We start from the raw sequence: 56,393 nt of genomic DNA on the forward strand, positions 1-56,393 counted from the left end.
CGGTATCAGGCGCAATTGAGCAAGCGGTACGACGAGCGTGAAGACCAGCAGTTTCGCCGTGTTGCGCGAGTTGTCGCAATGGCATGGCTGAAATACCGCCTCACCGATCTCGACGATCTGAAACAGTACGCTTACTACAATCTGCTCGTGAATAGTCGCTTTGACTCGCATCCGGAGATCCAGCGCATGTTGCAAGCGGATGCGGGCAAGCCGGGGGCCTTCGCGAAGTCTATGCAATCGTTGCCGAAAAACATCCAGGCCGAATTGACGAGTGACAAGTTCGAACCGGTTGCGGTGCCACCCATCCCTGATGGGCTGATTCCGCCGGCACGCGTGGAGGAGAAAAAGCATGGCTGATAAAGTCAAACTTGATCCAGATGATGCAACGCCGACCTCCGTCTACGCACAAATCGCCAAGCAGAACGCAACGATGTACCCGAAGGGTGATTGCATGCCGTGCGGGGCGACGATTCGGATGGGCTTTTTCTTCGATGCATTCGGACGCCATCGCGATATCGACGATCAGTCGAGTTCGCAGTATTCCAATATCGCCCGGCTTTGGGAGGCGCATCGGGACCTTGAGGATCCGAGGCGGCCCGCGAATCAGTTCTGGTTCCGCTTCTATTATTCCGGATTGGGCACGCCGCTCAACGAGTCAGCTAAAGCCAATGAATGGATCAATGCAGGCGTAGCCGCATGCAAGATGGCCGGCAAGAAGGCATTGAGCGGAGCGGAGTCGGCTGCCAAGTTGTTCACTCGTGTCAACACACCGATCGAACAGGCGAACGTAAAAAAGCGCGTCGACGGCGTCAAGAAGCAACTCCTTGATGGATTTCTGGATGGCGATTTTTCGCTTCGACCGATTGATAAGGCATTCCAGGATCTCAGGAAGGATATCGAGCACATTCCCGCTCAGGCGCGGCGTGTGATGAATGTGTTGAATGCATCGCAGGAGCGCTACTGGGAACGAACCAAGGCGATGGGAACGCTGCTGTGGCGCAACGCGAAAAACGACTTCAAGAACAATGTCAAAGGCGCTCCGATGAAGGCAGGCTGGGCGGTTGCGCGCAGTCTTTTTGTCGGTATAGCGATGGAAAATGTGCCGATCGTGCGCGACAATTCCGTCATGGCCAAGGCGTTTGGAACGGGTGTCGATACCCGGTTGATCGCAGCGAAGGACCAGTTCAAAGCCGCGTACGAGGCCGTGAAGAACCAGATGCCGAACGTTCGGGCCATCGAGGTATCGGTGTTCGGTGCGGACCGAGGGTGCGTGCTTGCACGCGCGTTCATCAACGATCTGGCTGAGAAGTACAAGCGTAGGGACGATACGGATCTCGCTATTGAAGGCGTGTCGATCCAGATCAAGTTCGTCGGATTGCTCGATGCCGTTTCGTCCGTCATGTCGGAGGAAGCCGGGGAACTGATCGGTATGGTGCCTTATCTGGGTATGCTGAAGACCAGCTTCAAGGATCGTCCTCTCGCGATACCGGCCAGCGTGCAGCGCTGCGTTCATTTCGCCGCAGCGCATGAGATGCGCTTCTATCAGCGTCTCGACAGTCTTGAGAAGACCCGTGGCGAGCAGTATCTCTACCCGGGTACGAGCTGCGATGTCGTCGGTGGCGCGCCGAGCGGGTCCCTGGGGGGCAACGCGGAGCTGATGCGAGTTCCGCTGCAAGACATGTTGCTGGAGGCGATCAAGGCGGGCGCCGCCATGGACACCATGGAAGATTTGTACCTGTACAACGCGCCGGTGTTCAAGCGCTTCAAACTCTCGGATCCGATCAAGTACGGTGGTAAGGAATTTCGAATCAAAGCGCTGGTCAATGCCTACCGCACGCTCGTCCCGCGCAAGTCCGGTGCCGATTTCATGGAACATTCGAAAGTCTTCATGCGCTGGATTGCAGCCCGCTACATGGATCCCGAATTCCGTCGCACGATTTCCGATCCCGTCGCCGACTGGAAGCGCAACATGGCCGACGCCGACCTGCAGCGCAAGACCGCGAAGTCGCAACTCGACTGGGAGCTTCAGCGAGAAGGCATCAATATGAGCATGCTGGCCAGCCGCAGCCAGGACGAGCAGGCGAAGCTTCGGGGCATGAAGGCGGCGAGCGACGCAGCGCAAAAGCGTTATGAGAAATTGATCGCGGAGGCACCGAAGGACTATTCGACGGTCTGGGAGCGTCTTGAGAAGGAAGCGGAAAAGAAGCTGCGCAGCGCGTCGTATCAGGAGGGCCTGAAGCAGTCCGTCGAGCGCATCCGCAACATGCCGGATTCGTGGGATTCCGATAACAAGGTCAGCGCGGATGCGGTCGAGGTAGCCATGCTTCCTGAAGCCGAGATGGAACTCGTGTCGGCCTGGAAAGAAGGGATCGAGGGCAAGCACCCGTTGCCGCCGGACGTGATGGCGCTGTTCGACATGCTCGTTCACGACACGTTGCTGACGAGCTGGCAGGACCATGTGCTCGCTCCGTCGCTGTACTTCCGCACGCGAGACAAGGACGAGTTCGGTTCGACCGATCTCGCCAAGGAAGCGAAGCAACGCCAGAAGGACGATCGCGTTGCTGCACGTATCGACCAGGCCGCCAAGCAGAGCCAGGAATGGGCGAAAAGCTATAAGGGTGGCGCGACGCCTCCCGTTCACTGACAACCAGCAGCCGCGCATGAAAAACGGGCGGTGACACGCGTGCCACCGCCCGTCGTGTGCCGCGCCGCTTCGCCGTTGAGCGAGCGACCGGCCGATTTCCCGCTACACCCGTTACTGCCCCACCCGGAACTCGATCCGCCGATTCCTAGCCCGCCCATCCGCCGTATCGTTCGGCGCAATAGGCTGATCCGGGCCCACCCCCGTCGTCGTCATCTGCTGCGGCGGAATGCTCTTCGTGATCAGATACCCCTTCACCGCATCCGCGCGCGCCTGGCTCAGCGCGATGTTCGACGTCCGGTTCCCCGAGTTGTCGGTGTGGCCGATGATGTCGACCGTGCGGTTCTGCATCTTCGCCAGCGCGGCCGCCATCTGGTCGAGGATCAGCTTGCCCTGCGGCGTCAGCGTCGCGCTGCCGGTCTCGAACTCGATCGTCCGGTTCGCGAGCGTCTGGTCGAGCACGCCCTGTTCGGACGCCGACACGCGCAGCCCGTTCTTGATCGTGTACGTCGGGTTCAGCGTGTTCGCCATGTCGCTCGCGAGTTGCTGGCGCTGCGCCTCGTTGTGCACCTCGCCCTTCATCTCGATCTGCGTGCCGTTGATCTTCAACTGGCCCTTGCTGATCTGCTTGAGCTGCGCGCCGAGCAGCTTCTGCACGTTCGCGCTCCAGTTCGGCGGCGTCGCGACGTCGCCCACCTCGACCTGGTCGACGACGTTCGTCGCGCCGTAGGTGTCGCGCAGCTTCTGCAGCACGGCGGCCTTGGTCGCCTCGTCGGGCACCTTGCCGCCGACCACCACCTGGCCGGGCGTCGCGTTCGCGGGCGGCGGCGCGATCGTGCCGGCGGTGCCGTGCACCACCGTGCCGGACGCGCCGCCGGCGTTCGGGTTCGCCTGCGGCAGCGCGGTCGTCGCGACCGTGCCGTTGCCGACCGGCGTGACGGTCGCGCCCGTGTTCTGCGCGAAGGCCGCGCCGCTCGCGACGAGGCCGGCCGCGAACAGCGCGGCGAGGGTGGGCGAGACGGCGGCCGACAGGCGCGCGCGCCGGACCTGAATCGTGCGATGCATGCCGTCAGCCTCCGATGAACGCTTCGCGGAACGCGTCGATGGCGACGCGCAGCGAGAGTTGCGGTTGTTCGAGGTAGCTGACGAGCTTGCTGATCTGCTGATCGTTTTGCGCATGGGCGTCGATCCACTCGGGATCGTCGATGTCGATGTTGTGGGCGGCGTAGGTCTGCGGGTCGACGACGCTCAGCAGCGTCTTCGCCGACGCGCCGTTGAAGCCGATGACGAGCCGTTCGCGTTCGGCGATCGTGCCGATGAAGATCGCAAGCTCGAAGTCGGCCTGCGCGACGAACGGCGCGATCAGTTCGAGCCAGAACGCGGCGACGAGGCTGCGGTAGAACGGGTCGACCGGCAGCGGCAGCGTGAGGCCGCGCTCGATGTGCGACGAGCCGCTCTGCATCACCGGGCGCAGCAGCGAGCCGAGCGCGAGCATCGCGCCGCGCAGCCGCACCGGATGACCGCTTTCGAGCAGCATCTCCTGCAGGCCGTACAGCGTCTGGTGTTCGACGAAATCGTTGAAGGTGCCGTCATGCGACGTGCCGGGGCCGCCGATGTCGATCGGCACCTGCGTGTCGCCGAGCGCCTGCAGCGCGCCGGGCGGCTCGTCCTTGCCGAGCAGCGGCGGGATCTGCGCGGCGACGCGCGACCACAGCCGCGCGAACGCGAGCGGGCTGCGCGCGAGGAACGCGAGCGGTCGGTCGACCTCGAGCGCGGTCGCGCCGAGGAACGGGAAGCGGCGCATCGACACGTCGTGGCTCGCGACCATGTGGCCCGCGATCGCGAGCTTGCTGCGCGAGCCGAGGAACGCGAAATGCATCGGCTTCGCATCCTCGTAGACGATCTTCCAGCGCGGATCCTCCGCGAGCAGCTCCAGCGCCTGCGCGATCCAGCGATCGAGCGTCTGCAGCAGTTGCGGATTGTGCGCGCTCTTCACGAAGTCGCCGCGCGACGGAATCTTGCCGAAGTAGGCGATTTGCGCCTGTACGGTTTGCGTCATTGCGCCCTCTGTGCATTCGTTGCGTTGGCGGCCGCGACGGCCGGCGCGGCGCCCGGCGTGCCGGTGCCGGCTTGCGTCGCGTTCTGCGCGGCGCCCGCGCTCGCGTCGGCGACCGACGACGGCAGCTGCAGGCCGCGCAGGCTCTGCTGCTGCGGCTGGTCGCCGCCACCGGCCGACGGTTGCGACGTGCTGATGATGCGCATCGTCACCGACACGTTCACGCTGCCCTGTGCCCACGTCAGGTCGAAGGTGCCGTCCGGACGGCGCTTGCGCTGCGCCGAGTTGATCAGCTTCTCGAGACCGTAGCGGCCCGGCTCGTTGACGAGCTGCACCGTGCGGCCGTCGAAGGTCGTCGCGGACAGCGTCGCGCCCGGCGCGCCCTGCGGGTTTGGCCACACGAAGTTGGTCCACTGCGGCGGCGTGTTGCGGTAGCGCAGCTGCTGGCCGTCGATCGCGATCGTGTATTCCGTCGTGCCCGTGCTCGGTTGCGGCAGGATCTGGAACACGGTCTGCGGTTCGGCCGACGCGGCCGCGCTGCCGGCGGCGCCGCCCGCGAGCGGCGCGACCCAGCGTGCGAAGCCGTTCGTGAAGTCCGGCGTGAGCCCGATGCCCATGTCGCCCCACGTGCGGGCGGCGAGCGTGTCGCCGCGGCGCACCGCGAGCGGCCCGAGCGTCGTGCCGACGAACTTCGCGATCGAGCCGTCCGGACCGAACACCTGCGCGATCTCGCCGGCGCCGGCCTCGACCTTCGCGTTCGCCGCGAACGGGTACTTGGTCGCGAGCGAGCTCTGGAACGGCTGGTAGACCTGCGCGTTCCACACCTTGTTGACTTCGGCGCTGGCCGGCTGGATCACGACCGCGAACGCCTGCATCAGCGGCCGCACCAGCAGCGGGCGCAGCGACTTGCGTTGCGAATCGGTCAGGCCCGTCAGCATCTGCTCGTCGACGAGCTTCAGCGAATCGGCGAGTTCCGACCCGTTGCCGTCGAGCGTCTGCTGCATCAGCTGGCGCGCGCCCGGTCCCGGATCGCCCTGATTCTTGATCACGTTGAAGCGCGTGCGGACCTTCGACAGCGACTCCATGTAGCCCTTGAGCATCGACGTGCCGTCATGCGTCGCGACGATCCGCGCGAGCCCGACGAATTCCTGGCCGATCGGACCCATCGGCACCTCGGCCGGATTGCCGTTGATGTCGATGTTGGCTGCCGCCATCTGGCCGGCCTGCGAGCGCGTGAACAGTTGCTTGACCCAGTTCACGACGCCCGTCTGCGCCTTCTTGATCGTCACGTTCGCGAGCGACGGGTTGTCCCACGACGTCTGGTCGTACGCGGTCTCGAGGATCTTGCGGATCGGCGAATCCTGCGGGTCGCCCAAACGGTTCATCCCGTCGACGGCCTGGCCGAAGCTGGTGAAGCCCTGTACCGCGATGCCCTGCATGAACTTCTGCCAGTGCTGCGCGTACTCGGTCTTGTACATGCCGACGAGCGTCTTCTGGATCTGCTCGGGGCTGCCCTCGAGCGTCAGGTCGTCCTGCGTCGACGTGTTGAGCACCCAGTCCTTCGCCTGCAGCTCCTTGGTCGCCGCATCGCGGATCGCCGGCTGCACGTAGTCGAACCACGCTTCGCGCGTGAACGTGCCCGGAATCGCATAGCTGCCTGCCACGAGCCCCTGGTTGCCGTCGCCGACGATGCGCGCGATGGTCATCGGCGCGAAGCGGGTCGATGCGCGGGCCTTGATCTCCTCGTAGACGCGCTGGCGGGCCGGCATGCCGCGCACGACGCGGCGCAGGTTCTCGCGGGTCTGGTCGACGAGCGCGAGGTTCGCGTCGATCATCGGCCAGTCGTCGTCGTTCACGCGCGACAGGTAGAACGAGATCATGCGCTCGGCGCTCCGGATCATCTCGTCGCGCGGCATGTTGCCGCGATTCGTCTCGAGCCAGCCGCGCCAGAAGCGGGCGAGCTGGTCGGTCAGGTGCGCCTGTTCGACGTGACGCTTGTCGGACAGCATCAGGTAGGTCTTCAGCGCGTTGTATGCGTCCTGCACGTTGGTCGGCGACGCGTCGCTGTAGAGGCCGCCCTGCGGCGCGGCCGCCTGTTGCGGGGCGGCGGCCGGCGCGGTGCCGGACGCGGCCAGCATCGCGCCCGCTTGCGGCGCGGCGCCTGCCGCGTTCGTCGAGACCGGCAGCGTGCCGCCCTGCACGGCGCCCGATTCGGGCGGGCGCGTCATCGGCACGAGTTGCTCGGGGTGCGCGTTCACGTCCTTCATGAACGACGCGAGGTTCTGCGACACCGGGGCCAGCAGGATCTGGCGCACGCCGTTGTAGTACTCGGTCAGCAGGTGCTGCTCGAGACGGTCGCCCTGGTACAGGCCGAGCGACACCGACAGCGGCTTGTCGCGGCGGAACTGTTCGAGCTGCTCGATCCGGTCCTCGATGATGTCCATCGCCTGCAGGCGCGACTGCAGGTCGTTGCGGCCCTGCTGCAGGCGCGTGACGTTGTCGAGGTCGGCCTGCACGTTCGCGACGAGCTGCTGGTTGCCGATCGTCGACCAGGTCCAGCCGCCCAACGCCAGCGCGAGCGCCGCGACGAAGCCGAAGAAGGTCGCGTAGCGCAGCCGCGTCTTGGTCGGGCTCGCGAACTGGCGCACCGTCTGGCGGTCCGCGAAGATCACCTTCGAGAACAGGTCGCGCAGGAAGAAGCCGTTCTTCGAGAACGCGCTGTGCGGTTTCGGCAGCGCGCTGCCGTCGAGGCCGAAGCGGTGCGCGATGCGCTGCGCGGCCGCGCTGTTGGTTTCGCCTTCCTGCAGTGCGCTGGTGAAGTAGAAGCCGCGGAAGATCGGCTTGTACTGGAACGGGTTGTTCTCGAACAGCGTCGCGAGGAACGCGCGCAGCGACGGCTTGATCGTCGAGAATTCGAGCGGAAAGCTCAACTGGCCCGGCGACAGCTGGTTGCCGCGCGACAGCGACAGCTGCGCGACGCTGATTTCCTTCAGCCCTTCGTAGAGTTCCTCGAAGTGCGTGTCGAACTGCGCGACGACGTCACGCTTGTCGTCGGGTTCGTAGGGCAGGGTGGCGCCCCACACGCGGTCGTACTCGTGCTTGTCGCTGCTGCTGAAGAATTCGGTGAAGCCGGTGATCAGGTCGGCCTTCGTGAACATCACGTAGACCGGCGCGAACACTTCCAGCTTTTCGGTCAGCTCCTGAACGCGCTGACGGAGGTTCTTCGCGAGGTTGATCGCGAATTCGGGGCGATTGCCGGTGAGTTCGGCGATGCTGGCCGTGACGATGATGCCGTTGATCGGCGCCTTCGGACGGTAGCGCTTGAGCAGCCCGAGGAAGCCGAGCCACTCGCTACGGTCTTCCTCGTGCACCGAATAGCGGCCGGCCGTATCGAGCAGGATCCCTTCGGTCGTGAAGAACCAGTCGCAGTTACGCGTGCCGCCGATGCCGTGGATCACGGCGCTGTTCTTGTCCGCGAATGGGAACTGCAGGCCGGAATTGAGCACGGCGCTGCTCTTGCCCGCGGCTGGGTTGCCGATCACGATGTACCACGGCAGTTCGTACAGCGCGGAGCCGCCCGACACCTGGCCGATCTTCGACGTCTTGATCGTCTTCACCGCATCCGACAGGCGCGTGCGCAGCACGTCGAGGTCGGCCGTCTTCGCGTCCGGCGCGAGCGCGGCGGCGGCCGGTGCGGCGATCTTGCCGGTTTCCGCCTGCTCTTCCAGCACCTGGCCGAGCTGCTGGTTCGCGCGCTTCACGCGCCAGCGGCGCCATAGCGCGACGACGAGCCACAGCGCGAGGACCGCCGCGAACGCGAGCGCCGCCCACAGGAGCGGCAGCTGCAGCATGTCGGCGACGATGAACAGAATGGCCGCTAGCGCGACGATCCCGACGATCGAGAGCGTACGCGGATGAGTCAGCACGTTGAGGATGCGTTGCATAGGACGTTCAGGTTCCGGTGCGATTCGGTGAGGCGACGCAGGCGCGCCGAGCGGCAAGGGTGGCGCCGCGATGTGTCGCCATGCTGTCAAACGGGGTGAAGGAGGCTGGCATCAATGCGCCCGCGGCATCGGAGAAGGCGCGCGCATTAACGAAAGGACGCTGTGAGATTTAAAACGGAAGCGGCGGCCGGAAAAAATCGCGCACCGGAATGCCCGATTGTTTGCGCCGCCCAAATCGTTTCCTGCCGGGTGATTAAAAAGCCCCATGCCGCCCTCATTATTTCTTGTCCGGCAGCCCTGACTAGCTGCCGCGTCCCAGTTTAAAACCGGGTTTATGGTATTCCACGTGCCCGAGATCCATCATTTTCCATCGGCCGCCCCAGGTCAGGCCGACTTGCTCGGCGACCTGGCCGTACAACTGGTAGCCGCGCATCGCCCACGGATCTTTCTCGGAAATGACCAGCTTGCCGTCGCGCAGGAATGCGTTGTCGGCCGCCAACCCGAACTGGTGATAACTCTGGAAGGCCGCGGCATTGGTCACGTTCGTGCCCATCTGCGCGAGCCGGTTCTGTCGTTCCGGGCTCCGGTAGCCTTCCAGCAGCGCCATTTCATAGCCATGTTGTTCGTGCATGATCTTGTAGACCAGCAGCAAACGCGTACGGAAATCCGGGTCCAGCAGGTTCCAGTCGCGGCTTGCATCCTTGAGCGCCGGGCGGATCTGTTCGACTTCCTTCGTGGCAAAGACTTCCGGCGGCAACGGCGGCGGCGGCACGAGTTGTTCGCCCTGCAACAGCGCGGCGATCTTCTCGTCGGGCACGCGCGCCGTGTCGTCGTACTGAAATAATTGCCGACCGCGTAACGCAATGGCCACCAATGGCGGCGTCGCAAGAATACCTGCCGACACCATAATCATCAAGCGCCGCCGAACCAGTAAATTTTGCACGTCGCTTAATGCGCCGCGCGTCACGGTTGCCGATTTAACAATTTGACTGCGCGTGCGTGCGGCGCGCTCGTTCGCACGGCGCGTCAGACGGCCGTGAAACTGGGCCACGGATTCGAAAACGGTCGCGCGGATACCCGGTAAAAGCAACAGTGCCGCAACGGCGACGGCGAGGGTGAAATAGGCGACGAGTGCGACGGCAATCAAAGAAATCCCCGGAAATTGGAATTGATTGTGTTTTGCAATGCTTGCTCTTAGAATCAGGCTGCTTCGAGAGGCCGGGCTATATTATCGCGGTGAATTAAACCAGGATTCAATGAGACGCTGAATGAGTGCGCCGGAAAATTCAAATTCGAAAACTCCGCCCAGCCTGCTGTCCGATACTAAACCGGCAGGCGAGGGAGGACCTCGGCAGTCGCGCATTCTCGCGGATCTGGAAGGGCGTGTCACGCCGCCCGCCGAGCCGCCGCGCCGTTCGCTGAAGGCGCCGATCGCCGCCGTGGTGGCGTTGGTCGTGGCCGTCGGCGGCTGGGGCGCGTGGCGCATGCAGCAGTCATCGGGCGAACCGCACGTCGCGGTGGCGGCCGCGACGGCACCCGCGGCGGCTGCGCCGGACAAGGCCGCGCCGGCCAGCGGCGCCGCCGTGCAGGTCGCGCAGAACGGCGCGTCCGCCGCATCGGCCGCGCAACCGGCCACGATCGTCAACGACGACTCGGCGTCCCAGACCGTTGCATCCGCATCGGCTTCCGCTGCCTCCGCGGCGGACAACAGCCGGCTGTCGCGCGCGCTCGCCAACGGCGCCGACGATGGCTCGGGCACGGCGGCCGCGGCTGGCGTCGCCGCAACCGCGGCCGCCGCAGCGGCGACGACCAAGACGGCGAAGGCCGACGCGTCGAAGAGCACGAAGGTCGCCGCTCACGGCAAGACCGACACGAAAACCGAGGCGAAGGCCGATACGAAGGCCGACACGAAGGCCGAAGCCCGCAAGCATCGCAAGGAACAGCAGGCCGAGCTCGCGCAGGCGAAGAAGCGCCGCGAAGCGACGCCGACCCGAACCGCGAAGGCGGCCGGGAAGGACGATCCGGATGCCGATCTGCTTGCCGCGCTCGTCGCGCGCACGAAGCCGGCCGACAAGAAACTCGCCGCCGAGAAGGCGCAGGCCGTGCCGACCAAGGCGTCGGCAACGACCGGCGGCTCGCTGGCGTCGCGCGTGAAGGCGTGTTCGGAGCGCGGTTTCTTCGAGGATCAGCTGTGCCGCTGGCGCGTGTGCGACGGCCACTGGGGCAAGGACCCCGCGTGCCCGAGCGCCGCGCAGTCGGAGACGCGGCAGTAACGCGTGCCGCGCGCGTCACGAGGGTCTTTCCTGTCAGCGCCGCCCAGTGGGCGGCGCGTTGTTTTTGGGGCAGGAGACGCTGCCGGTATGATGCCGTGTGACACTGTCACGAGCGCGTCACGCCCGTCGGGCATACGTCTCCTTTCTTTTCCCGGCGCGGGCCCGCGACCTGCGATGTGCGGCGCGCCGCGCGCCGCACCACCTTCGACACGATGGACCTGATCGTACAGACTTACGGCGCCGACACGTCCGGCATGGTGTGCGGATTCCGCTTCGATCCGGGCGGCGCCGGCGCGATGCTCGATGCCGACGCGGCCGCCGCATGGCTGCGCACCTGCCGCGAGCACGGCGCGGCCGCATCGGGCGATTTCGTCTGGCTGCATTTCAATCTGGCGCACGGCGCGAGCGAGCGCTGGATGCGCACGCATCTCGGGTTGCCCGACAGCTTCTTCGAATTCCTGCATGAAGGCTCGCGCTCGACGCGCATCGAGCAGGAAGACGGCGCGTTGCGCGCGATCGTCAACGACGTGATGTTCAACCTCGAGCTCACGCCGTCGGAGATCGCGACGCTGTTCGTCCACGTCGAGCGGCGCATCATGGTGACCGCGCGGCTCAAGCCGCTGCGCTCGGTCGACACGCTGCGCGCGTGCGTGCGCGACGGCGAGCAGTTCCGCTCGCCCGCGGAGCTGCTCGTGCACCTGCTGCGCGACCAGGCCGACCTGCTGATCCAGATCATGCGGCGCACGAGCGTCGACGTCGACCGCATCGAGGATCGCTTCCTGTCGCAGCGGCTCACGTCGAGCCGCATCGAGCTCGGCGCGATGCGCCGCACGCTGACGCGCCTGCAGCGCATGCTCGCGCCCGAGCCCGGCTCGATCTTCCGGCTGCTCGCGAAGCCGCCCGCGTGGCTGCATACCGAAGACGTGCAGGAGCTGCGCGAGTCGACCGAAGAGTTCTCGCTGGTGCTCGCCGATCTGGCGGGGCTCAACGAGCGCATCAAGCTGCTGCAGGAAGAGATCGGTTCGCGCCTCGACGAGCAGAACAACCGGACGCTGTTCACGCTGACGCTCGTCACCGTGATCGCGCTGCCGATCAACATCGTCGCCGGCTTCTTCGGGATGAACGTCGGCGGCGTGCCGTTCTCGGAGAACAAGCACGGCTTCTGGCTGATGGTGCTGCTCGTTGCCGGCTTCACCGCGCTGGCCGCGTGGTGGGCGTTCCGGCGCCGCGACGATCGCTAGCGCGCCATCGGGCGACGCATCAACGCATCAACGCAGCAGCGCATCAACGCAGCAGCGCGATCGCGCGTTCGCCGATCACCATCCCGAGCAGGCCGACGAGCGCAACGAGCGGCGGGGCCGGCGAGCGCACGTGCAGCAGCGCGTACAACACACCGACACCGACGCCCACCGCGAGCGAGGTCACGTAATCCATCATGGCGGTCTCCCGTAAGGTCCGGTGTCAGGGCTTGAGGATGACGCGCTCGCGCGCACCGGCCAGCACCGCGCGATACGCGTCGTGCGCATGCTCGAGCGGGTACACGTAGTCGTCGCCGATCGGGAACGGGCGCAGCGTCCCGTTGCCGAAGCCGGGCGCGAGCGTATCGAGGATCTGCGCGACCGCGGCCGGGCCGAGCTGCAGCGAATCGATGCCCACGAACGTGTGCTGGCCGCGATAGAACGCGAAGATGTCGAACGGCACGCTGCGCTCGATCGTCGAGATGAAGATCTGCCGCGCGCCGATCGCCATCGACGCGTTCGCCGCTTCGAAATACGGGCTGCCGACCGTGTTGTAGACGATGTCCGCGCCGTGGCCGCCGGTCAATTCGCGTACCGCGTCGGCCACCGTCCGGCTCGATGCGTCGATCATGGAAACGTCGCCTGACGCATGGCCGCGATAGTCGCCGGGCCCGCGCTCGACGCCGATCACGGTCGCGCCGCGCGCGGTGGCGAGCTGGATCGCGGCCTGGCCGACCTTGCCGTTCGCGCCGAACACGAGCACGACGTCGTCGGCCGTCGGCATGCCGGCCCGGCGCAGGCCCTCGTATGCGGTGACGAACGGCACGCCCACGCCGGCCGCCTCTTCGAGCGTCAGCACGCCCGGCTTGCGGCGCACGTGCGCGGCGTCCAGCACGAGCCATTCCGCATGCGAACCGTCGCGCCCGACGCCGAGATCGCCGCCCGAGCCCCACACCGGCGCGCCGATCCAGTTGTCGGGGCCGCTGCGCACGATGCCGGCCCAGTCGCGCCCCGGCGTGCGCGGCCACACCGCATGCGGCATGCGGCCGAGCGCGGCCTTCACGTCGCTCGGGTTCACGCCGGCCGCGCGCACCTCGATCAGCATCTGGCCGTCGGCCGGTACGGGCGGGGCGATGTCCCGCACGCGCGCGTCGAGCGACTCGATGTCGGCGGCGGGGGTGTCGAAGCGGATGCTGCGCATGATGATCTCCATGAACGATGGCGGCCGCCCGGCCCGGCGGGCCGGCGCGTGCGGCGGATGAAACCGGTGAATGCAGTCTAGTGGGCCCGGTTTGACGCGGAAACGTGCAAAGGCGGATGATTGCTTTGCGTTTTCCGCATAGCCAAAAATCGCAGGCTCACGAATGGACGACTTCCTTTCCCCGCATCTCGCGCTGTTCGTCGACGTGGTCGACCAGCAGAGCTTCTCGGCGGCCGCGCGCCGGCTCGGCGTTGCCGCGTCGTCGGTCACGCGGCGCATCGACCGGCTCGAGACGCAGCTCGGCATCCGTCTCCTGCATCGCACCACGCACGCGCTGCGGCCGACCGAGGCCGGGCAACTGCTGTACGGGCGCGCGACCCGGATGCTGGCTGAGCTGCGCGGCTTGCAGGAAGACCTGCACAGCCAGCACGATGAACCGGGCGGGCTGCTGCGTGTCGACTGTCCGGCGCCCTTCGGACGGCGGCACCTGATGGCCGCGCTGGCCGCGTTCATGCAGCGCTATCCGGCGCTGCAGGTCGACCTCGTGCTGACCGACAGCATGGTCGACCTGCAGGGCGCGCGGCTCGGCTCCGACGTCGATCTCGCGGTGCGCATCGGCCCGCTCGAGGACACGCGTTTCGTCGCGACGGTGCTGGCGCCGCAGCGGCGCGTGCTGTGCGCGAGCGCGGCCTATCTCGCACGGTGCGGGGAGCCCGCATCGCCCGACGCGCTCGGCGGCCACGACTGTCTCGCGTGGCATGGCGCGCCGCCGCCCGGCGCGTGGCGCTTCGGCGAGCGCCGTCACGTGCCGGCGCAACCGCGGTTTCGCAGCAATCATTCGGAAGCGTTGCTCGAGGCGGCCATCGACGGGCTCGGTCTCGCGCACCTGCCGACCTGGCTCGTGGCGGACGCGCTGCGCGACGGACGGTTGCGCGCGCTGCTGCCGCAGTACGCGGCGGCGCCCGAGCCGGCGACGATTCACGTGCTGCGCCAGCACGCGCGCGGCAGTGCGCGCACGTCGCGGCTCGTCGCGTTCCTCGCCACGTGGTTCGCGCAGCCGGCGTGGGACGCCGCGTGGGCGTGACGGCGGGCGCACGCCGCGCCCCATGAAAAAAGGGCCTCGCATGCGAGGCCCGTCAACAGGTCGGAGAAACCGGTACGCCGGCCGGCGCCGCGGGTCGCGCGGTACCGGCCGGACGCGCACCGTTACTGCGTCACTACCTTGCGCGGCTTGAAGAGGCCCTGGTATTGCCGTGCCGGACGTTCCTTCGTCACCGCTTCGATGCCGCCGAAGGTCGGCGTCTGGCGCAGCTTCATCGCGGCCGGCGAAGCGACCGAACCGATCGACGTCGAGCGCGAAGCCGGCGCGAGGTTGTTCGCGACGAGCAGCGCCGCTTCGCTCTTCAGGTTCGCCAGCAGCACCGGATCGGTCGAGCTGTTCACCTGCGTGAGCAGCCCGCTCCAGGCCGTGTCGCTGTAGTTCACGACGTAGTAATCGAGACCGCTCGGATCGGCGACCACGCCCGTGCAGCCTTCGATTCGCGTCTGCGCCTGCGTATCCTTCAGCGCGAGCGTCGTGCGTTTCGCGAGACCCTGACCGTACGCGAGCGTGATCGGCACCGTCCACTGCAGGCCCGGATACGCGTTCTTGTTCGGGAACGGCTGCTGTTTCAGCGTGACGACCGTCTGGTTCTTCGTCAGGTCGCACTGCGTGTCGAGCGAGATCAGCGGCACGCCGGTCTGACGCACGTAGCTATCGCCGATCGGGCCGACCGCCTGGCCGCTTTCCTTCGACAGCGCATCCCACAGACGCTTCGGCGTCCCGTTGCCGAACGAGTAGTCGACCAGGTACTGCTGCAGGCCCTTACGCAGCGTCTGCTCGCCGAGATAGTTCTCGAGCGTCTTCAGCACGTGGCCGCCCTTGTCGTACGTGAACGCGCTGGCGCTCAGCACGAAGTCGTTCGACGCCCAGTCGTTGAAGTTCGGCGCGACCGGGAACGCGTTCGGGCCGATGTCGCGATTGATCACGCGATACTTGTTCTTCACCTGGTCGAGCCAGCTGAACTCGTTGGGGAAGAACTGGATCGTCGTCTTCGTCTCGAAGAACGTCGCGAACGATTCGTTGAGCCACACGTTGTCCCACCAGTCGGTCGTCACGAGATCGCCGAACCACTGGTGCGCCACTTCGTGCGTCAGTACTTCGTTGCCGTAGTGCGACATCGGCTGGCCCGGCTGCGGCAGGATGTCGTCGGCGAACTCGAGGATCGAGCCCCAGTTCTCCATCCCGCCGAAGTTCAGGTCCTTCTGATCCTTGAACGCATCGTTCGCGGCTACCGTGTCGAACTTCGTGAGCGGCAGCGGGATGCCCGTGTAGCGGTAGTAGTAGTCGAGCGCCTGCTTGGTGCGGTCCATCGCCGGCTTCGCCCACTCGCTCATGCCCGGCGGCGTGAACACACGCAGGTGCAGGCCGCCCTTGCCGCCCGGCAGCGGGCTCGTGAAGTCGTCCTCGTAAGTGTCGAACAGGCCGCCGCCGAAGAACAGCAGGTACGACGGCATCGGCGGGGTCTTCTCGAACTGCACGAGCTTGTAGCCGCCGCCGACGTTGGTCGACGGCTTCTCGGCCGCGTTCGACACGACGCGCCAGCTTTGCGGCACTTCGGCCGTCACTTCATAGGTCGGGCGGAACGCCGGCTCGTCCCAGCCGGGGAACCACTGGCGCGACAGGTTGGTTTCGCCCTGCGTCAGGATCGCGCCGCTCGTCTTGCCGTCGGTGCCCTTCAGGTCGACGCGGAACACGCCTTCCGCGGCCGAGCAGCCCGGATACGGATCGTCGCCGCAGCTGCCGCCCGTCTGCGTGGCCGGATCGTCGTACGACTTGAAGTTGATGATGCCCGACCACTCCATGTGCAGCGAATAGTTGCCCGGCGCGATCGTGCCGGCGACGGGGCGCAACTGATAGAAGTCGCCCTTGTCCTGCGGCGTCGCGATCAGCTGAATGTTGCCCGGCTGCAGCGTGATGCGGCCGTTGGTGAACTTGATCCGGTGGCCGGCGATCACGATGTTGTTGACCGGCTTCAGCACCTTGATTTCGACGTCGGCGCGGCCGTCGAACGCGTTCAGCGCGTCGTTCGGGCGGAACCACAGCCGGTAGTTCACGGGCACCACGGTGTCCGGCAATTCGACAGGCGAGACGCTCTTGTCGACGTTCGATGCGCTCGGCGGCGCGGTGACGGCGGGCGACGAGCTGGTATGCGGCGCGCCGGCGGAGCTGAGCGCGGAAGCGGAGCCCGCACCGCCGTCGTCGCCGCCGCACCCGGCGAGCGCGAGTGCGGCGACGAGCGGCAGATAACGCATCTTGCGAATATGAATCGACATGACTGAAACCTCGATTGTTGAAAGAATCGTTCAGTGCTGCGAAAACGCCGGCAAAAGCAATCCCCTCGCCGTTTAATCAACAGCGAAAAAATGCCAATGACGGATTATTCGAAAAGACGGCGGCCGACTACGTAAAGGTAATCATGGTTTACTGCCCCCTCTGGATTTTCCGGATGTCGGTTAACTGGCCGGTTCAAAATGGCCGGGCGCGTGTTGTACTGAATTGATTTCGCGCGCACGACACGGGGCCGCACGCCCGACGCGGGCGCGCAATCCCTTTGAACCGACGACCTACGGGGCTGGCCGGGCCAGTCCGCAGGACGGAAGGACAGCGTGTCGCCATCCCGTAAATTCGCCGTCATGCGGCTTCAAGGTTTGTCGGCTTGCTCCAAGGATGCGTAAATATACTTGATGGTTTTGGGTAAAGGAAATGAAAAATTTAGAAAGAGCATCTATTGAATTCCGGGCGCTTCATTGAATGCTGAAAGTCATTAATGCGCTTTCCGTTTAGCCGGTAATTTCGTAGTTTTAATCTATTAACGATCTTGCGGTGCTGCAAAAACTACGAAACCCGGTGACGGTTGGCATGGTCGGTACAATGCATCGACGACCCGTTCACCGATTGCCGCGAGGAGACTGTCCCATGCCACGAGCCCTGTTCCATATCGCGCCGCTGCGCACCGTGTTGCTGCTGTTCGCGGCCGTGTTCCTGCTCGGCGGCTGTGCAGGGTTCACGCGCGAGCCGGTGCGCGTGTCGGTCGCCGGGCTCGACCCGCTCGTCGGGCAGGGCCTCGAGATGCGCTTCAGCCTGAAGTTGCGCGTGCAGAATCCGAACGATGCGCCGATCGACTACGACGGCATCTCGGTCGCGCTCGACCTGAACGGCACGCCGTTCGCGAGCGGCGTCAGCGATCGGGCGGGCACCGTGCCGCGGTTTGGCGAGGCCGTGCTCGACGTGCCGGTTTCGGTGTCGGCCTTCGCGGCCGCGCGGCAGGCGTGGAACCTGCCCGGCGCGGCCGCGAACGGCGAGCTGCCGTACGCGCTGCGCGGCCGGCTCGCCGGCAGCATGCTGGGCACCGTGCACTTCAACGATGCGGGCACGCTGCGCCTGCCGACCATGCCGGGGTGGGGCGGGTAGGCCGTTCGGTCTGAATTCAACGTCGGTCAAATGTGTCTGAAAATTCACTATTTGACAGTCTTTAATGCTTATTTCCGTGGAATCTCGATTTTGGTCGGCGCGTCCCCTTACACTTGTCGATGTCCGAGGGTCGGACATTCTTTTAGGGGAAATCCATGGCGGCAAAATTCGAGCTCAAGAAGGCCGTGAACGGCCAGTACTACTTCCACCTGAAGTCGGCGAACGGCGAGATCATCCTCGCGAGCGAGCGGTACGAGGAGAAAAGCGGCGCGAGGAACGGGATCGCGTCCGTGCGGGAAAATGCGCCGCTCGACGAGCGCTACGAGCGCACAACGGTGAACCGATGTTCAATCTGAAGGCAGCCAACCATCAGATCATCGGCACGAGCGAGACGTACAAAACCGTGCAAGGCCGCGAGAACGGCATCGCGGCCGTCAAGCGCGATGCGCCCATTGCGGAAACCGTCGATCTCGGCTGATCGACGATTGCGCCGCGGCGAACGCTCTCGGGCGGCCGTCGCGGCGCCCGTTTTGCCGGGTCGGGCAAAGCGCGGTATGGTGTGGTCCGCGCGGCGAATTCTCGCCGCCGCTGAAGCCAACCGTAACCGAGTTCGCGTGACCGATTCCCCCGTTTTCCACTGGACCGACGCCGACGGCGTCGATCATGCCGTGCGCTGGCGCTCCGAAGCCGGCGTGCAACCGCTGAAGCGCGCGGTGCCCGCCGACGACCGCCTCACCGCCGACGCGGCCTACCGTCTCGCCTGCGAGGGCACCGCGCTCGTCTGGCAGGGCGACTTTCAGAATGCGCGCCAGCTCGTGCAGGCGATGGCGCGCCGTGTCGAACGCAAGCCGAAGAAGGCGAAAGCCGCGGCCGGCGTCGAAGCATTCAACCTGCATCGTCTCGCGCAATCGCAGCGCGCCCGCACGCTCGGCATGCTGCTGATCCCGCTCGACGCCGATTACACGATCCCGCTGCGCCGTGCGCCCGACGTGCGTGCGGCCTGCGAGGAGGCGTACGGTCCCGGCGGCGCGCCGTCGGTCGTGTCGCTGCGCGAACTGCTTGGCCTCGTCGGCGCGCACGAGTGGCGCAAGAAGGGCGTGCCGATCCCGGCGCTCGGCGGCGCGCCGATCCATCCGCACTACGGCGTGTTTTCGCCGGTGCGCGGCGAATACGTGGAGCTCGTCGCGCGTGCGCCGCTGCCGGCGACGTCGCTCGCGTTCGATATCGGCACGGGCACCGGCGTGCTCGCGGCGGTGCTCGCGTCGCGCGGCGTCGAGCGTATCGTCGCGACCGACCAGGATTCGCGCGCGCTCGCCTGTGCGCGCGAGAACGTCGCGCGGCTCGGTCATGCGGGCCAGGTCGAGATCGTCGAGGCCGATCTGTTTCCGGCCGGCCGGGCGCCGCTCGTGGTCTGCAATCCGCCGTGGGTGCCGGCCCGGCCGAGCGCGCCGATCGAATACGCGGTCTACGATCCCGACAGCCGCATGCTGCGCGGTTTCCTAGCCGGGCTGGCCGCGCACCTGGAGCCGGGCGGTGAAGGCTGGCTGATCCTGTCCGATTTCGCCGAGCATCTCGGCCTGCGGCCGCGCGAAATCCTGCTGCAATGGATCGACGAAGCCGGCCTCGTCGTGCTCGGCCGCGACGACATCCGGCCCGCGCACCCGAAGTCGACGGACGCCGACGATCCGCTGCATGCGGCGCGTCGCGCCGAGGTCACGTCGCTGTGGCGGCTCGGCGCCCGGGCCTGACCGCGTATTTTCGGTAAACTGTCGCCATTCCTCACGAATTTCCGCCGCCGGGCCGTGGTCGACCGACCGTGGCCCGGCGGCGCTTCACGATGTCGAACAAGACCCACGAAATCCGCCCGGAGCAGTCCGTCGAGCTGCTGAAGGAACTGCACATCCTCACCCGCGACGGCAAGCTGAACCAGGACAGTCGCCGCAAGCTGAAGCAGGTCTATCACCTGTTCCAGTTCATCGAGCCGCTGCTCGCCGGCGTGCAGGCCGACAAAGGCCACGTGACGCTCGTCGATCACGGTGCCGGCAAGTCGTATCTCGGCTTCATCCTGTACGACCTGTTCTTCAAGCAGCAGCCGGGGCACGGCACGCCGGCGTTCGCGTCGCACGTGTACGGCATCGAGACGCGCGAGGAACTCGTCACGCGCTCGACCGAGCTCGCCGCGCGGCTCGGGTTCGGCGGCATGTCGTTCCTGAACCTGTCGGTCGCCGATTCGATCACGTCACCGCAACTGCCCGACACGGTCGACGTCGTCACCGCGCTGCACGCGTGCGACACGGCGACCGACGACGCGATCCGCTTTGCGCTCGCGAAGCGCGCGCAGCACATCGTGCTGGTGCCGTGCTGTCAGGCGGAAGTCGCGGGCGTGCTGCGCAAGAACAAGGGCAAGTCGCTCGCGAATGCGCTGACCGAGGTGTGGCGGCACCCGCTGCATACGCGCGAATTCGGCAGCCAGATCACCAACGTGCTGCGCTGCCTGCAGCTCGAGGCGCACGGCTACCAGGTCAGCGTGACCGAGCTGGTCGGCTGGGAGCATTCGATGAAGAACGAGCTGATCATCGCGCAGTACAAGAACCTGCCGCGCCGCAAGCCCGGCGAGCGGCTCAACGAGATCCTCGGGATGTTCGGGCTCGCCGAGCTGAACGAGCGCTTCTTCGTCGCGCAAGCCGCTGCGGCGGGCGACGCCGCCGTCGAGCCGGCCGAAGGCTGACGGCGCGGGTGCGCGGGCATGGCGCCCGCGCGGCACACGTCACACGTCGTCGCCCGGCCGGCGCATCCATTCGCGCCAGCCTTCGTGGCCGAGGCGGCGCAGCGTTTCCTGATTCTTTTCGTAGATCGCGGACGCGTCCGGGAACGCGTCGACCGCGCGCGCGATGCTGTCCTCGCGCAGCAGGTGCAGGATCGGATACGGCGCGCGGTTCGTGTAGTTCTCGATGTCGTCGGGTTCGGTGCCGTCGAACTGGTATTGCGGATGGAAGCTCGCGATCTGCAGCACGCCGTCGAGCCGCAATTGCTGAACGAGCCGCTCGGCGAAGAACAGCGCATCGTTGTAGTCGACGAAATCGGCGAACGCATGCGGGTAGATCACGAGCGTCGTATCGATCTGCTGCGGGTCCGCCGCGTCGAGCAAGCGCAGCTCGGTTTCGAGTTCGGCGAGCGCGTCCTCCAGGGTCGTCGCTTCGCTGATCGCGTAGCGCACCTGTTCCTTCACGTAGACGCTTTTCGCGAACGGGCACAGATTGAGCCCGATCACCGCGCGCGCGAGCCAGTGCCGCGTGGCGGCGAGGATGTCGTCGTGCGAGTCGGGGCGGGTGTCGGTCATCGTGATACCAGTCGGGCGGAAGGGCTATGAGGGCTGCATTGTAGCGGGGCGCGCCGCAGACGAACCCGCGCGGCCCGTCACGCGCAGGCGGCTTCGATCAACTGCGTGACGAGCGCGGGCGCGCTGCCGATCGGCGTTTCGCCGTGCCGGTAGGTCTGGCTCGCCGCGTAGATGCCTTCGACCACCAGCGCGAGCGCATCGGCGAGCGCCTTCGGCTGCCGTGCGCCGGCGCCTTCGCACAGCGCGACGAGCCGTTTCATCAGCTGTTCCTTGTTCTGCGCGACGCGTTCGCGCGCCGGGTGCGACGCATCCGGGAATTCGGCGGCGACGTTGACGAACGGGCAGCCGCGATAGTCCTTTTGCGTCGCGCGCTCGGCGAGATCGACGAAGTACTGGATCAACTGCGCCTTCGGCTGCCCCGGATGCTTCGCGGCGCTCGTGTCGAGCCGCTCGAAGAAGCACGCGTCCATGCGTTCCAGATACGCGAGGATCAGCTCGTCCTTCGACGAGAACTGCCGGTACAGGCTCATCTTGTTGACGCCCGCGCGTTCCACCACCGCCTCGACGCCGACCGTGCGCACGCCTTCCTTGTAAAACAGCTCCTCGGCGGCACGCAGCAGGTGCTCCTGCGCGGTCGCGCCGTCGATCGGCCGGCGTGTGCGCCGCGCCGGCGGTTTGGCGACCTCGATGCCCGACATGATGACCCTCGACTACGTAATGGATTGCTTGACATGTTACCGACTGGTAACTACGATCGCAACACACTTGTGACCGGTCGGTAACAATCGCGGCCGGATCAACAGACGAATGCCAAGCGTCGGCCCGGGTCAGCCGATGTTGAAATGCGCGGCGGAGGTGGCCTGGTCGGGGCGGGGCAGGTGCGATGGCACCGCAACCGCCAACTGGAGAACGCGAAGATGAACTGGGCAGTGACACGAATCAGAGGGCGCTTCCATTACGGATGGCTCGCGGCGGCGGTGGTATTCCTGATCCTGCTGGCGGCAGCCGGCACGCGCGCGACGCCGAGCGTGCTGATGGTGCCGCTCGAACGCGAGCTCGGCTGGAGCCGCGCGGCGATTTCGCTGGCGATTTCGGTGAACATCGCGCTGTATGGTCTGACGGGCCCGTTCGCGGCTGCCGCGATGCAGCGCTTCGGGCTGCGCCCGACGATCCTCACCGCGCTGGTGACGATGAGCGCGGGCGTCGCGCTGTCGTCGATGATGACGCAGAGCTGGCAGATGGTCGTGATCTGGGGGCTGATGGTCGGCTGCTCGACGGGCGTCGTCGCGCTGACGCTGTCCGCGACCTTCGTCACGCGCTGGTTCCATGCGCGGCGCGGCCTCGTGATGGGCATCCTGACCGCGAGCACGGCCACCGGCCAGCTCGTGTTCCTGCCGATGCTCGCGGCGATCGCGCAGCGCCACGGCTGGCGGCCGGTCGTGTTGGTCGTCGCGGTGGCGGCCGCGATCGTGATTCCGCTCGTCGCGTTCCTGCTGCCCGAGCGGCCGGCCGACGTGCGGTTGCGCCCGTACGGCGAGCCGGCCGATGCGCCGCCCGCGCCCGACGCGACCAAGGAGAACCCGCTCGCGGTCGCGTTCCGCACGCTGCTGATGGCGAGCCGCTCGCGCGATTTCTGGCTGCTGTTCTTCAGCTTCTTCATCTGCGGCGCGAGCACCAACGGCTATGTCGGCACGCACCTGATCGCGATGTGCAGCGACTACGGGATGACCGAAGTGCAGGGCGCGTCGCTGCTCGCGGCGATGGGCATCTTCGACCTGTTCGGCACGACACTGTCGGGATGGTTGTCGGACCGTTACGACAACCGCGTGCTGCTGTTCTGGTATTACGGGCTGCGCGGGCTGTCGCTGATCTATCTGCCGCATGCGTTCGGGATCGACTTCTTCGGGCTGCCGCTGTTCGCGATGTTCTACGGGCTCGATTGGATCGCAACCGTGCCGCCCACCGTGCGGCTCGCGACCGACGTGTTCGGCAAGGCCGCGGCGCCGGTCGTGTTCGGCTGGATCGTGGCCGGCCACCAGCTCGGCGCGGCATTCGCGGCGCTCGGCGCGGGGCTGCTGCGCGCGAGTCTCGGCACCTATACGATCGCGTCGATGATCTCGGGCGGGCTGTGCATCATCGGGGCGCTGATCGTGCTGCGGATCAACCGCGGCCCGTCGCGCGCGGCGGCGCAGGCAGCCTGATCGGGGCGCGTCCGACCGGCCGCCCACGCTGCGGCCGGCCATTGCACGCACGGAGATTTGCATAGCGCGGCAGGATCGGGCGCGCCGTCGCTCAAGCGGGTATGCTTGCGGTTTGCCGGGCGTTCGCGCCCCTTCATCGATGTCAGCGAGGAACCGCATGTCTGTCAAACCTGCTCCCACCACTGTTTCGATTCACGATCTGATCGCGGGCCGCTGGAGCCCGCGCGCGTATTCGGATGAAGCCGTCAGCGCCGGCGATCTTCACGCGGTGCTCGAAGCGGCACGCTGGGCCCCGTCCGCGTACAACGCGCAACCGTGGCGTTTCATCGTATTCGATCGCACCCAGGATGAAGACGCGTTCAAACGCGCGTTCGCGACGCTGGTGCCGTTCAACCAGGGCTGGAATGCACCGGCGCCGGTGCTGATCGCGGTCACCGCGCACACGCTCACGCCGAAGGGCGAGCCGGCGCCGACCGCGCTGTACGACGCCGGCGCCGCCGCGATGTCGCTGGTGCTGCAGGCGCACGCGCTCGGCCTCGCCGCGCACCAGATGAGCGGGTTCGACGCGAAGGCGTTCCGCGACGCGTTCGCGATTCCGGCGGACGTCGCGATCGCGTCGATCATCTCGCTCGGCCACTACGGCAACGTCGACAAGCTCGACCCCGTGCTGCGCGATCGCGAAAAGGCACCGCGCACGCGCCATGCGATCGGCGAAGTCGTCTACGCGGGTGCGTGGAAAAAGAGCTTCGACGCGGCAGCCTGACTCCGCAGGCGGGCAGGCTGCATCGCGCATCCTGTCCGCGCATGTTCCCGGTGCGCCACGCCGCGCGCCGTCGCCACGCCGCGCGCCGTCGCCACCGGCGCCCGTTGCGCGGCACCGGTGGCCGGCCCCGGTTGTGATCGCGCGGGCTTCATGTTAAAAAGCCCGTCCTTTCCGTTTTCGCGCCGGCCCTGCTGCGGCAATTTCCCATGACTTACTGCGCGATCGATTTCGGCACGTCCAATTCCGCCGTGGCGCTGCCCGACGGCGATGGCATGCGCCTCGCGCCCGTCGAGGGCGACCACCTGACGCTGCCCACCGCGATCTTCTTCAACAACGACGAAGAGACGGTCGAATACGGCCGGGCGGCGCTGGCTTCCTATATCGACGGTTTCGACGGCCGGCTGATGCGCTCAATGAAGAGCATCCTCGGCTCGCCGCTCGCGGAAACGACCACCGATCTCGGCGACGGCAGTGCGATCGCGTACACCGAAATCATCGCGCGCTTCCTGACGCACCTGAAACGCAAGGCCGAAGCGCGCGCACGCGCGCCGATCGGCCGCGCGGTGCTCGGCCGGCCGGTGTTCTTCGTCGACGACGATCCGCGCGCCGACCGTCTCGCGCAGGATCAGCTCGAGGCGGCCGCGCGATCGGTCGGCTTCGCGGACGTTCACTTCCAGTACGAACCGATCGCCGCCGCGTTCGACTACGAGTCGCGCCAGCCGGCCGAGCGTCTGGTACTCGTCGCCGACATCGGCGGCGGCACGTCCGACTTCTCGCTGGTGCGCGTCGGGCCGGAACGGATGGCGCGCCTCGAGCGCAAGGACGACGTGCTGGCGCACCACGGCGTGCACGTCGCGGGCACCGACTACGACCGGCGGGTCGAGCTGGCGGCGATCCTGCCCGCATTCGGCTACCGTTCGCTCGACCCGGAAGGGCGCGAGCTGCCGAACAAGATCTATTTCGATCTCGCGACCTGGCACCTGATCAACACCGTCTACACGCCGAAGCGCGTCGGCGAGCTCAAGCTGATGAAGCACCTGTACCAGGACGTGCGGCAGTACGACCGGCTCACGAGCGTGGTCGAGCAGCGGCTCGGGCATGCGCTGATGGCGCGCGCGGAAGAAGCGAAGATCGGCGTCGCGGCGGGCGGGGAGACGATGATCGACCTGAACGACGTGGAAGAGGATCTGCTGATCGCGTTCGACGCCGATCGTCTCGTCGACGCGAGTCGGGACGATACCGCACGCATCGTCGATGCCGCGCGCGAAACGGTGCGGCTCGCGGGCGTGGCGCCGCGCGATGTCGGGGCGCTGTATTTCACCGGCGGTTCGACGGGGCTCGCGTTCCTGTCGGGCGCGCTTGCCGGCGCGTTCCCGGATGCGCAGCCGGTGTTCGGCGATCGCCTCGCGAGTGTCGCGACGGGTCTCGGCATTCACGCGCAGCGATTGTTCGGCTGAATGGCGGGCGGCTGAAAGGTCGTCATGCCGGGCGGACGACCAACGCCCAAAAACAAAAAGCCCCGCCGAAGCGGGGCTTTTTTACACGAATGATCGCGCCAGCTTAGACCGGACGGATGTTCGCAGCTTGCAGACCCTTCGGGCCCGTCTTCACTTCGAATTCAACCTTCTGGTTTTCTTGCAGCGTCTTGAAGCCTTCGACGCGGATTTCCGAGAAGTGCGCGAACAGATCGTCGCCGCCGCCTTCCGGGGTGATGAAGCCGAAGCCCTTTGCGTCATTGAACCACTTGACGGTACCGGTTGCCATGTTACTTGTTCCTAAAAAGATAAAACGGGGCCGAAGCCCATGGGGTGCGGAAAATCAAGGAAGGGGTAATAGGACCAACCGGAGTACCGTTGATGGGCGAACTACGAAAGAACCAATTCACTCGCCACTTGAAATCCTGCGAAGTCCTTTATACGGCTAATCCGTCTGACGGTCAACCGTATTCCCATGCTCTCAGGGTTATTGCGGATATCTGGTTTACAAAGCTTGCAAGCGATGCGAATTTTTTGTAGGGGGCGATCGATTTTGGCGCCACGTTCGAGGTGCAACCGTTAAACTACGCGCCGCGTGGACGGGTTGCCCCGATCGGGTGACCCTCCCCCCAAGAATGCGTGCGCGGTGCTGTCCGAGCCGATCCCGGACTGCAGGCCGACCATGCTTTTTGAGACACAGGAGAGGATGTGAAGAGTTCTATTCAACGGAACATCGGCCCGTTTGCATTGATGCTGACGGGGCTGGGTTCGATTATCGGCTCGGGCTGGCTGTTCGGTGCCTGGAAAGCCGCGAAGATCGCCGGTCCGGCGGCGATCTGCGCCTGGATCATCGGCGCCGTCGTGATTCTGGCGATTGCGCTGACGTATGCGGAACTGGGCGCGATGTTCCCCGAGTCGGGCGGCATGGTGCGTTACGCGCGCTACTCGCACGGTTCGCTGGTGGGCTTCATCAGTGCATGGGCCAACTGGATCGCGATCGTATCCGTGATTCCGATCGAGGCCGAAGCGTCGATCCAGTACATGAGCACGTGGCCGTATCCGTGGGCGCACGCGTTGTTCGTGAACGGCGAATTGCAGACCCTCGGCCTGCTGCTGTCGGCCGTGCTGGTCGTCGTCTACTTCATGCTGAACTACTGGGGTGTGAAGGCCTTCGCGCGGGCGAACACCGCGATCACGATCTTCAAGTTCCTGATCCCCGGCCTCACGATCCTCGGCCTGATGCTGACGAGCTTCCACTCGGAGAACCTCGGCGTCGCATCGAATGCGAGCTTCGCGCCGTACGGCTGGTCGGCCGTGCTGACCGCGGTCGCGACGAGCGGCATCGTGTTCGCGTTCAACGGCTTCCAGAGCCCGGTGAACCTGGCCGGTGAAGCGCGCAATCCGTCGCGCAGCGTGCCGTTCGCGGTGATCACGTCGATCCTGCTGGCGCTCGTGATCTACGTGCTGCTGCAAATGGCCTATATCGGTTCGGTGAATCCGGCCGACGTCGCGAAGGGCTGGGCGCACTTCAACTTCTCGTCGCCGTTCGCGGAACTCGCGATCGCGCTGAACCTGAACTGGCTCGCGATCCTGCTGTACGTCGACGCGTTCATCAGCCCGAGCGGCACCGGTACGACCTACATGGCGACGACCACCCGCATGATCTATGCAATGGAGCGCAACAACACGATGCCGAAGATGTTCGGCAACGTGCATCCGATCTACGGCGTGCCGCGCCAGGCGATGTGGTTCAACCTGCTCGTGTCGTTCGTGTTCCTGTTCTTCTTCCGCGGCTGGAGCTCGCTCGCGGCGGTGATCTCGGTCGCGACGGTGATCTCGTACCTGACCGGCCCGATCAGCCTGATGGCGCTGCGCCGTTCGGCGACCGACATCGAGCGTCCGCTGTCGATTCCGCTGATGAAGCTGATCGCCCCGTTCGCGTTCGTGTGCGCCTCGCTGATCCTGTACTGGGCGAAGTGGCCGCTGACGGGCGAAATCATCCTGCTGATGATCGTCGCGCTGCCGGTGTATTTCTACTTCCAGGCGAAGTCGGGCTGGACCGGCTGGGGCGCCGACCTGAAGGCCGCATGGTGGCTGGTCGCGTACCTGCCGACGATGGCCGTGCTGTCGCTGATCGGCAGCAAGGAGTTCGGCGGTCATGGCTACCTGCCGTACGGCTGGGACATGCTGATCGTCGCGGCGATCTCGCTGGTGTTCTACTTCTGGGGCGTGAATACCGGTTACCGGACCCAGTATCTCGACGAGCGCGAGTCGCACGACGAGATCCTCGAAGGGATCGGTGCCTGACGCCTGACCTGCCGCCGGATTCGGCGGCGGCAGGATGCAGTGAAAAAAGCCCGCCCGGGCATGGCCCGGGCGGGCTTTTTGTTGGCCCGGCGGCGGCGCCGCCGTCCAGGCTCAGGCGCTGGCGCTCGCGAACACGTAGTTCGTCATCGCGAGCACGCGCTGATAGGTGCCGAGCGACTGGATGCCGAGTTGGTAGTCGTCGTCCGCCGCGCCGAGCGCCGTGAAGACCGGCAGCAAATGTTCGTCGGTCGGATGCATCAGCGCCGCGTGCGGCGCCTGCCGGCGGTAGTCGAGCAGCGCGTCGACGTCGCGGGCGGCCAGTTTCGCCTCGAACCAGTCGGTGAATTCCGCGACGCGCGGGTCCGCATCCTCGGGCGCCGCGCCGAAATCGGCGGCGCGCAGGTTGTGCGTGATCTGGCCCGAGCCGATCACCATCACGCCTTCGTCGCGCAGCGGTCGCAGCGCGCGGCCGAGCGCGAAGTGATGTGCGGCATCCGCGCGCGGCTGGATCGACAGTTGCGCGACCGGCACGTCGGCTTCCGGAAACATCAGCAGCATCGGCACCCATGCGCCATGATCGAGACCGTGTTCGGTCGTCGCGGTCGCGATGCCCGCCGCGTTCAGCAGCGCGGCCGCGCGCTCGGCGACGTCGGGTGCGCCCGGCGCCGGATAGCGGATGTCGTACAGCGCCTGCGGGAAACCGTAGAAGTCGTGAATCGTGTCCGGATGCGCGGCGACGCTCGCGACCGGTCGTTGCGTGCCCCAGTGCGCGGACAGCATCAGCACCGCGCGTGGGCGCGGCAGCTCGGCGCCGAGGTGCGTGAACGCGCCGGACGGCAGCGCCGGGTCGATCGGCAGCGTCGGGGCGCCGTGGGACAGGTACAGCGAAGGCAAGCGGTTCATGGTGGTGACCTGCAAAAGGATTTGCCTGTGACTATAGGCGTGTACCGTGCATTGATAAATCGACGCTACGGAATTTGATTGACGCTTGTTTGTTGATAATAGCGGCGAAGGCTGGCTTTCGGATGCCGAGTCGCATCAGAAGGCGTGAAATGGAAGGAGTTGCTGCGCGAATCGGTGGAGATCCGCGCAGAAGAGGCGTGGCTTACTGCGCGTGGCGGATGCCGGGCCACGGCGTCGTGAGCGGCGCGCTGAGGGCGAACAGGTCGAGGACGCGCGTGACGGTCTGGTCGACGAGTTCCTCGATCGTCTTCGGCATCGCGTAGAACGCGGGCAGCGGCGGAAAGACGATGCCGCCCATTTCGGTGACGGCGGTCATGTTGCGCAGATGCGCGAGATTGAACGGCGTCTCGCGCACCATCAGCACGAGACGGCGGCGTTCCTTCAGCGTGACGTCGGCCGCGCGGGTGATCAGGTTGTCGGACAGCCCGTGCGCGACGCTCGCGAGCGTCTTCATCGAGCAGGGCGCGATCACCATGCCGTCGGTCGCGAACGAGCCCGACGCGATCGTCGCGCCGACGTCGCGCACCGAATGCACGACGTCCGCACGGCTTTCGACATCGGCCTTCGGCAGCTTCAGTTCATGCTGGATGTTGAGCCAACCGGCGTTCGAAATCAGCAGATGCGTTTCGACGCCGCCGGCGGCGCGCAGCAGATCGAGCAGCCGCACACCGTAGATCACGCCGGTGGCGCCGGTGATCGCGACGATCAGCCGGCGCGGCGGCGCGCTGGGAGATGCCATCGAAAGGGGGCGGGTGCCGCGTGTTACGCGGCGGCGAACAGTTGCTGCAGTTCGCCCGACTGGTACATCTCCATCATGATGTCCGAGCCGCCGATGAATTCGCCCTTCACGTACAGCTGCGGGATGGTCGGCCAGTTCGAGAATGCCTTGATGCCCTGGCGGATTTCGTCGTCCTCGAGCACGTTGACCGTCTTGAACTGGTCGACGCCGCAGGCCTTCAGCACCTGCACGGCGCGGCCCGAGAAGCCGCACATCGGGAATTGCGCGTTGCCCTTCATGAAGAGCACGACCTGGTTTTCGTCGACGATTTGCTTGATACGTTGTTGGGTGTCCATGACTGACCTTGCGTTTGCGGGGCGTTAGATCGAAATGATAGCGGATTTCAACCGGGCGGGCCGGGCATCAGCCCGGCAGGCGGCCGCCGGTCGTGCGTTCGATGGCGGCGAGATCGGCGAGCGATTCGACCGCGACGAAGCCGTGCGACGCCAGTATCGCGCGGACGGCTTCGGCCTGGTCGTAGCCGTGCTCGATCCACAGCGTGCCGCCCGGTTTCAGATAGGCGCCGGCGCCCGCGACGATCGCGCGGATCGCGCTGAGGCCATCGGCGCCGTCGGTGAGCGCGCCGCGCGGCTCGAAACGCAGATCGCCTTGCGCGAGGTGCGGATCGTGCTGCGCGATGTACGGCGGGTTGCTGACGATCGCGTCGAACCCGAGCGCGGGATCGAGCGCCGCGTACCAGTCACTCTGCAGCCAGTGCAGCGGGCCGCCGGGGCGGTGCGCGTCGAGCAGCTTGTCGGCGTTGCGTTGCGCGACCGCGAGCGCGGCCGGCGAACGGTCGAGCGCCCAGACGCGCGCATCGGGGCGCTCGGCCGCGATCGACACGGCGATCGCGCCGCTGCCGGTGCCGAGATCGAGCACGGCCGCGTGCGGCAGCCCGTCGATCGCATCGAGCGCGGCTTCGACGAGCAGTTCGGTTTCGGGGCGCGGGATCAGCACGTCGGGCGTCACGTCGAACGGGCGGCCGAAGAACTCGCGCATCCCCACCAGCTGCGCGATGGGCTCGCCGGCGACGCGGCGCGCTTCGAGCGCGCGGTAGCGTTCGACCGCGGCGGCGTCGAGCGGCGCGTCGCCGCGCGTGATCAGTTGCGTGCGGGTCCAGCCGAGCGCGTGCGCGAGCAGCACGCGTGCATCGACCGGGTCGAGCGGCGAGGCGCGCAGCAGGGCGTCGGCGGTGGTGTCGGACATCGTGGCCTTAGTCGGCTTCGCCGAGCGACGCGAGCAACTCGGCCTGGTGCTCGGTGACGAGCGCGCCGATCAGTTCGTCGAGATCGCCGTCCATGATCGCCTCGAGCCGGTACAGCGTCAGGTTGATCCGGTGGTCGGTCATCCGGCCCTGCGGGAAGTTGTACGTGCGGATGCGCTCCGAGCGGTCGCCGGAGCCGATCAGGCTCTTGCGCGTCGCGGCTTCCTTCGCGTGCTGCTCGTGATACTGCTTGTCCTTGATGCGCGCGGCGAGCACCTTCAGCGCGCGATCCTTGTTCTTGTGCTGCGAGCGGTCGTCCTGGCATTCGACGACGATCCCGGTCGGGATGTGCGTGACGCGCACCGCCGAATCGGTCTTGTTGATGTGCTGACCGCCCGCGCCGGACGCGCGGAACGTGTCGATCCGCAGGTCGGCCGGATTGATCTCGACCTCGCCGATCTCGTCGGCTTCCGGCATCACGGCGACCGTGCACGCGGACGTATGGATGCGCCCCTGCGTCTCGGTGGCCGGCACGCGCTGCACGCGATGGCCGCCCGATTCGAACTTCAGGCGCGAATACGCACCCTGGCCCGCGATCCGCACGATCACTTCCTTGTAGCCGCCGAGATCCGACGCGCTCTCCGACATCATTTCGACCTGCCAGCGCTGGCGTTCCGCGAAGCGCAGGTACATGCGCAGCAGGTCGCCCGCGAATAGCGCCGATTCGTCGCCGCCCGTGCCCGCGCGGATTTCGAGGAAGATGTTGCGGTCGTCGTTCGGGTCCTTCGGCAGCAGCATCTTCTGCAGCTCGGTCTCGAGGCGCGCCATGCCCTCGCGCGCGCTGCGGATTTCGTCTTCCGCGAAATCGCGCATCGACGGATCGGCCAGCAGCTCCTGCGCGGCCGTTTCGTCGCTGCGCGACTGGCGCCATAACGCGTATTGTTCGACGACCGGGCCGAGTTCCGCATGTTCGCGCGTCAGCTTGCGGTACTGGTCGAGGTCGGCCGTGACGTTTTCGCGGCTCAGCAGGTCGTTCAGTTCGGCCAGCCGTGTGGACAGCTGGTCGAGCTTGCGTTGCATGCTCGTCTTCATGGTGTGGAGCGGCGCTCCCGGGCAAGGGGTATTCGGAAAGGATAGGCCGGCGGCAGGACAATGCGCGGCCGGCGGCAGGGCGACCGGGCGGCGCTAGTGGCCGGACTGGTCGTTCGAGCGCGGCGCGTGCTGGTAGAAGCCGCGCATCAGGTCGATCAGCGAATCGCGATCGGCGCCGTTGACGCGGTTGAGCGCGCTCGTCGGGCCGTGGATCAGCTTGTTGGTCAGCGCCTGCGACAGCGCTTCGAGCACGGCGGCCGGATCGTCACCGCGCGCGAGCAGCTTCTGCGCCTTTTCGACTTCGGCCCGGCGCAATGCGTCGGCCTGCGTGTGCATGTGACGGATCACCGGCACGACGCTGCGCGTGTCGAGCCATTGCATGAAATTCTGCACGCGCGTCTCGATGATCGCCTCGGCCTGGGCGACCGCGGCCTGGCGCGATGCGTTGCCTTCGCGCACGATCGCGCCGAGATCGTCGACGGTGTACAGGAACACGTCCTTCAGCTTGCCGACTTCGGGCTCGATGTCGCGCGGCACCGCGAGGTCGACCATGAAGATCGGCCGGTGGCGGCGCGCCTTCACCGCGCGCTCGACCGCGCCGAGACCGATGATCGGCAGCGTCGACGCGGTGCACGACACGATGATGTCGAATTCGTGCATGCGGGTGGGCAGGTCGGCCAGCGGCATCGCGCGGCCGTTGAAGCGTTCGGCGAGCCGCTGGCCGCGTTCGGCCGTGCGGTTCGCGACGACCAGTTCGCGCGGGCCTTGCGCGGCGAAGTGCGTCGCGCACAGCTCGATCATTTCGCCCGCGCCGATGAACAGCACGCGCTGATCCGACACCTTTTCGAAGATCCGCTGCGCGAGGCGCACCGCAGCCGCGGCCATCGACACCGACTGCGTGCCGATTTCGGTCGTGCCGCGCACTTCCTTCGCCACCGCGAACGTACGCTGGAACAGCTGGTTCAGATAAGTGCCGAGCGCGCCCGCTTCGGTCGCGGTGCGAACGGCATCCTTCATCTGGCCCAGAATCTGGGTTTCGCCGAGCACCATCGAATCGAGGCCGGACGCGACGCGAAACGCGTGCCGGACCGCTTCCGACTGCGGCAGTGCATAGACGTGCGGCGCGAGTTCGTCGACCGGAATCCGGTGATATTCCGACAGCCAGCGGACCGCGCCTTCACGGGCAGCACGATCGTCGGTCGCGCAATACAGCTCGGTGCGGTTGCAGGTGGAGAGGATCGCCGCCTCGGGCGTATTGGGCGCCTGCGGGCCGAGAAACACGTTCTTGAACGTGACGAGAGCCGGCTTGATTTGCTCGAGCGGAAACGCCACGCGTTCGCGCAGGGCGACAGGCGCAGTGTGGTGGTTGATTCCGATCGTGAGGAGTTGCATATCGAGGGCTATCGTTTAGGCCCATATTATAGCGTTTCAGCGATTTCCTCACTCGCGGCATACCGGGCATCGGCGTGGCGGGGCCGCGAATTTGGGGGCTCGATCGGCACGCGGTCGAGCTGGTAGCCGAAGCCATAGAGCGGCAACAGCCGGTAGCCGCGCTCCGGAAGCAACTGCAATTTGCTGCGCAGCCGGGACGCATGCGTGTCGAGCGTGCGCGACTTCATGTCGCGGCGGCGCGCCCATACCGTTTCGAGGATATGGGCGCGCGATACGGGCCGCGACAGGTTCGTGAACAGCAACTGTGCGAAACGGAACTCCTTCGGCGTGAGTGAAACGATTGCGTCGCCGAAACGGACGAGGCAATGCGTGGCGTCGAACGTGTATTCGCCATACATTTCGCGCGAGCGGGTGGGCAGCCGCCGGACGCCGGCGCGCCGGCTCAGCGCATTGACGCGCGCGAGCAGCTCGGGCCCGCTCACGGGCCGCACGAGACAATCGTCGGCGCCCGCGTGCAGGCACGAGACGATTTCGCTTTCGCGCGCCGACTGCATCACGGCGATGGCGGGCAACCCGGGCAGGACCGCCTGCGCGCGCGGAATGACTTCCTGCGCCGGCTGGTCGCCGGCCCAGTGGCCGGTGACCAGCATGTCGCAGGTGTTGTCGGCGGCGAGCCACTCGAAGAATGCGGCGCCGGACGGAAATGCGTGGCACACGTGACCGCCCGCGAAGAGCAGGCGGTTCAGGAGTGCGGTATGACGCGACTCCGGATCGATCAGAGCGATTCGCATGAGAATTTCTTCAATATGGCAGCCGGTGTGCGCTTGCCATAACGTCGAGTCGGCCCCTACACTCGAATGTTCGCGGCGCCCGGCTGGTCTCGGGTTCGATGGATGAATCGATGCTAGCCGCTGGTAACGTTCACGCCTATGGGACGAATCTGAATTTATAGAAGGCGTCGAATGAACTGGTTTGGAATCCTTGTCCTGGGAGCGGCCGTCGGGCTGTTCGGCCGCTGGCTGCATCCGATGCGGCGCACGGGCCGGCCCGCGTGGTGGATCGCGGTGCTCGTCGGCATCGTGGGCGCGGCCGCCGCCCGCATGGTCGGCAATCTCTCGGGACTGTTTTACGATGGCGAGACGCTCGAATGGCCGGTCTGCACCGGCGTCGCGTTCCTCGCCGTAGCCGTGACGGTCGCGCTGTCGGCCCGTCGCTGAATGCTCTCAGGTGAAATCATGAATGCCCGTCTCCCCGAAGTCTCGCCGGTGCCGGCCCGTCTCGCGCTGTTGCGCGACGCCATGGTCCGCGAGAACCTGGCCGCTTATCTCGTGCCGTCCGCCGATCCTCATCTGTCCGAATACCTGCCCGAACGCTGGCAGGCGCGCCGCTGGCTGTCCGGCTTCACGGGCTCGGTCGGCACGCTGGTCGTGACCGCGGATTTCGCGGGGTTGTGGGTCGACAGCCGCTACTGGGTGCAGGCCGACGCCGAGCTGGCGGGCACGGGCGTGCAGCTGATGAAGATGACGGGCGGGCAGCAGAGCGCACCGCACGTCGACTGGCTCGCGCAGAACGTGGCGGCCGGCGCGACGGTCGGGGTCGACGGCGCGGTGCTCGGCGTCGCGGCCGCACGCGGGCTGACGGCCGCGCTGAGCGCGCGCGGCATCGCGCTGCGTACCGACGTCGACCTGCTCGACGCGATCTGGCCCGAGCGGCCGGGGCTGCCCGGCGACGCGGTGTTCGAGCACGTGGCGCCGCAGGCCGACACGACGCGCGCGAGCAAGCTGGCCGAGGTGCGCCGCGCGATGCACGCGCACGGCGCGCAGTGGCATTTCGTGTCGACGCTCGACGATCTCGCATGGCTGTTCAACCTGCGCGGCGCCGACGTCAACTTCAATCCGGTGTTCGTTGCGCACGCAATGATCGGCGCCGAGCGCGCGACGCTGTTCGTCGCCGACGGCAAGGTGCCGCCTGCGCTGGCCGCGTCGCTCGCACAGGATGGCGTCGACGTCCGCGCCTACGACGCCGCGCGCGCGTCGCTCGCGGCGCTGCCCGACGGCGCGACGCTGCTGATCGACCCGCGCCGCGTGACGTTCGGCACGCTCGAGGCCGTGCCGGCCGGCGTGAAGCTCGTCGAGGCCGTGAATCCGTCGACGTTCGCGAAGTCGCGCAAGACGTCCGCCGAGATCGAGCACGTGCGCGTGACGATGGAGCACGACGGCGCCGCGCTCGCGGAATTCTTCGCGTGGTTCGAACAGGCGGTGAACCGCGAGACGATCACCGAGCTGACGATCGAGGAAAAGCTCACGGCCGCGCGCGCCCGACGCCCCGGCTATGTGTCGGCGAGCTTCGCGACGATCGCCGGCTTCAACGCGAACGGCGCGATGCCGCACTACCACGCGACGCGCGAGTCGCACGCGACGATCGCCGGCGATGGCCTGCTGCTGATCGATTCGGGCGGCCAGTACATGACGGGCACGACCGACATCACGCGCGTCGTGCCGGTCGGCACCGTCAGCGACCTGCAGCGGCGCGATTTCACGATCGTGCTGAAGTCGATGATGGCGCTGTCGCGTGCCCGCTTCCCGCGCGGCATCCGCTCGCCGATGCTCGACGCGATCGCGCGTGCGCCGATGTGGGCGGCCGGGCTCGACTACGGCCACGGCACCGGGCATGGCGTCGGTTACTTCCTGAACGTGCATGAGGGCCCGCAGGTCATTTCGCACTACGCGCCGGCCGAGCCGTACACGGCGATGGAAGAGGGGATGATCACGTCGATCGAGCCGGGCGTGTACCGTCCGGGCCAGTGGGGCATCCGGATCGAGAACCTGGTCGTGAACCGTGCGGCCGGAAAGACGGAATTCGGCGACTTCCTCGCCTTCGAGACGCTGACGCTGTGCCCGATCGACACGCGCTGCGTGCTGATCGAGATGCTGCACGACGAAGAGCGCGCGTGGCTGAACACGTATCACGCGACGGTGCGCGAGCGCGTCGGCCGGCATGTGAGCGGCGACGCGAAGGCGTGGCTCGACGCGCGTACGCAGCCGATCTGACGCAACGCACGGTAACGGCCGGATAGCGATCCGGTAACGATCGAACGACGGCCGGCCGATAACAGCGAGGGCAAGCAATGGCAGACACCGCGGTGATCGTGGTCGACATGCAGCGCGGGCTGGTGGAGCGGGCGCAGCCCGCGTACCGGCTCGACGACGTGGTGTCGGGCATCAACCGGTTGACGGCGGCGGCGCGCGCGGCGAACGCGCCGGTGTGCTTCGTGCAGCACGACGGCGACGCGGACGACGACGTCGTGCCCGGCACGCCGGGCTGGGAACTGCATGCGGGGCTGGTCGTCGGTCGCGACGACTGGCGCGTGCGCAAGCAGGCGAGCGATGCGTTTCACGACACGCCACTCGCGGCGCAGCTCGATCGCCACGGCATCCGCTCGGTGCTGATCTGCGGCTATGCGACCGAGTTTTGCGTCGATTCGGCCGCGCGCCGCGCCGCGCTGCTCGGCTACCGGACGACCGTCGTGTCCGACCTGCACACGACGAACGAGCGTGCCCACCTGTCGGCGGCGCAGATCGTCGCGCACCATCACTTCATCTGGAACAACAATTCGCTGTCGGGCAACGCGGTGACGCCGCGTCCGCTCGCGGACGTGCTCGCTACGGAGTTTGCATGACGATCAAGGCAGTGGTGTTCGATTTCGGCGGGGTGCTGATCGACTGGAGCCCCGAGTACCTTTACCGCGAACTGATTCCCGACGCCGCCGAGCGTCGCTGGTTCCTCACGCACGTGTGCGCGATGGACTGGGTCGTCCGCCAGGACGGCGGGCAGACGATCGAGGAAGGCACGGCCGAACTCGTCGCGAAGTTTCCGGAGCACGAAGCGCTGATCCGCGCGTTCTATGCGCGCTGGCACGAAATGATCGGCGGCGTGCTCGAAGAGGGCGCGGCGCTCGTCGACCGGCTGGAAGCGCAGGGGATGCCGCTGTTCGGGCTGACGAACTGGTCCGCGCAGACGTTTCCGTATGCATGGGACAACTTCCCGGTGCTGCGCCGCTTCAAGGACATCGTCGTGTCGGGCCGCGTGAAGCTCGTGAAACCCGATCCGGCGATCTACCGCGAGATGCATGCGCGGATCGAGCCGCACCTGCCCGGCATCGCGACGCACGAGCTCGTGTTCATCGACGACAACGCGCACAACGCGGCGGCCGCGACGGCGCTCGGCTGGCACGGCATTCATCACACGAGCGCGTCGGCGACCGAGGCGCGACTGCGCGAGCTGGGCGCGCTGGTGTAATCGACGGGGAAGCCACGCGGGATAAAAAAAGCGAGCCAAGGGCTCGCTTTTTCGTTGTGCTGTTCGGAAGTGGCCCGCTTCGGCATCCGGCCCCGCGTGATCGCGGCGCCGGGCGCCCGGGCCGCGCCGATCAGCGGCTGATCGGCTTGTAGCGCAGACGCTTCGGCTTCGCGGCTTCCTCGCCGAGGCGCGCACGCTTGTCGGCTTCGTACTCCTGGTAGTTGCCGTCGAAGAACGTGACCTGCGAATCGCCTTCGAACGCGAGGATGTGCGTCGCGATCCGGTCGAGGAACCAGCGATCGTGCGAGATCACCATCACCGAGCCCGCGAATTCGAGCAGCGCGTCTTCCAGCGCGCGCAGCGTTTCGACGTCGAGGTCGTTCGACGGTTCGTCCAGCAGCAGCACGTTGCCGCCCGAGATCAGCGTCTTCGCGAGGTGCAGGCGGCCGCGTTCGCCGCCGGACAGGTTGCCGACGATCTTCTGCTGGTCGCCGCCCTTGAAGTTGAAGCGGCCGATGTACGCACGCGACGGCGTTTCGTACTTGCCGACCGTCAGCACGTCGGCGCCGCCCGAGATTTCCTCGAACACCGTCTTCGAACCGTCGAGCGCGTCGCGGCTCTGGTCGACGTATGCGAGCTTCACCGTCGGGCCCATCACGACTTCGCCCGAATCCGGCTGTTCCTTGCCGGTCAGCATCTTGAACAGCGTCGACTTGCCGGCGCCGTTCGGACCGATGATGCCGACGATCGCGCCGGCCGGGATCTTGAAGCTCAGGTTGTCGATCAGCAGGCGGTCGCCGAACGACTTGCTGACGTTCTTGAACTCGATCACTTCATTGCCGAGGCGTTCGCCGGCCGGAATGAAGATTTCCTGCGTTTCGTTGCGCTTCTGGTATTCCTGGCTGCTCAGCTCCTCGAAGCGGGCGATACGCGCCTTCGACTTCGCCTGGCGGCCCTTCGGGTTCTGGCGCACCCACTCCAGTTCCTTCTTGATCGCCTTCTGGCGTGCCGATTCCGACGCTTCTTCCTGCTTCAGGCGCTCTTCCTTCTGGTCGAGCCAGCTGCTGTAGTTGCCCTTCCACGGAATGCCGTGGCCGCGGTCGAGTTCGAGAATCCACTCGGCCGCGTTGTCGAGGAAGTAGCGATCGTGGGTGACCGCGACCACGGTGCCCGGGAAGCGCACCAGGAACTGCTCGAGCCAGTCGACCGATTCGGCGTCGAGGTGGTTGGTCGGTTCGTCGAGCAGCAGCATGTCGGGCTTTTCGAGCAGCAGCTTGCACAGCGCGACGCGGCGCTTTTCACCGCCCGACAGGTGCTCGATCTTCGCGTCCCACGGCGGCAGGCGCAGCGCGTCGGCGGCCACTTCGAGCTGCTGCTCGGGGCTGCCGCCGTCGCTCGACGCGAGAATCGCCTCGTACTTCGCCTGCTCGGCCGCGAGCGCGTCGAAGTCGGCGTCCGGTTCGGCGTACGCCGCGTAGATTTCTTCCAGTTTCTTGTTCGCCTGGAACAGGTCGCCGAGGCCTTCCTCGACGGCTTCGCGCACGGTCTTCGTCGGATCGAGCTGCGGTTCCTGCGGCAGGTAGCCGATGTTCAGGTTCGGCATCGGCGTGGCTTCGCCTTCGATGTCCTTGTCGACGCCCGCCATGATGCGGATCAGCGTCGACTTGCCCGAGCCGTTCAGGCCGAGCACGCCGATCTTCGCGCCGGGAAAGAACGACAGCGAGATGTCCTTCAGGATCTGGCGCTTGGGCGGCACGATCTTGCCGACCCGGTTCATCGTGAAAACGTATTGGGCCATTTCGGTGTGAAAGTCAGAAGTGGTTGGGACGGCCGCGCAGCGCGCGGGCGTGGCGGCGTCGGGTGATTCGGTACGGAGCGTGCCGCGCGGGGCGCGGCGGTGCGAGCGCGTATTGTACTTCGCCGCCGGCTGCCGCTGGCGCGGTGCAGGCCATTCGGCCGATCTGCGCTCACAGCCACGCGGCGACGCCGCCGTGCCCCGAGCACGTGCCGCGCCGGTGACGGCTGAAGCTGTACGTGCCGTCGCGGCAACGTGCGCGCGCGCCGTCCGGCACGCGGCCCGATTTCGAATGGGCGGGCGCATGCACGGTTTCGCCGTCGCGGTTGCGATACGTGTCGTGACGGTCGAGATCGGCTTCGTTGCCGTAGCCGGGTGATGCGCGATATGCGTGCGCGGCAGGGGGCAACGCGGCGCCCGCGACGAACAGCGCGGCGGACAGGGTCGCGACATGGGTCGCACGGCGGAGCAGGGCACGCATGGTCTCTCTCGTTCGGTTCGTTGTTATCGAGGTCGGGCGATGTCGAACCGAACGCCCGCGCCGCATGTTGGCGGATCGGCGCGCCGCCGCGCGACGCTAGGCCGCGCCGGTCATCGACGCCGCGCCGTCGGCCTGCGCGGCATCGAGAATCCACCGGCGGAACGCGGCAACCTTCGGCCGTTCCGCGTGATGCGGCGGATAGACGAGGTAGTACGCGAAATCGTCGAGCCATGCGACGTCGGCAAGCTGCACGAGCCGGCCGCTCGCCAGCTCGCCGCGCACCATCGCGGCCGGCAGCAACCCGGCGCCCTGGCCGGCAACGATCGCCTGCAGCAGCAGGCCCGAATCGTCGAACGCCGGGCCGCGCGGCGGGCCGAAATCGTCGATCCGCTGCGCGCCGAACCAGATGTGCCAGCCCTTGCGTTCGGCGTCGTGCAACTGCGGCCAGCCGACGAGCTCGGCCGGCGTCGCCGGCATGCCGAGCCGCGCGACGAGGTCCGGCGACGCGAGCGCGACGATTTCCACCGTCAGCAGGCGTTCGCTGCACAGCCCGATGTAGCGCCCGAGGCCGTGGCGGATCGCGACGTCGACGCCGTCGCGCGCGAAATCCGCGAGCGCGTGGCTCGTGAGGACCTGCAGGTCGACGTCCGGGCAAGCCTGCCGGAACTGCGCAAGGCGTGGGACCAGCCACGCGGACGCGAAGAACGGCGTAACGCTCACCGTCAGCACGCCGCTGTCGGCGGCGCCCGACACGCGCTGCGACGCATCGGCGATCTGCCGGAACGCGTTGCGCACGGGCGGCAGGTAGTCGCGGCCGGCGGCCGTCAGCAGGATGCCGCGGTTCACGCGCTCGAACAGTTGCACGCCGAGGTGCGTCTCGAGCGTGCGGATCATCTGGCTCACCGCGCCGGGCGTGACCGACAGCTCCTCGGCCGCCGACTTCACCGACAGGTGGCGGGCGGCGGCTTCGAACGCGCGCAACGCGTTGAGCGGCGGCAGGCGGGAACGATTCATTCAGTTTTTCTAAAGCGAAAGGTCGACGAAATATCGTTTGAGACGACGCGTATGCGCGCGTACCGTTGACGCAACGGATCGCCTGTTTCGCGGCTGCCTGTCGGGTGCCGATCGGCGGCCGATGCGATCAACATAGTTCAACTATATCCACGGGGCAATCCGGACCGCCGCCCGGCAGCCGGTGGAACCCGAAAGGAGCATCGTCATGAACCGCCCGGGCGCGTCACGCGTTTTCCATGGCTGGTACGTGGTGGCGGCCGCGTTTGCCGTCACGTTCGTCGGGTTCGGCAGCGCGTATACGTTCAGTGCGTTCGTCGAATCGCTGCAGCGGGATTTCGCCGCGTCGCGCGGCCAGATCTCGCTCGTGTTCTCGCTCGCCGGCTTCCTGTACTTCGGCTTCGGCATCGTCAGCGGGCCGCTGGCCGATCGTTTCGGCTCGCGGCGGCTCGCCGTCGCCGGGATGCTGCTGACCGGCGCGGGGCTCGCGGCGGCCGGCGCGGCGCATACGCTGCTGCAGGTCTATGTCGCGTACGGGCTCGGTGTCGGGTTCGGCGTCGGCTGCGCGTACGTGCCGGCCGTCGGCGCGGTTCAGCGCTGGTTCGTGCGCCGGCGCGGGTTCGCGTCGGGGCTCGCGGTCGCGGGGATCGGCGTCGGCACGCTGGTGATGCCGCCGCTCGCGTCCGCGCTGATCGCGCAGGTCGGCTGGCGCAGCGCGTATTTCACGCTCGCCGCGCTCGTGATCGTGCTGGGAGCCGGCATGTCGCTGCTGATCGAGAACGACCCGCGCGGGCGGGGGCTGTTGCCGGACGGCGATGTCGCCCCGGACGGCGACGGCCGGAATGGCGGGGCTTCCCCGGCCGCGGCCGCGAGCGTACCAGCCGGCGCGACGGTACGCGAAGCCGTCACGTCGCGGCCGTTCGCGAGCCTCTACGCGGCCTGCCTCGTCTGTTCGTTCGGCGTATTCGTCCCGTTCGTTCACCTCGTGCCGTACGCGCTCGATCACGGCGTCGCGCCGTCGACGGCCGTGCTGCTGCTCGGCGCGATCGGCGTGGGCAGCACGGCCGGCCGCTTCTTCCTCGGCGGCCTGGCCGATCGCTTCGGCCGCCGCGCGTCGCTGCTCGCGATGTTCGCCGGCATGGCCGTTGCGCTCGTCGCATGGGCGGGCGCCGGAACCGTCGCGACGCTGGCCGGGTTCGCGCTCGTGTTCGGCGTGTTCTACGGCGGCTGGGTCGCCGTGCTGCCGGCGGTCGTGATGGACTATTTCGGCGGGCGCAACGTGAGCGCGATCATCGGCATCCTGTACACGAGCGTCGCGTTCGGCACGCTGATCGGGCCGGCCGCCGCCGGCTTCATTTACGACGCGGGCGGCGGCTATCTCGTACCGATCCTCGCGAGCGCCGCCGCGAATGCGATCGCGTTCGCGATCGTCGCGACCACCGGGCGTGCGCCGGCCGCCGCGCGTGCGGCCGGCGGATAGTGCCACCCGGCTGGGCGCGCCGCGCGATTTCCGGTAGGGTGGCCGGACCGTCAACCATCGACGCACGGTCGGGGAGGCATCGTGACATTCGACGAAGTCCGGCAGATCGCACTGGCGTGGCGTGGCGTCGAGGACGGCACGTCGTACGGCACGCCCGCGCTCAAGGTGAAGGGCAAGGTGCTCGCGCGGCTGCGCGAGGACGGCGACACGCTCGTCGTGAAGGGCGTCGGCCCCGACGAGCGTGCATGGCTGATCGAGTCGGCGCCCGACGTGTATTACGTGACCGATCACTATGTCGGCTGGCCGATCGTGCTGGTGCGCCTGTCGGCCGCGCATCCCGACGCCGTGAAAAACCTGCTTCTGCGGGAATGGCGCGCAATCGTGCCGGCGAAGTGGCGGGACGAAGCCGCCCGCGACACGCACTGAATCGCGCCCACCCCGCGCGCGATGCAGCCTGCCGAACCGGATCAAGCGTTGCATCGGTTCGTATCGATGCAACGAGTGGTTCCATCGAAATTCTTCAATTGGTTCTTAGTGAAGAACCGTTTGATGCTTACACTCCTTCGCTTCGAAGGCGGCTGACGACAGCCGACGGAACGGGCGTACGCGATGCGCCGGCGCCCGGTGCGCCGCATCGCACCCGCAGCTTCGCAGACTGCGCGGGCGACCCGACCGGAACGGCCCCATCCGGCCCATGCCCGCGTGCGACGCACCCGCGGCCGCGACCGGATTCAAGAACGACAACTCCCCGCGCCGCCTTCACGCGACACCCGGTCGTACCGGAACCGTTTTTTGGAGAGAGACAGATGAGTGGAAGCAACACAGGCCTCGGCACTGGCCTGAAGCAGCGTCACGTAACGATGATGTCGATTGCCGGCGTGATCGGCGCGGGCTTGTTCGTCGGCTCCGGCCACGCGATCGCGGAAGCCGGGCCGGCATCGATACTCGCGTATGCGATCGCGGGCGTGCTGGTCGTGCTGGTGATGCGCATGCTCGGCGAAATGGCCGTCGCGCATCCGGACAGCGGGTCGTTCTCGACCTATGCCGATCGCGCGATCGGCCACTGGGCCGGCTTCACGATCGGCTGGCTGTACTGGTGGTTCTGGGTGCTGGTGATCCCGATCGAGGCGACCGCCGCCGCGACCATCCTCAATGCGTGGTTCCCGGGCATCGCGACGTGGATCTTCGCGCTCGGCATCACGCTGCTGCTCACCGTCACCAATCTCTTCTCCGTCAAGAACTACGGCGAATTCGAATTCTGGTTCGCGCTGATCAAGGTCGTCGCGATCGTCGTGTTCCTGTGCATCGGCGGTGCGGCGATCGTCGGCATCATTCCGGCGCCGGCCGTGTCGGGCGTGTCGAACCTGTTCGTGCACGACGGCTTCATGCCGCACGGCGCGAGCGCGGTGCTCGCGGCCATGCTCACGACGATGTTCTCGTTCCTCGGCACCGAGATCGTGACGATCGCGGCCGCCGAATCGGACAACCCGCAGCGCCAGATCGTGCGCGCGACGAACTCGGTCATCTGGCGTATCACGCTGTTCTATCTCGGCTCGATCCTCGTCGTCGCGGCCATCGTGCCGTGGAACGACCCGCTGCTGCCGAAGCACGGCTCGTATCAGCGCGCGATGGAGCTGATCGGCGTCCCGAACGCGAAGGCGATCATCGACGTGATCGTGCTCGTGTCGGTCGCGAGCTGCCTGAATTCGGCGCTGTACACCGCGTCGCGGATGCTGTTCTCGCTGTCCCGGCGCAAGGACGCGCCCGCCTTCCTGCATCGCACCGATTCGACCGGCACGCCGCGTGCGGCCGTGCTTGCGTCGACCGCGTTCGGCTTCCTGACCGTGATCGCGAACTACCTGATGCCGGAGCAGGTGTTCGGCTTCCTGCTCGCGACGTCGGGCGCGATCGCGCTGCTCGTGTATCTCGTGATCGCGATCTCGCAACTGCGGATGCGCAAGACGCTCGAATCGGGCGGCGCGGACCTGACGCTGCGGATGTGGCTGTTCCCGTGGCTCACGTGGGCCGTGATCCTGTTCATCTGCGGCACGCTGACCGTGATGTTCGTCAGCGAGGAGCACCGGATGGAAGTCGGCGCGACGGCCGTGCTGGCGTTGATCGTGCTGTTCGCGTCGTGGCTGAACAAGCGCGGCCGCGATGCGCGGGCGAACGCGGGGCGCCGGGTGTCGGCGACGTGATCTGATCGCGTGATGTAGCGGCGGGGCGGGAGCCTCGCTCATGAACATGGCCTGACCGGCATCTGCCGGCCGGGCCATTTTGCTTTCGACGACGGACGGATGCCGTTGCGAGTACCGGCCGCGCGGCATCGATATTGGGCGACGCACGCTGCTGCGTGCCGACGGGAACGTCGTCTGGCGAAACGATCGTCGCCTATACTCGACGAGAAGAAAAATCGCGGGGGTGGGCGATGGGGACGGTGCACGGATCGGGCAGTCGCGCGGTCGACGCGCGGCGCGTCGGCACGTATGCAGCCGCGGTACTCGCGCTGCAGATCGTCGTTCTGGCTGTCTGGGCGATGAGGTACTACGGCTGGCACGATCGCTCGTCCCCGATGGTCGGCTCGGACTTCGCGATTTTCTGGGCGGCGGCCCGTGTCGCGATCGAGCACGGCGCCGCGGCGATCTTCTCGCCCGGGTGGATGCAGCCGATCGAAGCCGCCCTGCGGCCGTTCGACGACTTCGCTCCGTGGCCGTATCCGCCGACGTTCCTGCTCGTCATCCTCCCGTTCGGCCTCGTGCCGTTCGCCTTCGCGCTCGTGGTGTTCGCGACACTGCAGATCGCTTGTTATGCGGAGGTCGTCGCGCGTGTCGTGCGCCCGCTCGACACGCAACTGCGCGTCGCGATTGCCGCATTTCCGGGGCTGCTCGGCGCGGCGCTCACGATGCAAAATTCCTTCATGACGGTCGCGGCGGCGGCCGCGGCGCTGCTCCTGCTCGAATCGAGCCCGGTTCTGGCGGGCGCATGCATTGCGGTGCTGATCGTGAAGCCGCAATTCGGCGTGCTGTTCCCGTTGGCGCTCATCTGCGGGCGCCACTGGAAGGCGTTGATATCGGCCGGCGCGTTCAGCGCCGGCATCGTCGCGGTGTCGCTGGCGGCGTTTGGCGTGCGGGCGTGGGCCGCGTTTTTCGCGTTCATGCCGGCGTTCCACCACAACGTGGTCGAGTACGGCGACACGCTTCGGCGGGCCATGCCGTCGACGATCTCGCTCGCCCGGGCAGCCGGGCTGTCCGTCGGGCCAGCCTATGCCGTGCATGCGGTCGTCGGGGTACTGGCGGTCGCGGCGGTCGTCGACGTCTGGATTCGCCGCTCGCGCTTCGCGCTCCGCGCCGCCGCGCTCGCCGCCGGTACGCTGCTCGTGCAGCCTTACTATGTGTACTACGACCTGCTCTGGCTGGTGTTGCCGGTTGCATTCCTGCTGCTGGACGCGCGGAACGTCCCGTTGCGCCGAGCCGAGATCGTGATCGTCGTGCTGGCCTGGCTCGCGCCGGCGCAGGCCTTCATCGCGGTGATCAGCGGCACGGGTTGGCCGGTCGCGTCGGCGATGCTGGTCGCGCTGCTCGCGATGATCGTGCGCCGGAGTCGCGCGCCGGCGCCGGTGGCTGCGTAGCGGTTGCCGGGTGAGCGCATGTTGCTGCAGTCGGTCGACCCGAGCGGAACGATGCCGGGCGCATGAAACAGAAAACCCCTTGCGGCGCCGAGGCCGCAAGGGGTTTTCCGTGTATTGCCGTACTACGCCTGGGGTGATTCGCTCAGACGTTGAACAGGAAGTTCATCACGTCGCCGTCGTGCACGACGTATTCCTTCCCTTCCGCGCGCATCTTGCCGGCTTCCTTCGCGCCTTGCTCGCCCTTGTACGTGACGAAGTCGTCGAACGCGATCGTCTGCGCACGGATGAAGCCGCGCTCGAAGTCGGTGTGGATCACGCCGGCCGCTTGCGGAGCGGTATCGCCGATGTGGATCGTCCACGCGCGCACTTCCTTCACGCCGGCGGTGAAATAGGTCTGCAGGCCGAGCAGCTTGAAGCCCGCGCGGATCACGCGGTCGAGGCCCGGCTCTTCCATGCCCATGTCGGCGAGGAATGCTTCCTTGTCCGCGTCGTCGAGATCGGCGATTTCCGCCTCGATCGCCGCGCATACGGCGACCACCGGCGCGTTTTCGCTTTCCGCGTACTTGCGCACCGCCTCGAGGTGCGGGTTGTTCTCGAAGCCGTCGTCCTTCACGTTGGCGACGTACATCGCCGGCTTCGCGGTGATCAGGCAGAACGGCTTGATCAGCGCCTGTTCGTCGTCCGACAGCGCGAGGCCGCGCACGGCCTTGCCCTGGTCGAGTTGCGCGCGCACCTTTTCGAGCACCGCGACGAGCTTCGCCGCTTCCTTGTCGTTGCCCGACTTCGCCGCCTTCGAATAGCGCGTGAGCGCCTTCTCGATGGTGCCGAGGTCGGCGAGCGCGAGTTCGGTGTTGATCACTTCGATGTCGTCGATCGGGCTGACCTTGCCGGCGACGTGAATGACGTTGTCATCCTCGAAGCAGCGCACGACGTGCGTGATCGCATCGGTTTCGCGGATGTTCGCGAGGAACTGGTTGCCGAGGCCTTCACCCTTGCTCGCGCCCGCGACGAGGCCCGCGATGTCGACGAATTCGACGACGGCCGGCACGACACGCTCCGGCTTGACGATCTCGGAGAGCGCCTTCAGGCGCGTATCGGGCACTTCGACGATGCCGACGTTCGGCTCGATCGTGCAGAACGGGTAGTTCTCGGCGGCGATGCCGGCCTTGGTCAGCGCATTGAACAGGGTGGACTTGCCGACGTTGGGCAAGCCGACGATGCCGCATTTGAGACTCATGGAATCCTTCGGACGGGTGAGGCGGCGCGGCCGGACAGGGCACGGCGGCGCGGGAAAAAAGGGGCGGCCGGCGCGTGGAGCGCGGCGGGCCGACGGTCAAAGACGCTATTGTACCGTGCCGGCGCCCCGGATTCCGGGCTTGCCGCCGAACGGCCGATGCGGCGGGCCGCCGCGCGGGCGCACCGGCCCGCGATTCTGCTGATTTCCCGCAAAGTCCGGCCGCGTAAGGGTTTGGCCCCGCGGCTATAATGCCCGCCATGACTGCCCACCACTCCTTCGACGTCGCCGTGGTCGGCGGCGGGCTCGTCGGCAAGACGGCCGCGCTCGCGCTGACCCAGTCCGGCTACAAGACAGCCTTGCTCGCCCAGCCGGCCACGCCGCGCCCCGCCGATCTCGCGTTCGACACGCGGGTCTACGCGCTGTCGTCCAGTTCGCAGGCGTTGCTCGAGCGGCTGCGGGTCTGGCAGGCGCTCGACCACGGCCGGCTCGCGCCGGTCTACGACATGCGCGTGTATGGCGATGCGCATGCCGAACTGCATTTCTCCGCCTACCAGGCGTCCGTGCCGCAGCTCGCCTGGATCGCCGAATCCTCGCTGGTCGAGGCGTCGCTCGACGCCGCGCTGCGGTTCCAGCCGAACCTGACGTGGTTCGATGCGCGTGCGCAGGGCTTCGACGTGCGCGACGACGCGGCCGTGCTGACGCTGTCGTCGGGCCAGGTGCTCGAGGCCGATCTCGTCGTCGGCGCCGACGGCGCGCATTCGTGGGTGCGCTCCCAAATGGGGGCCAGGGTAGAGCGACGCGACTACCGGCAAACGGGCGTCGTCGCGAACTTCAAGGCATCGCTGCCGCACCGCGAGACCGCGTACCAGTGGTTCCACGAAGGCGAGATCGTCGCGCTGCTGCCGCTGCCGGACGGCCACGTGTCGCTCGTGTGGTCCGCGCACACCGCGCATGCCGACGCACTGCTCGCACTCGATCCGGCGCAGCTCGCGGCCGAGGTCGAGCGCGTGTCGCACGGCCAGGTCGGCACGCTCGAATGCGTGACGCCGGCCGCCGGCTTCCCGCTGGCCCTGCAGACGGTCGACAAGCTGATCGCGCCGCGTGTCGCGCTGGTAGGCGATGCCGCGCACCTGATTCACCCGCTCGCGGGGCAGGGGATGAACCTCGGGCTGCGCGACGTCGCCGCGCTCGCCGACGCGATCGCGGGCAAGGAAAGCTTCCGCAATCTCGGCGATACGGTGCTGCTGCGCCGCTACGAACGTTCGCGCCGCGAGGACATTCGCGCGCTGATGGTCGCCACCGACGGCCTGCAGCGGCTGTTCGCGGTGCCGGGCTCGCTCGCGAAGGCGGTGCGCAATGCGGGCATGGCGTTCGTCGGCGCGCAGCCGCTTGTGAAGCGCTGGCTCGTGTCGGCCGCGCTCGGCTGAGCGAACCTTCCGCCGCCGCGCCGGTCGGAGACGGTTCCGTTACGGCGTACACTGTGCCGTGCACTCCGATTGAGCTGAAGGAAGATTTCAATGAAAAAAACGATCCGCATCGCGTCGCTGGCGCTGGCCGTCACGATGGCGACGCTCGGCTGCACCGCGCAGGCCGACCAGACCACCGACAAGCTGAAGGCCACGCTGCAAGCCCGTCTCGGCAACGACGCGCCGATCAAGAGCGTGTCGAAATCGCCGGTCGCAGGCCTTTACGAAGTGAACCTCGGCTCGCAGATCATCTATAGCGACGCGGCGGGCGACTACGTGCTGCTCGGCGATCTCGTCGACGCGAAGACGCACAAGAACCTGACCGACGCCCGCCTGTCCGAAATCAACAAGATCGACTTCGCGAGCCTGCCGTTCGCGAATGCGATCAAGATCGTCAAGGGCAACGGCGCCCGCAAGATCGCGGTGTTCTCCGATCCGAACTGCCCGTACTGCAAGAAGCTCGAGACGACGCTGCAGTCGGTCGACAACGTGACCGTCTACACGTTCCTGTACCCGGTGCTGTCGCCGGATTCGACCGCGAAGTCGAAGGCGATCTGGTGCGCGACCGACCGCGCGAAGACGTGGGAAAGCTGGATGCTCGACCATCGCGCGCCGTCCGGCGCCGGTACCTGCGACACCACCGCGCTCGACAAGAACCTTGCGCTCGGCCGCGGGATGAACGTCACGGGCACGCCGACGATCTTTTTGCCGGACGGTCGCCGCCTGCCGGGCGCGGTATCGGCCGACCAGCTCAACCAGGCGCTCGCCTCGAGCAAGTAACCGACTGCACGCCGGGCGCAGCGCCCGGCCAGCGAGGGGCGCCCGCATGATCTGCCGGCGCCTCTCTTCGTTTTCGCCGCCGTATTCGACCGACCGATTGCCACGATGACCCAGCCGATCCGCTATTCGATTGTCCCGAAAGATCTTGCCGCGCACCTGTTCGAAGTGACGGTGACGGTTGCCGATCCCGATCCCGAAGGCCAGCGTTTCTCGCTGCCGGTATGGATTCCGGGCAGCTATCTCGTGCGCGAATTCGCACGCAACATCGTGACGCTGCGTGCGTTCAACGACGCGGGCCGCAAGGTGCGCATCGCGAAGACCGACAAGCACACGTGGCAGGCCGCGCCCGTGGCCGGCGCGCTGACGCTGCGCTACGACGTGTATGCATGGGATTTGTCGGTGCGCTCCGCGTATCTCGACGAATCGGGCGGCTTCTTCAACGCGACGGCGGTGTTCCTGAGCGTCGCCGGTCGCGAGGACGCGCCGTGCGAAGTCGACATCGCGAAACCGGCCGGTGCCGCGTTCCGCACGTGGCGTGTCGGCACCGCGCTGCCCGAAGCGGGCGGCACCCGGCGTTACGGTTTCGGCGCGTATCGCGCGGCGAACTATGACGAGCTGTCCGACCATCCGGTGACGATCGGCGAATTCGCGCTCGCGACGTTCGACGCGCACGGCGTGCCGCACGACATCGTGATCGCCGGGCGCGTGACGCAACTCGACCTGGAGCGGCTGCGTACCGATCTGAAGCGTGTGTGCGAAGCGCAGATCGCGCTGTTCGAGCCGAAGTCGAAAAAGGCGCCGATGGACCGCTACGTGTTCATGACGCTCGCGGTCAGCGACGGCTACGGTGGCCTCGAGCATCGCGCATCGACCGCGCTGATCTGCAACCGGACCGACCTGCCGGTGAAGGGGCGACCGGAAACGACGGAAGGCTATCGCACGTATCTCGGTCTCTGCAGCCACGAGTATTTCCACACGTGGAACGTGAAGCGCATCAAGCCGGCGGCGTTCGTGCCGTACGACCTCACGCGCGAGAACTACACGTCGCTGCTGTGGCTGTTCGAGGGCTTCACGTCGTATTACGACGACCTGATGCTGGTGCGCAGCGGGCTGATGTCGCAGGACGACTATTTCGCGGCCCTCGGCCGCACGATCGGTGGCGTGCTGCGCGGCACGGGCCGGCTCAAGCAGAGCGTCGCGGAAAGCTCGTTCGACGCGTGGATCAAGTACTACCGCCAGGACGAGAACGCGACCAACGCGATCGTCAGCTATTACACGAAGGGCTCGCTCGTTGCGCTGGCGTTCGATCTCGCGATCCGCGCGCGGACGCGCAACCGGAAGTCGCTCGACGACGTGATGCGCCTGCTGTGGCAACGCTACGGCCGCGACTTCTATCGCGGCAAGCAGGCGGGTGTGGACGAAAACGAAGTCGAGGCGCTGATCGAGGAGGCGACGGGCATCGCGCTCGGCCGCCTGTTCGCCGACGCCGTGCACGGCACGCGCGACCTGCCGCTCGGCGAACTGCTCGCGCCGTTCGGCGTGACGCTGGCCCCCGAGGTCGCGACCGGCGCGGCCGCGAAGCCGACGATCGGCGCGCGCCTGCGGGGCGGCGCGGACTGCACGTTGGCGGCGGTCTACGAAGGCGGCGCCGCGCATCGCGCGGGGCTGTCGGCCGGCGACACGCTGATCGCGGTCGACGGGCTGCGCGTGACGGGCACGAACCTCGATGCGCTGCTCGCACGCTACCGGCCGGGCGACAAGGTCGAGATTCACGCGTTCCGCCGCGACGAGCTGCGCACCGCGAAACTGAAGCTCGACGGCCCGGAAGTCACCCGCTACCGGCTGACGGCGGCCGCGAAGCCGGCTGCGGCCACGAAGGCCCGCGAAGCCTGGCTGAAGGGGTAATCGTACGCAAGCGGGTAGCGGGGCACGATCGGCGATTGTTCTGTTGTTGCAACAATCCGTCGCCCTGAACCCGCTTTTTCGCGGTCATGTGGCCACGCACAATGGCGTCACTCGCGCTACCGAAGCGCAACCCCACCCGGAGCCTGACATGACGACCATTCTGCAAATCAATTCCGCCGCGCGTTCGCAAGGTGCGCAATCCACGCTGCTGTCCAACGAACTGACGGCAAAGCTGCAACAATCGAACCCCGGCGCGAACGTCGTGGTCCGCGACCTGCTGGCCGATGCGCTGCCGCACCTCGACGAATCGGTGCTCGGCGCGTTCTTCACGCCGGCCGACAAGCGCACCGCGGAACAGAATGCGATCGTCGCGAAGAGCGATGCACTGATCGCCGAACTGCAAGCGGCCGACATCATCGTGATCGGCGCGCCGATGTACAACTTCGGCATCTCGTCGCAACTGAAGACGTACTTCGACTGGATCGCCCGCGCAGGCGTCACGTTCCGCTATACCGAGAACGGTCCGGAAGGCCTGATCAAGGGCAAGAAGGTTCACGTGGTGACGGCGCGCGGCGGCAAGTACCTGGGTACGCCGAACGATAGCCAGACCCCGTACCTGCGTTCGTTCCTCGGCTTCATCGGCCTGACCGACGTGAATTTCATTCACGCGGAAGGCCTGAACCTCGGCCCGGACGCGCAGAGCGCCGCGCTGGCCAGCGCACGCGAAGCGATCGCCGCCGCGTAACGCGTCAGGTCGATGCGGGTGCGATGCACCCGCTGCGTCGCCCGATGAAAAAACGCCGCGTCCTTTCGGGGACGCGGCGTTTTTGCATTCGGCCGGCGAACTCGCCGCAACCGAGGCCGTTACGCGAGCGTTTCGGCTACGTCCGGCAGGCGCCAGTCGATCGGTTCGCGGCCGGCAGCGGCCAGATAGTCGTTCGCGAGCGCGAAATGGCGGCAGCCGAGGAAGCCGCGGTGCGCGGACAGCGGCGACGGATGCGGCGCTTCGAGCACGCAGTGCGCGTTCGCGTCGAACAGCGCGCGCTTGGCCTGCGCGTGCGCGCCCCACAGCATGAACACGAGCCCGCGATGACGGCCGGCGAGCTCGCGGATCAGCGTGTCCGTGCATTGCTCCCAGCCGCGCTTCGCATGGCTCGCGGCCGCGCCGCGCTCGACCGTCAGCACGGTGTTGAGCAGCAGCACGCCCTGGCGTGCCCACGTGTCGAGGCAGCCGTGACGCGGCGTGTCGTGACCGAAGTTCGCGGCGATTTCCTTGAAGATGTTGCGCAGCGACGGCGGCGTGCGGACGGCCGGCGGCACCGAGAACGCGAGGCCGTGCGCCTGCGGCGTGCCGCGGTCGTCGCCGTGGTACGGGTCCTGGCCGAGGATCACGACCTTCACGTCGTCGGGATGCGTCAGGCGCAGCGCGCGGAACACGTCGGTCGGGTAGACCGTCTTGCCGGCCGCACGCTCTTCGTCGACGAAGCGGCACAGCGGCGCGTACGCGTCGCTGTCGGTGAACGGTTTCAGCACGTCGCGCCAGACGGCCGGCAGCGCGTCGAATTGCGCGGCGAGATGCGGTACGTCGGCGGCAACGGGCCGCGGGGCCGCGGCGGGCGGAGCCGGCTCGGGCATGGGCACGGGCGCCGGGGCAGCGGTTTTCTTCGCGGGTTTGCGCCCGGCCGCAGGCGGCTCGGAAGCCGCGGACGGAATATCGGCCGGTGCCGTTTCCGGCACGGGATCGTCGAACAGCGACGCCTGTTGCGGCGCGCGGGAAGTCTTGCGGGTTGCCATGCGTGATGCGAGTTTATTGCGCGCGCAGCCGGTAGCCGCGCTGCGCCTTGCTGATGTTTTCGGGAACGAGGCCCGGCAGCGCCTGCTGCAGTTCGGCGGCGAGCGTCGCGAGCGCCGTTTCCGGGCCGTCGATCAGTTCGAGTTCGATTTCGCTGATCGGTTCGCGGCGCGTTTCGTGTTCCGCCTGGACGACGATCTCGCCGAGGTCCACCGCGGCCTCGACGGTTGCGCCGCCGATTGCGATGCGCCACAGCGTACGCGAAAAATCCGTGCGGAACAGCGCGTGCAGCGCGCCGGCCGCGTCATTGAGCGCGGCGGCGGCTTTCGGCACGTCGCAGGCCGCGACGAGCGCGTCGATTTCGAGCGCGTCGCCCGCGACCGGCAGCTCCCATTCGTGGCGGCTATGCAGGCCGCCTTCCGCGCTGCCGACCGTCTTGAACGTCTGCAGCCAGCCGTCCGGCGTGCGGCGCACGCGCACCGCGCTCTTCGAGCGCGCCAGCGCGAGATCGGGCGTGTCGTAATAGACGTTCGCGAGCGCGATGGCACGGCCGGGTTCGCCGGTCAGCGTCTCGAAGAAGCGGCGCGCGGCGTCGGCCTGGCCGGCCGGCAGCGCGAGCTTGATTTCCTGTTCGATCGCCATCAGAAGAACATCCGTGCGAGTTCCTCGCCCGGCTGGTCGGCGCGCATGAACGCCTCGCCGACGAGGAACGTGTTCACGTTCGCCGCGCGCATCGTGTCGACGTCGGTGCGCGACAGGATGCCCGATTCGGTCACGACGATGCGATCCGCCGGAATCATGTCGAGCATGTCGAGCGTGGTCTGGATCGACGTCTCGAACGTGCGCAGGTTGCGGTTGTTGATGCCGAGCAGCGGCGTCTTCAGCGTCAGCGCCTGTTCCATCTCGTGGCGGTCATGCACTTCGACCAGCACCGCCAGGCCGAGCGAGTGCGCATACGCTTCGAGATCCTGCATCAGCGGCGTGTCGAGCGCGGCGGCGATCAGCAGGATCGCGTCGGCGCCCATCGCGCGGGCTTCGACGATCTGGTACGCGTCGACGATGAAGTCCTTGCGCAGCACCGGCAGCGTGCAAGCCGCGCGCGCTTCCTCGAGATAGCGGACGCCGCCCTGGAAGAACTGCTCGTCGGTCAGCACCGACAGGCACGCGGCGCCGTGCGCCGCATACGAGCGCGCGATGTCGGCCGGCACGAAGTGCTCGCGCAGCACGCCTTTCGACGGGCTGGCCTTCTTGATTTCGGCGATCACGGCGGCGTTGCCGGCCGCGTGCTTCGCGCGCAGCGCACCGACGAAGTCGCGGAGGTCGCGCGCGGAGGCTTCCAGTTTCAGTGCCTCGAGCGGCGTGCTGCGCAGGGCCGCCGCGATTTCTTCGCGCTTGACGGCGATGATTCGGTCGAGAATGTCGCTCATAGGGGTTCCTGCTGGATTCGTAAGAGGGTCAGCGCTTGAATTGCTGCGTGAAGCGCACGAGTTCGTCGACCTTCGCGCGGGCCTTGCCGCTCGCGATCGCTTCGCGGGCGAGCTGGATGCCGTCCGCGATCGATTCGGCGATATTGGCCGCGTAGAGCGCGGTGCCCGCGTTCAGCGTGACGATCTCGCGCGCGACGCCCGGCTGGTTGTCCAGCGCGCCGAGCAGCATCGTGCGCGATTCGTCGGCATTTTCCACCTTCAGCGTGCGGTTCGACACCATCTGCAGGCCGAAGTCCTCCGGATGGATCTCGTATTCGTGCACCTTGCCGTCGCGCAACTCGCCGACGAGCGTCGCGGCGCCGAGCGACACCTCGTCCATGCCGTCCTTGCCGTACACGACGAGCACGTGCTGCGCGCCGAGACGCTGCATCACGCGCACCTGGATGCCGACGAGGTCGGGGTGGAACACGCCCATCAGCTGGTTCGGCGCGCCGGCCGGATTGGTCAGCGGGCCGAGGATGTTGAAGATCGTGCGCACGCCGAGTTCGCGGCGCACGGCCGCGATGTTCTTCATCGCCGGGTGATGGTTCGGCGCGAACATGAAGCCCATGCCAGTTTCGGCGATCGATGCGGCGACTTGCTCCGACTGCAGGTCGATGTTCACGCCGAGCGCCTCGAGCACGTCGGCGCTGCCGGACTTGCTCGATACGCCGCGGTTGCCGTGCTTCGCGACCTTCGCGCCCGCGGCCGCCGTGACGAACATCGACGCGGTCGAGATGTTGAACGTGTGCGAGCCGTCGCCGCCGGTGCCGACGATGTCGACGAAATTCGAGTTGTCCTGCACCTCGACGTGGTTCGCGAATTCGCGCATCACGGTCGCGGCGGCGGCGATCTCGCCGATCGTCTCCTTCTTCACGCGCAGCCCGGTGATGATCGCGGCCGCCATCACGGGCGACAGGTCGCCGCGCATGATCAGCCGCATCAGGTGCAGCATTTCGTCGTGGAAGATCTCGCGGTGCTCGATCGTGCGCTGCAGCGCTTCCTGCGGGGTAATCGTCATCGTGCGTCTCCCGTCAGGCAGCCGGTGCGGCGGCATGGGCCGCTGCGCGATGCTGCTTCAGGAAATTCTCGAGCAGCGCATGGCCATGCTCCGAGAGAATCGATTCCGGGTGGAACTGCACGCCTTCGACCGGCAGCGTCTTGTGGCGCACGCCCATGATCTCGCCGTCGTCGGTCCACGCGGACACCTCGAGGCAGTCGGGCAGCGATTCGCGCTCGATCGCGAGCGAGTGGTAGCGCGTCACGTCGAAATGCTTCGGCAGGTCGGCGAACACGCCGCGGCAGTCGGTTTCGATCCGGCTCACCTTGCCGTGCATGATGGTCTTCGCGCGCACGACGCGGCCGCCGAACGCTTCGCCGATCGCCTGGTGGCCGAGGCAGACGCCGAGGATCGGCTTTTTGCCCGCGAATTCGCGCAGCACGTCGAGCGTGATGCCCGCGTGTTGCGGATTGCTCGGGCCGGGCGACAGGCAGATGGTGTCGGGGTTCAGGCGCGCGATGTCGTCGAGCGTGATTTCGTCGTTGCGGTAGGTACGCACGTCCTCGCCGAGTTCGCCGAAGTACTGGACCAGGTTGTAGGTAAACGAGTCGTAGTTGTCGATCATGAGCAGCATGGTCAGTCTCCGGTCAGAAGTCGCTATCGAGGCCGTCC

The 56,393-nt window shown here is 67.0% G+C and carries 51 protein-coding genes and 2 pseudogenes (2 of these 53 only partly in view); 26 read left to right on the forward strand and 27 right to left on the reverse strand.

Going from position 1 to position 56,393, the window contains the following annotated elements; all coding sequences use genetic code 11:
- Positions 1-357: the end of a DUF3304 domain-containing protein gene (locus AP428_RS15480; protein ID WP_054928311.1), read on the forward strand. The gene continues 495 nt to the left of window position 1, outside the view; the window shows 357 of its 852 coding nt (coding positions 496-852); its start codon lies off the left edge, out of view; its stop codon occupies positions 355-357.
- Positions 350-2,644 (forward strand): DUF2235 domain-containing protein, encoded by a 2,295-nt coding sequence (locus tag AP428_RS15485; RefSeq protein ID WP_054928312.1) that lies wholly within the window; start codon positions 350-352, stop codon positions 2,642-2,644. The genes AP428_RS15480 and AP428_RS15485 overlap by 8 nt, the downstream gene beginning before the upstream one ends.
- A gap of 111 nt (positions 2,645-2,755) precedes the next feature.
- On the opposite strand, the gene AP428_RS15490 is transcribed toward AP428_RS15485, so the two are convergent.
- The 4 genes from AP428_RS15490 to AP428_RS15505 form a co-directional block, all read right to left on the reverse strand.
- The gene (locus AP428_RS15490) at positions 2,756-3,706 is read right to left on the reverse strand and encodes an OmpA family protein (protein WP_054928313.1); all 951 of its coding nucleotides are present in this window, start codon (positions 3,704-3,706) and stop codon (positions 2,756-2,758) included.
- A gap of 4 nt (positions 3,707-3,710) precedes the next feature.
- Positions 3,711-4,700 (reverse strand): type VI secretion system-associated protein TagF, encoded by a 990-nt coding sequence (gene tagF, locus AP428_RS15495; protein ID WP_054928314.1) that lies wholly within the window; start codon positions 4,698-4,700, stop codon positions 3,711-3,713.
- A complete protein-coding gene (gene tssM / locus AP428_RS15500; RefSeq protein ID WP_011546567.1) occupies positions 4,697-8,641 on the reverse strand; it encodes a type VI secretion system membrane subunit TssM in 3,945 nt (1,314 codons plus the stop codon). The genes tagF and tssM overlap by 4 nt, the downstream gene beginning before the upstream one ends.
- A gap of 301 nt (positions 8,642-8,942) precedes the next feature.
- Positions 8,943-9,788, reverse strand: a complete 846-nt coding sequence (locus tag AP428_RS15505; protein WP_011546566.1) for a M15 family metallopeptidase — start codon at positions 9,786-9,788, stop codon at positions 8,943-8,945.
- Between the two features lie 121 nt (positions 9,789-9,909).
- Between AP428_RS15505 and AP428_RS15510 the strand changes: the two genes are divergently transcribed.
- Both AP428_RS15510 and AP428_RS15515 read left to right on the forward strand, forming a co-directional pair.
- Positions 9,910-10,914: a hypothetical protein gene (locus tag AP428_RS15510; protein ID WP_054928315.1), complete on the forward strand. Its 1,005-nt coding sequence runs from the start codon at positions 9,910-9,912 to the stop codon at positions 10,912-10,914.
- A gap of 212 nt (positions 10,915-11,126) precedes the next feature.
- Entirely contained in the window at positions 11,127-12,155 is a 1,029-nt protein-coding gene (locus AP428_RS15515; RefSeq protein WP_011546564.1) for a transporter, read from the forward strand.
- Between the two features lie 46 nt (positions 12,156-12,201).
- Here AP428_RS15515 and AP428_RS35220 read toward each other — a convergent pair.
- Both AP428_RS35220 and AP428_RS15520 read right to left on the reverse strand, forming a co-directional pair.
- Positions 12,202-12,348, reverse strand: a pseudogene (locus tag AP428_RS35220) (DUF1427 family protein); the annotation flags it as partial.
- Positions 12,349-12,375: 27 nt separating this feature from the next.
- Complete coding sequence (locus AP428_RS15520) at positions 12,376-13,353, reverse strand: zinc-binding alcohol dehydrogenase family protein (RefSeq protein WP_011694129.1); 978 nt, start codon at positions 13,351-13,353, stop codon at positions 12,376-12,378.
- Between the two features lie 163 nt (positions 13,354-13,516).
- Here AP428_RS15520 and AP428_RS15525 point away from each other — a divergent pair, with 163 nt between their 5' ends.
- Positions 13,517-14,437, forward strand: a complete 921-nt coding sequence (locus AP428_RS15525) for a LysR family transcriptional regulator (RefSeq protein ID WP_011546561.1) — start codon at positions 13,517-13,519, stop codon at positions 14,435-14,437.
- A gap of 122 nt (positions 14,438-14,559) precedes the next feature.
- Here the strand turns inward: AP428_RS15525 and AP428_RS15530 are convergent, their stop codons facing one another.
- Positions 14,560-16,728, reverse strand: coding sequence for a M1 family metallopeptidase (locus tag AP428_RS15530; protein WP_011694130.1), 2,169 nt, complete (start codon positions 16,726-16,728; stop codon positions 14,560-14,562).
- Between the two features lie 17 nt (positions 16,729-16,745).
- On the opposite strand from AP428_RS15530, the gene AP428_RS36735 reads away from it, so the two are divergent.
- From AP428_RS36735 to AP428_RS15550, 5 genes and pseudogenes are all read left to right on the forward strand, one after another.
- Entirely contained in the window at positions 16,746-16,955 is a 210-nt protein-coding gene (locus AP428_RS36735; protein WP_154233672.1) for a hypothetical protein, read from the forward strand.
- A 416-nt stretch (positions 16,956-17,371) separates the two neighbouring features.
- Positions 17,372-17,866 carry an LEA type 2 family protein gene (locus AP428_RS15535; protein WP_011546558.1) on the forward strand — a complete coding sequence of 165 codons (495 nt, stop codon included), beginning with the start codon at positions 17,372-17,374 and terminating at the stop codon, positions 17,864-17,866.
- A gap of 155 nt (positions 17,867-18,021) precedes the next feature.
- Positions 18,022-18,344 (forward strand): annotated as a pseudogene (locus AP428_RS15540) (YegP family protein).
- 136 nt (positions 18,345-18,480) lie between these two features.
- Positions 18,481-19,614, forward strand: a complete 1,134-nt coding sequence (locus AP428_RS15545; RefSeq protein WP_054928316.1) for a class I SAM-dependent methyltransferase — start codon at positions 18,481-18,483, stop codon at positions 19,612-19,614.
- Between the two features lie 89 nt (positions 19,615-19,703).
- Positions 19,704-20,594, forward strand: a complete 891-nt coding sequence (locus tag AP428_RS15550; RefSeq protein ID WP_011546555.1) for an SAM-dependent methyltransferase — start codon at positions 19,704-19,706, stop codon at positions 20,592-20,594.
- A gap of 39 nt (positions 20,595-20,633) precedes the next feature.
- Here AP428_RS15550 and AP428_RS15555 read toward each other — a convergent pair whose 3' ends face one another.
- Entirely contained in the window at positions 20,634-21,206 is a 573-nt protein-coding gene (locus tag AP428_RS15555) for a DUF1415 domain-containing protein (protein ID WP_006477075.1), read from the reverse strand.
- A 77-nt stretch (positions 21,207-21,283) separates the two neighbouring features.
- Positions 21,284-21,904, reverse strand: a complete 621-nt coding sequence (locus AP428_RS15560) for a TetR/AcrR family transcriptional regulator (RefSeq protein WP_011546554.1) — start codon at positions 21,902-21,904, stop codon at positions 21,284-21,286.
- Positions 21,905-22,123: 219 nt separating this feature from the next.
- Between AP428_RS15560 and AP428_RS15565 the strand changes: the two genes are divergently transcribed.
- The 3 genes from AP428_RS15565 (at position 22,124) to AP428_RS15575 (ending at position 25,627) form a co-directional block, all read left to right on the forward strand.
- On the forward strand, positions 22,124-23,407 hold the full coding sequence (locus AP428_RS15565) for an MFS transporter (protein ID WP_011694131.1): 1,284 nt from the start codon (positions 22,124-22,126) through the stop codon (positions 23,405-23,407).
- Between the two features lie 157 nt (positions 23,408-23,564).
- Complete coding sequence (locus AP428_RS15570; protein ID WP_011546552.1) at positions 23,565-24,170, forward strand: nitroreductase family protein; 606 nt, start codon at positions 23,565-23,567, stop codon at positions 24,168-24,170.
- Between the two features lie 206 nt (positions 24,171-24,376).
- Entirely contained in the window at positions 24,377-25,627 is a 1,251-nt protein-coding gene (locus tag AP428_RS15575; protein ID WP_053524791.1) for an Hsp70 family protein, read from the forward strand.
- 103 nt (positions 25,628-25,730) lie between these two features.
- Here the strand turns inward: AP428_RS15575 and AP428_RS15580 are convergent, their stop codons facing one another.
- The gene (locus AP428_RS15580; protein ID WP_006477070.1) at positions 25,731-25,934 is read right to left on the reverse strand and encodes a cold-shock protein; all 204 of its coding nucleotides are present in this window, start codon (positions 25,932-25,934) and stop codon (positions 25,731-25,733) included.
- Between the two features lie 419 nt (positions 25,935-26,353).
- Here AP428_RS15580 and AP428_RS15585 point away from each other — a divergent pair, with 419 nt between their 5' ends.
- Positions 26,354-27,952, forward strand: coding sequence for an APC family permease (locus tag AP428_RS15585; RefSeq protein ID WP_011546550.1), 1,599 nt, complete (start codon positions 26,354-26,356; stop codon positions 27,950-27,952).
- Positions 27,953-28,063: 111 nt separating this feature from the next.
- On the opposite strand, the gene AP428_RS15590 is transcribed toward AP428_RS15585, so the two are convergent.
- The 7 genes from AP428_RS15590 to AP428_RS15620 form a co-directional block, all read right to left on the reverse strand.
- A complete protein-coding gene (locus AP428_RS15590; RefSeq protein ID WP_054928317.1) occupies positions 28,064-28,855 on the reverse strand; it encodes a class III extradiol ring-cleavage dioxygenase in 792 nt (263 codons plus the stop codon).
- 202 nt (positions 28,856-29,057) lie between these two features.
- Complete coding sequence (locus AP428_RS15595) at positions 29,058-29,654, reverse strand: UbiX family flavin prenyltransferase (RefSeq protein WP_006477067.1); 597 nt, start codon at positions 29,652-29,654, stop codon at positions 29,058-29,060.
- A 23-nt stretch (positions 29,655-29,677) separates the two neighbouring features.
- Entirely contained in the window at positions 29,678-29,989 is a 312-nt protein-coding gene (gene grxD / locus AP428_RS15600) for a Grx4 family monothiol glutaredoxin (protein ID WP_006477066.1), read from the reverse strand.
- Between the two features lie 67 nt (positions 29,990-30,056).
- Entirely contained in the window at positions 30,057-30,899 is an 843-nt protein-coding gene (gene prmC, locus AP428_RS15605; protein ID WP_054928318.1) for a peptide chain release factor N(5)-glutamine methyltransferase, read from the reverse strand.
- Positions 30,900-30,906: 7 nt separating this feature from the next.
- A complete protein-coding gene (prfA, locus tag AP428_RS15610; protein ID WP_006477064.1) occupies positions 30,907-31,989 on the reverse strand; it encodes a peptide chain release factor 1 in 1,083 nt (360 codons plus the stop codon).
- Positions 31,990-32,082: 93 nt separating this feature from the next.
- Positions 32,083-33,381, reverse strand: coding sequence for a glutamyl-tRNA reductase (gene hemA / locus AP428_RS15615; protein WP_006477063.1), 1,299 nt, complete (start codon positions 33,379-33,381; stop codon positions 32,083-32,085).
- Positions 33,382-33,407: 26 nt separating this feature from the next.
- Positions 33,408-34,172, reverse strand: coding sequence for a response regulator transcription factor (locus AP428_RS15620; RefSeq protein WP_011546546.1), 765 nt, complete (start codon positions 34,170-34,172; stop codon positions 33,408-33,410).
- A 171-nt stretch (positions 34,173-34,343) separates the two neighbouring features.
- On the opposite strand from AP428_RS15620, the gene AP428_RS15625 reads away from it, so the two are divergent.
- The 4 genes from AP428_RS15625 to AP428_RS15640 all read left to right on the forward strand — a co-directional run bounded on the left by AP428_RS15625 (position 34,344) and on the right by AP428_RS15640 (position 37,680).
- Positions 34,344-34,598, forward strand: a complete 255-nt coding sequence (locus AP428_RS15625; protein ID WP_006477062.1) for a hypothetical protein — start codon at positions 34,344-34,346, stop codon at positions 34,596-34,598.
- 18 nt (positions 34,599-34,616) lie between these two features.
- A complete protein-coding gene (locus tag AP428_RS15630; RefSeq protein ID WP_006477060.1) occupies positions 34,617-36,431 on the forward strand; it encodes an aminopeptidase P family protein in 1,815 nt (604 codons plus the stop codon).
- A gap of 77 nt (positions 36,432-36,508) precedes the next feature.
- Complete coding sequence (locus AP428_RS15635) at positions 36,509-37,060, forward strand: cysteine hydrolase family protein (protein WP_011546544.1); 552 nt, start codon at positions 36,509-36,511, stop codon at positions 37,058-37,060.
- The gene (locus tag AP428_RS15640) at positions 37,057-37,680 is read left to right on the forward strand and encodes an HAD family hydrolase (RefSeq protein ID WP_054928319.1); all 624 of its coding nucleotides are present in this window, start codon (positions 37,057-37,059) and stop codon (positions 37,678-37,680) included. The genes AP428_RS15635 and AP428_RS15640 overlap by 4 nt, the downstream gene beginning before the upstream one ends.
- A 130-nt stretch (positions 37,681-37,810) precedes the next feature.
- On the opposite strand, the gene ettA is transcribed toward AP428_RS15640, so the two are convergent.
- From ettA to gcvA, 3 genes are all read right to left on the reverse strand, one after another.
- The gene (gene ettA / locus AP428_RS15645) at positions 37,811-39,478 is read right to left on the reverse strand and encodes an energy-dependent translational throttle protein EttA (protein WP_006494122.1); all 1,668 of its coding nucleotides are present in this window, start codon (positions 39,476-39,478) and stop codon (positions 37,811-37,813) included.
- A 169-nt stretch (positions 39,479-39,647) separates the two neighbouring features.
- Entirely contained in the window at positions 39,648-39,956 is a 309-nt protein-coding gene (locus AP428_RS15650) for a DUF3761 domain-containing protein (RefSeq protein WP_054928320.1), read from the reverse strand.
- A 96-nt stretch (positions 39,957-40,052) separates the two neighbouring features.
- On the reverse strand, positions 40,053-40,970 hold the full coding sequence (gcvA, locus tag AP428_RS15655; RefSeq protein ID WP_054928321.1) for a transcriptional regulator GcvA: 918 nt from the start codon (positions 40,968-40,970) through the stop codon (positions 40,053-40,055).
- Between the two features lie 205 nt (positions 40,971-41,175).
- Here gcvA and AP428_RS15660 point away from each other — a divergent pair, with 205 nt between their 5' ends.
- The 4 genes from AP428_RS15660 to AP428_RS15675 all read left to right on the forward strand — a co-directional run bounded on the left by AP428_RS15660 (position 41,176) and on the right by AP428_RS15675 (position 46,075).
- On the forward strand, positions 41,176-42,447 hold the full coding sequence (locus AP428_RS15660) for an MFS transporter (RefSeq protein ID WP_054928322.1): 1,272 nt from the start codon (positions 41,176-41,178) through the stop codon (positions 42,445-42,447).
- Positions 42,448-42,528: 81 nt separating this feature from the next.
- Entirely contained in the window at positions 42,529-42,873 is a 345-nt protein-coding gene (locus tag AP428_RS15665) for an MmcQ/YjbR family DNA-binding protein (protein ID WP_054928323.1), read from the forward strand.
- A 380-nt stretch (positions 42,874-43,253) separates the two neighbouring features.
- Positions 43,254-44,645 (forward strand): GABA permease, encoded by a 1,392-nt coding sequence (gene gabP, locus AP428_RS15670; protein ID WP_054928324.1) that lies wholly within the window; start codon positions 43,254-43,256, stop codon positions 44,643-44,645.
- Positions 44,646-44,875: 230 nt separating this feature from the next.
- Positions 44,876-46,075 (forward strand): glycosyltransferase family 87 protein, encoded by a 1,200-nt coding sequence (locus tag AP428_RS15675; RefSeq protein ID WP_054928325.1) that lies wholly within the window; start codon positions 44,876-44,878, stop codon positions 46,073-46,075.
- Positions 46,076-46,217: 142 nt separating this feature from the next.
- Here the strand turns inward: AP428_RS15675 and ychF are convergent, their stop codons facing one another.
- Positions 46,218-47,312, reverse strand: a complete 1,095-nt coding sequence (gene ychF / locus AP428_RS15680; RefSeq protein ID WP_006477050.1) for a redox-regulated ATPase YchF — start codon at positions 47,310-47,312, stop codon at positions 46,218-46,220.
- Positions 47,313-47,560: 248 nt separating this feature from the next.
- On the opposite strand from ychF, the gene AP428_RS15685 reads away from it, so the two are divergent.
- The 4 genes from AP428_RS15685 to AP428_RS15700 all read left to right on the forward strand — a co-directional run bounded on the left by AP428_RS15685 (position 47,561) and on the right by AP428_RS15700 (position 52,208).
- A complete protein-coding gene (locus AP428_RS15685; protein ID WP_027809355.1) occupies positions 47,561-48,739 on the forward strand; it encodes a UbiH/UbiF family hydroxylase in 1,179 nt (392 codons plus the stop codon).
- Between the two features lie 90 nt (positions 48,740-48,829).
- Positions 48,830-49,558, forward strand: coding sequence for a DsbC family protein (locus AP428_RS15690; protein ID WP_006477048.1), 729 nt, complete (start codon positions 48,830-48,832; stop codon positions 49,556-49,558).
- A 105-nt stretch (positions 49,559-49,663) separates the two neighbouring features.
- Positions 49,664-51,463 (forward strand): M61 family metallopeptidase, encoded by a 1,800-nt coding sequence (locus AP428_RS15695; RefSeq protein WP_054928326.1) that lies wholly within the window; start codon positions 49,664-49,666, stop codon positions 51,461-51,463.
- Positions 51,464-51,611: 148 nt separating this feature from the next.
- Positions 51,612-52,208, forward strand: a complete 597-nt coding sequence (locus AP428_RS15700; protein WP_006477046.1) for an FMN-dependent NADH-azoreductase — start codon at positions 51,612-51,614, stop codon at positions 52,206-52,208.
- Between the two features lie 119 nt (positions 52,209-52,327).
- Here AP428_RS15700 and AP428_RS15705 read toward each other — a convergent pair whose 3' ends face one another.
- The 6 genes in view from AP428_RS15705 to trpE are tightly spaced (at most 28 nt apart) and all read right to left on the reverse strand, a layout consistent with a single transcriptional unit that may run on beyond the window.
- On the reverse strand, positions 52,328-53,257 hold the full coding sequence (locus AP428_RS15705) for a uracil-DNA glycosylase (RefSeq protein WP_054928327.1): 930 nt from the start codon (positions 53,255-53,257) through the stop codon (positions 52,328-52,330).
- Between the two features lie 13 nt (positions 53,258-53,270).
- A complete protein-coding gene (locus AP428_RS15710) occupies positions 53,271-53,897 on the reverse strand; it encodes a CYTH domain-containing protein (RefSeq protein WP_054928328.1) in 627 nt (208 codons plus the stop codon).
- Positions 53,897-54,682: an indole-3-glycerol phosphate synthase TrpC gene (trpC, locus tag AP428_RS15715; protein WP_054928329.1), complete on the reverse strand. Its 786-nt coding sequence runs from the start codon at positions 54,680-54,682 to the stop codon at positions 53,897-53,899. The genes AP428_RS15710 and trpC overlap by 1 nt, the downstream gene beginning before the upstream one ends.
- A 28-nt stretch (positions 54,683-54,710) precedes the next feature.
- Positions 54,711-55,742, reverse strand: coding sequence for an anthranilate phosphoribosyltransferase (gene trpD, locus AP428_RS15720; protein WP_006477042.1), 1,032 nt, complete (start codon positions 55,740-55,742; stop codon positions 54,711-54,713).
- Between the two features lie 13 nt (positions 55,743-55,755).
- Positions 55,756-56,355, reverse strand: coding sequence for an aminodeoxychorismate/anthranilate synthase component II (locus AP428_RS15725; protein ID WP_006477041.1), 600 nt, complete (start codon positions 56,353-56,355; stop codon positions 55,756-55,758).
- 13 nt (positions 56,356-56,368) lie between these two features.
- On the reverse strand, positions 56,369-56,393 hold the final stretch of the coding sequence (gene trpE, locus AP428_RS15730; RefSeq protein WP_006477040.1) for an anthranilate synthase component I. Its footprint extends 1,469 nt past the window's final position; only the last 25 of its 1,494 coding nucleotides appear in the window; its start codon lies off the right edge, out of view; the stop codon is at positions 56,369-56,371.

The sequence above is a fragment of the Burkholderia sp. E168m22 genome (assembly GCF_001319805.1).
In the GTDB taxonomy this organism is placed as follows: domain Bacteria; phylum Pseudomonadota; class Gammaproteobacteria; order Burkholderiales; family Burkholderiaceae; genus Burkholderia; species Burkholderia orbicola.

Excerpts from the sequence above, each read along its gene's own strand:
- AP428_RS15485 (WP_054928312.1), top strand. The coding sequence starts at position 350 with ATGGCTGATAAAGTCAAACTTGATCCAGATGATGCAACGCCGACCTCC.
- AP428_RS15490 (WP_054928313.1), bottom strand. The coding sequence starts at position 3,706 with ATGCATCGCACGATTCAGGTCCGGCGCGCGCGCCTGTCGGCCGCCGTC.
- tagF (WP_054928314.1), bottom strand. The coding sequence starts at position 4,700 with ATGACGCAAACCGTACAGGCGCAAATCGCCTACTTCGGCAAGATTCCG.
- tssM (WP_011546567.1), bottom strand. The coding sequence starts at position 8,641 with ATGCAACGCATCCTCAACGTGCTGACTCATCCGCGTACGCTCTCGATC.
- AP428_RS15510 (WP_054928315.1), top strand. The coding sequence starts at position 9,910 with ATGAGTGCGCCGGAAAATTCAAATTCGAAAACTCCGCCCAGCCTGCTG.
- AP428_RS15515 (WP_011546564.1), top strand. The coding sequence starts at position 11,127 with ATGGACCTGATCGTACAGACTTACGGCGCCGACACGTCCGGCATGGTG.
- AP428_RS15520 (WP_011694129.1), bottom strand. The coding sequence starts at position 13,353 with ATGCGCAGCATCCGCTTCGACACCCCCGCCGCCGACATCGAGTCGCTC.
- AP428_RS15525 (WP_011546561.1), top strand. The coding sequence starts at position 13,517 with ATGGACGACTTCCTTTCCCCGCATCTCGCGCTGTTCGTCGACGTGGTC.
- AP428_RS15530 (WP_011694130.1), bottom strand. The coding sequence starts at position 16,728 with ATGTCGATTCATATTCGCAAGATGCGTTATCTGCCGCTCGTCGCCGCA.
- AP428_RS15535 (WP_011546558.1), top strand. The coding sequence starts at position 17,372 with ATGCCACGAGCCCTGTTCCATATCGCGCCGCTGCGCACCGTGTTGCTG.
- AP428_RS15550 (WP_011546555.1), top strand. The coding sequence starts at position 19,704 with ATGTCGAACAAGACCCACGAAATCCGCCCGGAGCAGTCCGTCGAGCTG.
- AP428_RS15555 (WP_006477075.1), bottom strand. The coding sequence starts at position 21,206 with ATGACCGACACCCGCCCCGACTCGCACGACGACATCCTCGCCGCCACG.
- AP428_RS15560 (WP_011546554.1), bottom strand. The coding sequence starts at position 21,904 with ATGTCGGGCATCGAGGTCGCCAAACCGCCGGCGCGGCGCACACGCCGG.
- AP428_RS15565 (WP_011694131.1), top strand. The coding sequence starts at position 22,124 with ATGAACTGGGCAGTGACACGAATCAGAGGGCGCTTCCATTACGGATGG.
- AP428_RS15570 (WP_011546552.1), top strand. The coding sequence starts at position 23,565 with ATGTCTGTCAAACCTGCTCCCACCACTGTTTCGATTCACGATCTGATC.
- AP428_RS15575 (WP_053524791.1), top strand. The coding sequence starts at position 24,377 with ATGACTTACTGCGCGATCGATTTCGGCACGTCCAATTCCGCCGTGGCG.
- AP428_RS15580 (WP_006477070.1), bottom strand. The coding sequence starts at position 25,934 with ATGGCAACCGGTACCGTCAAGTGGTTCAATGACGCAAAGGGCTTCGGC.
- AP428_RS15590 (WP_054928317.1), bottom strand. The coding sequence starts at position 28,855 with ATGAACCGCTTGCCTTCGCTGTACCTGTCCCACGGCGCCCCGACGCTG.
- AP428_RS15595 (WP_006477067.1), bottom strand. The coding sequence starts at position 29,654 with ATGGCATCTCCCAGCGCGCCGCCGCGCCGGCTGATCGTCGCGATCACC.
- grxD (WP_006477066.1), bottom strand. The coding sequence starts at position 29,989 with ATGGACACCCAACAACGTATCAAGCAAATCGTCGACGAAAACCAGGTC.
- prmC (WP_054928318.1), bottom strand. The coding sequence starts at position 30,899 with ATGTCCGACACCACCGCCGACGCCCTGCTGCGCGCCTCGCCGCTCGAC.
- prfA (WP_006477064.1), bottom strand. The coding sequence starts at position 31,989 with ATGAAGACGAGCATGCAACGCAAGCTCGACCAGCTGTCCACACGGCTG.
- hemA (WP_006477063.1), bottom strand. The coding sequence starts at position 33,381 with ATGCAACTCCTCACGATCGGAATCAACCACCACACTGCGCCTGTCGCC.
- AP428_RS15620 (WP_011546546.1), bottom strand. The coding sequence starts at position 34,172 with ATGCGAATCGCTCTGATCGATCCGGAGTCGCGTCATACCGCACTCCTG.
- AP428_RS15625 (WP_006477062.1), top strand. The coding sequence starts at position 34,344 with ATGAACTGGTTTGGAATCCTTGTCCTGGGAGCGGCCGTCGGGCTGTTC.
- AP428_RS15630 (WP_006477060.1), top strand. The coding sequence starts at position 34,617 with ATGAATGCCCGTCTCCCCGAAGTCTCGCCGGTGCCGGCCCGTCTCGCG.
- AP428_RS15635 (WP_011546544.1), top strand. The coding sequence starts at position 36,509 with ATGGCAGACACCGCGGTGATCGTGGTCGACATGCAGCGCGGGCTGGTG.
- AP428_RS15640 (WP_054928319.1), top strand. The coding sequence starts at position 37,057 with ATGACGATCAAGGCAGTGGTGTTCGATTTCGGCGGGGTGCTGATCGAC.
- ettA (WP_006494122.1), bottom strand. The coding sequence starts at position 39,478 with ATGGCCCAATACGTTTTCACGATGAACCGGGTCGGCAAGATCGTGCCG.
- AP428_RS15650 (WP_054928320.1), bottom strand. The coding sequence starts at position 39,956 with ATGCGTGCCCTGCTCCGCCGTGCGACCCATGTCGCGACCCTGTCCGCC.
- gcvA (WP_054928321.1), bottom strand. The coding sequence starts at position 40,970 with ATGAATCGTTCCCGCCTGCCGCCGCTCAACGCGTTGCGCGCGTTCGAA.
- AP428_RS15660 (WP_054928322.1), top strand. The coding sequence starts at position 41,176 with ATGAACCGCCCGGGCGCGTCACGCGTTTTCCATGGCTGGTACGTGGTG.
- gabP (WP_054928324.1), top strand. The coding sequence starts at position 43,254 with ATGAGTGGAAGCAACACAGGCCTCGGCACTGGCCTGAAGCAGCGTCAC.
- AP428_RS15675 (WP_054928325.1), top strand. The coding sequence starts at position 44,876 with ATGGGGACGGTGCACGGATCGGGCAGTCGCGCGGTCGACGCGCGGCGC.
- ychF (WP_006477050.1), bottom strand. The coding sequence starts at position 47,312 with ATGAGTCTCAAATGCGGCATCGTCGGCTTGCCCAACGTCGGCAAGTCC.
- AP428_RS15685 (WP_027809355.1), top strand. The coding sequence starts at position 47,561 with ATGCCCGCCATGACTGCCCACCACTCCTTCGACGTCGCCGTGGTCGGC.
- AP428_RS15690 (WP_006477048.1), top strand. The coding sequence starts at position 48,830 with ATGAAAAAAACGATCCGCATCGCGTCGCTGGCGCTGGCCGTCACGATG.
- AP428_RS15695 (WP_054928326.1), top strand. The coding sequence starts at position 49,664 with ATGACCCAGCCGATCCGCTATTCGATTGTCCCGAAAGATCTTGCCGCG.
- AP428_RS15700 (WP_006477046.1), top strand. The coding sequence starts at position 51,612 with ATGACGACCATTCTGCAAATCAATTCCGCCGCGCGTTCGCAAGGTGCG.
- AP428_RS15705 (WP_054928327.1), bottom strand. The coding sequence starts at position 53,257 with ATGGCAACCCGCAAGACTTCCCGCGCGCCGCAACAGGCGTCGCTGTTC.
- AP428_RS15710 (WP_054928328.1), bottom strand. The coding sequence starts at position 53,897 with ATGGCGATCGAACAGGAAATCAAGCTCGCGCTGCCGGCCGGCCAGGCC.
- trpC (WP_054928329.1), bottom strand. The coding sequence starts at position 54,682 with ATGAGCGACATTCTCGACCGAATCATCGCCGTCAAGCGCGAAGAAATC.
- trpD (WP_006477042.1), bottom strand. The coding sequence starts at position 55,742 with ATGACGATTACCCCGCAGGAAGCGCTGCAGCGCACGATCGAGCACCGC.
- AP428_RS15725 (WP_006477041.1), bottom strand. The coding sequence starts at position 56,355 with ATGCTGCTCATGATCGACAACTACGACTCGTTTACCTACAACCTGGTC.